General features: G+C 60.2%; 42 protein-coding genes, 4 tRNA genes and 1 pseudogene (2 of these 47 cut by a window edge). 8 read left to right on the plus strand and 39 right to left on the minus strand.

Annotation, left to right across the window (positions count from 1 at the left end):
- The 23 genes from ABNT42_RS14830 to ABNT42_RS14940 form a co-directional block, all read right to left on the minus strand.
- A protein-coding gene (locus tag ABNT42_RS14830; protein WP_348698212.1) for an alpha-L-fucosidase crosses the window boundary here: on the minus strand, positions 1–1,596 show its 5' portion. Its footprint begins 24 nt before the window's first position; the window shows 1,596 of its 1,620 coding nt (coding positions 1–1,596); its start codon is at positions 1,594–1,596; its stop codon lies beyond the left edge, outside the window.
- A gap of 32 nt (positions 1,597–1,628) precedes the next feature.
- Positions 1,629–2,771 (minus strand): sugar ABC transporter permease, encoded by a 1,143-nt coding sequence (locus tag ABNT42_RS14835; RefSeq protein ID WP_348698214.1) that lies wholly within the window; start codon positions 2,769–2,771, stop codon positions 1,629–1,631.
- Between the two features lie 3 nt (positions 2,772–2,774).
- The gene (gene xylG / locus ABNT42_RS14840; protein ID WP_348698215.1) at positions 2,775–4,313 is read right to left on the minus strand and encodes a D-xylose ABC transporter ATP-binding protein; all 1,539 of its coding nucleotides are present in this window, start codon (positions 4,311–4,313) and stop codon (positions 2,775–2,777) included.
- A gap of 10 nt (positions 4,314–4,323) precedes the next feature.
- Entirely contained in the window at positions 4,324–5,328 is a 1,005-nt protein-coding gene (gene xylF / locus ABNT42_RS14845; protein WP_348698217.1) for a D-xylose ABC transporter substrate-binding protein, read from the minus strand.
- An 84-nt stretch (positions 5,329–5,412) separates the two neighbouring features.
- Positions 5,413–7,200, minus strand: a complete 1,788-nt coding sequence (locus ABNT42_RS14850; protein WP_348698219.1) for an IlvD/Edd family dehydratase — start codon at positions 7,198–7,200, stop codon at positions 5,413–5,415.
- Complete coding sequence (locus tag ABNT42_RS14855) at positions 7,197–8,093, minus strand: SMP-30/gluconolactonase/LRE family protein (RefSeq protein WP_348698221.1); 897 nt, start codon at positions 8,091–8,093, stop codon at positions 7,197–7,199. Before ABNT42_RS14855 ends, ABNT42_RS14850 begins: the two co-directional genes overlap by 4 nt.
- Entirely contained in the window at positions 8,090–8,878 is a 789-nt protein-coding gene (locus ABNT42_RS14860) for an SDR family oxidoreductase (RefSeq protein ID WP_348698223.1), read from the minus strand. The genes ABNT42_RS14855 and ABNT42_RS14860 overlap by 4 nt, the downstream gene beginning before the upstream one ends.
- Positions 8,879–8,889: 11 nt before the next feature.
- Positions 8,890–10,038: a fumarylacetoacetate hydrolase family protein gene (locus ABNT42_RS14865; protein WP_348698225.1), complete on the minus strand. Its 1,149-nt coding sequence runs from the start codon at positions 10,036–10,038 to the stop codon at positions 8,890–8,892.
- Between the two features lie 109 nt (positions 10,039–10,147).
- Complete coding sequence (locus ABNT42_RS14870) at positions 10,148–11,194, minus strand: aldose epimerase family protein (RefSeq protein ID WP_348698859.1); 1,047 nt, start codon at positions 11,192–11,194, stop codon at positions 10,148–10,150.
- Positions 11,195–11,196: 2 nt separating this feature from the next.
- The gene (locus ABNT42_RS14875; RefSeq protein WP_348698227.1) at positions 11,197–12,411 is read right to left on the minus strand and encodes a DNA-binding transcriptional regulator; all 1,215 of its coding nucleotides are present in this window, start codon (positions 12,409–12,411) and stop codon (positions 11,197–11,199) included.
- A gap of 290 nt (positions 12,412–12,701) precedes the next feature.
- Positions 12,702–14,612 carry a SurA N-terminal domain-containing protein gene (locus tag ABNT42_RS14880; protein ID WP_348698229.1) on the minus strand — a complete coding sequence of 637 codons (1,911 nt, stop codon included), beginning with the start codon at positions 14,610–14,612 and terminating at the stop codon, positions 12,702–12,704.
- A gap of 193 nt (positions 14,613–14,805) precedes the next feature.
- Positions 14,806–15,396, minus strand: a complete 591-nt coding sequence (locus ABNT42_RS14885; protein ID WP_348698231.1) for a PEP-CTERM sorting domain-containing protein — start codon at positions 15,394–15,396, stop codon at positions 14,806–14,808.
- Between the two features lie 200 nt (positions 15,397–15,596).
- A tRNA-Asp gene (locus ABNT42_RS14890) sits at positions 15,597–15,673 on the minus strand.
- Between the two features lie 22 nt (positions 15,674–15,695).
- Positions 15,696–15,772, minus strand: a tRNA-Asp gene (locus tag ABNT42_RS14895).
- Positions 15,773–15,849: 77 nt separating this feature from the next.
- Positions 15,850–15,925 (minus strand) — tRNA-Val (locus tag ABNT42_RS14900).
- Positions 15,926–15,975: 50 nt separating this feature from the next.
- Positions 15,976–16,248, minus strand: coding sequence for an HU family DNA-binding protein (locus ABNT42_RS14905; protein WP_155435929.1), 273 nt, complete (start codon positions 16,246–16,248; stop codon positions 15,976–15,978).
- A gap of 237 nt (positions 16,249–16,485) precedes the next feature.
- Entirely contained in the window at positions 16,486–18,897 is a 2,412-nt protein-coding gene (gene lon, locus ABNT42_RS14910; protein WP_348698233.1) for an endopeptidase La, read from the minus strand.
- 288 nt (positions 18,898–19,185) lie between these two features.
- A complete protein-coding gene (gene clpX / locus ABNT42_RS14915) occupies positions 19,186–20,454 on the minus strand; it encodes an ATP-dependent Clp protease ATP-binding subunit ClpX (protein ID WP_348698234.1) in 1,269 nt (422 codons plus the stop codon).
- A 174-nt stretch (positions 20,455–20,628) separates the two neighbouring features.
- Positions 20,629–21,255 (minus strand): ATP-dependent Clp endopeptidase proteolytic subunit ClpP, encoded by a 627-nt coding sequence (gene clpP / locus ABNT42_RS14920; protein WP_348698236.1) that lies wholly within the window; start codon positions 21,253–21,255, stop codon positions 20,629–20,631.
- A 65-nt stretch (positions 21,256–21,320) separates the two neighbouring features.
- Positions 21,321–22,661 (minus strand): trigger factor, encoded by a 1,341-nt coding sequence (tig, locus tag ABNT42_RS14925; RefSeq protein WP_348698239.1) that lies wholly within the window; start codon positions 22,659–22,661, stop codon positions 21,321–21,323.
- Positions 22,662–22,693: 32 nt separating this feature from the next.
- Positions 22,694–22,780: transfer RNA gene (locus ABNT42_RS14930), tRNA-Leu, on the minus strand.
- A 219-nt stretch (positions 22,781–22,999) separates the two neighbouring features.
- Complete coding sequence (locus ABNT42_RS14935) at positions 23,000–26,092, minus strand: efflux RND transporter permease subunit (protein ID WP_348698241.1); 3,093 nt, start codon at positions 26,090–26,092, stop codon at positions 23,000–23,002.
- Positions 26,089–27,237, minus strand: a complete 1,149-nt coding sequence (locus tag ABNT42_RS14940) for an efflux RND transporter periplasmic adaptor subunit (protein ID WP_348698243.1) — start codon at positions 27,235–27,237, stop codon at positions 26,089–26,091. Before ABNT42_RS14940 ends, ABNT42_RS14935 begins: the two co-directional genes overlap by 4 nt.
- A 156-nt stretch (positions 27,238–27,393) precedes the next feature.
- On the opposite strand from ABNT42_RS14940, the gene hpnC reads away from it, so the two are divergent.
- The 5 genes from hpnC to ABNT42_RS14965 all read left to right on the plus strand — a co-directional run bounded on the left by hpnC (position 27,394) and on the right by ABNT42_RS14965 (position 32,300).
- On the plus strand, positions 27,394–28,236 hold the full coding sequence (hpnC, locus tag ABNT42_RS14945; protein WP_348698245.1) for a squalene synthase HpnC: 843 nt from the start codon (positions 27,394–27,396) through the stop codon (positions 28,234–28,236).
- Between the two features lie 65 nt (positions 28,237–28,301).
- The gene (gene hpnD / locus ABNT42_RS14950; protein ID WP_348698247.1) at positions 28,302–29,135 is read left to right on the plus strand and encodes a presqualene diphosphate synthase HpnD; all 834 of its coding nucleotides are present in this window, start codon (positions 28,302–28,304) and stop codon (positions 29,133–29,135) included.
- Positions 29,136–29,202: 67 nt separating this feature from the next.
- Positions 29,203–30,543 carry a hydroxysqualene dehydroxylase HpnE gene (hpnE, locus tag ABNT42_RS14955; protein WP_348698860.1) on the plus strand — a complete coding sequence of 447 codons (1,341 nt, stop codon included), beginning with the start codon at positions 29,203–29,205 and terminating at the stop codon, positions 30,541–30,543.
- A gap of 131 nt (positions 30,544–30,674) precedes the next feature.
- A complete protein-coding gene (locus ABNT42_RS14960) occupies positions 30,675–31,484 on the plus strand; it encodes a DUF1700 domain-containing protein (RefSeq protein WP_348698249.1) in 810 nt (269 codons plus the stop codon).
- Between the two features lie 9 nt (positions 31,485–31,493).
- A complete protein-coding gene (locus ABNT42_RS14965) occupies positions 31,494–32,300 on the plus strand; it encodes a head GIN domain-containing protein (protein WP_348698251.1) in 807 nt (268 codons plus the stop codon).
- Between the two features lie 21 nt (positions 32,301–32,321).
- Here the strand turns inward: ABNT42_RS14965 and ABNT42_RS14970 are convergent, their stop codons facing one another.
- The 4 genes from ABNT42_RS14970 to thrC are packed head-to-tail and all read right to left on the minus strand — an operon-like array spanning position 32,322 to position 36,536.
- On the minus strand, positions 32,322–33,569 hold the full coding sequence (locus ABNT42_RS14970; protein ID WP_348698253.1) for a TIGR03862 family flavoprotein: 1,248 nt from the start codon (positions 33,567–33,569) through the stop codon (positions 32,322–32,324).
- Positions 33,570–33,824: a molybdopterin converting factor subunit 1 gene (moaD, locus tag ABNT42_RS14975; protein ID WP_348698255.1), complete on the minus strand. Its 255-nt coding sequence runs from the start codon at positions 33,822–33,824 to the stop codon at positions 33,570–33,572.
- Positions 33,824–35,044 carry a gephyrin-like molybdotransferase Glp gene (gene glp, locus ABNT42_RS14980; RefSeq protein WP_348698256.1) on the minus strand — a complete coding sequence of 407 codons (1,221 nt, stop codon included), beginning with the start codon at positions 35,042–35,044 and terminating at the stop codon, positions 33,824–33,826. The genes moaD and glp overlap by 1 nt, the downstream gene beginning before the upstream one ends.
- Positions 35,045–35,057: 13 nt before the next feature.
- The gene (gene thrC, locus ABNT42_RS14985) at positions 35,058–36,536 is read right to left on the minus strand and encodes a threonine synthase (protein ID WP_348698258.1); all 1,479 of its coding nucleotides are present in this window, start codon (positions 36,534–36,536) and stop codon (positions 35,058–35,060) included.
- Positions 36,537–36,736: 200 nt separating this feature from the next.
- Between thrC and ABNT42_RS14990 the strand changes: the two genes are divergently transcribed.
- Positions 36,737–39,880 carry an EAL domain-containing protein gene (locus ABNT42_RS14990; protein WP_348698260.1) on the plus strand — a complete coding sequence of 1,048 codons (3,144 nt, stop codon included), beginning with the start codon at positions 36,737–36,739 and terminating at the stop codon, positions 39,878–39,880.
- A 23-nt stretch (positions 39,881–39,903) separates the two neighbouring features.
- Here the strand turns inward: ABNT42_RS14990 and ABNT42_RS14995 are convergent, their stop codons facing one another.
- The 3 genes from ABNT42_RS14995 to kbl form a co-directional block, all read right to left on the minus strand.
- Positions 39,904–41,301 carry an L-serine ammonia-lyase gene (locus tag ABNT42_RS14995; RefSeq protein WP_348698262.1) on the minus strand — a complete coding sequence of 466 codons (1,398 nt, stop codon included), beginning with the start codon at positions 41,299–41,301 and terminating at the stop codon, positions 39,904–39,906.
- A gap of 96 nt (positions 41,302–41,397) precedes the next feature.
- Positions 41,398–42,369, minus strand: coding sequence for an NAD-dependent epimerase/dehydratase family protein (locus tag ABNT42_RS15000; RefSeq protein ID WP_348698264.1), 972 nt, complete (start codon positions 42,367–42,369; stop codon positions 41,398–41,400).
- Between the two features lie 26 nt (positions 42,370–42,395).
- Positions 42,396–43,601, minus strand: coding sequence for a glycine C-acetyltransferase (gene kbl, locus ABNT42_RS15005; RefSeq protein WP_348698266.1), 1,206 nt, complete (start codon positions 43,599–43,601; stop codon positions 42,396–42,398).
- 159 nt (positions 43,602–43,760) lie between these two features.
- Here kbl and ABNT42_RS15010 point away from each other — a divergent pair, with 159 nt between their 5' ends.
- A complete protein-coding gene (locus ABNT42_RS15010; RefSeq protein WP_348698268.1) occupies positions 43,761–44,336 on the plus strand; it encodes an XRE family transcriptional regulator in 576 nt (191 codons plus the stop codon).
- 53 nt (positions 44,337–44,389) lie between these two features.
- On the opposite strand, the gene ABNT42_RS15015 is transcribed toward ABNT42_RS15010, so the two are convergent.
- The 7 genes from ABNT42_RS15015 to ABNT42_RS15045 all read right to left on the minus strand — a co-directional run bounded on the left by ABNT42_RS15015 (position 44,390) and on the right by ABNT42_RS15045 (position 55,228).
- A complete protein-coding gene (locus ABNT42_RS15015) occupies positions 44,390–45,097 on the minus strand; it encodes an FxDxF family PEP-CTERM protein (RefSeq protein ID WP_348698269.1) in 708 nt (235 codons plus the stop codon).
- Between the two features lie 105 nt (positions 45,098–45,202).
- Positions 45,203–46,012 (minus strand): PEP-CTERM sorting domain-containing protein, encoded by an 810-nt coding sequence (locus ABNT42_RS15020; RefSeq protein WP_348698271.1) that lies wholly within the window; start codon positions 46,010–46,012, stop codon positions 45,203–45,205.
- Positions 46,012–47,214, minus strand: coding sequence for an ammonium transporter (locus ABNT42_RS15025; protein ID WP_348698273.1), 1,203 nt, complete (start codon positions 47,212–47,214; stop codon positions 46,012–46,014). The genes ABNT42_RS15020 and ABNT42_RS15025 overlap by 1 nt, the downstream gene beginning before the upstream one ends.
- Positions 47,215–47,385: 171 nt before the next feature.
- The gene (locus ABNT42_RS15030) at positions 47,386–49,935 is read right to left on the minus strand and encodes a zinc-dependent metalloprotease (RefSeq protein ID WP_348698275.1); all 2,550 of its coding nucleotides are present in this window, start codon (positions 49,933–49,935) and stop codon (positions 47,386–47,388) included.
- The gene (locus tag ABNT42_RS15035; RefSeq protein ID WP_348698276.1) at positions 49,932–52,094 is read right to left on the minus strand and encodes a prolyl oligopeptidase family serine peptidase; all 2,163 of its coding nucleotides are present in this window, start codon (positions 52,092–52,094) and stop codon (positions 49,932–49,934) included. Before ABNT42_RS15035 ends, ABNT42_RS15030 begins: the two co-directional genes overlap by 4 nt.
- An 89-nt stretch (positions 52,095–52,183) precedes the next feature.
- A complete protein-coding gene (locus tag ABNT42_RS15040) occupies positions 52,184–54,580 on the minus strand; it encodes an EAL domain-containing protein (RefSeq protein ID WP_348698278.1) in 2,397 nt (798 codons plus the stop codon).
- 9 nt (positions 54,581–54,589) lie between these two features.
- Positions 54,590–55,228 (minus strand): methylamine utilization protein, encoded by a 639-nt coding sequence (locus ABNT42_RS15045; protein WP_348698279.1) that lies wholly within the window; start codon positions 55,226–55,228, stop codon positions 54,590–54,592.
- 195 nt (positions 55,229–55,423) lie between these two features.
- Between ABNT42_RS15045 and ABNT42_RS15050 the strand changes: the two are divergent.
- Positions 55,424–56,197, plus strand: a pseudogene (locus ABNT42_RS15050) (EAL domain-containing protein); the annotation flags it as partial.
- Positions 56,198–56,317: 120 nt separating this feature from the next.
- Here ABNT42_RS15050 and ABNT42_RS15055 read toward each other — a convergent pair.
- Both ABNT42_RS15055 and ABNT42_RS15060 read right to left on the minus strand, forming a co-directional pair.
- Entirely contained in the window at positions 56,318–57,490 is a 1,173-nt protein-coding gene (locus ABNT42_RS15055) for an SEL1-like repeat protein (protein WP_348698281.1), read from the minus strand.
- A 104-nt stretch (positions 57,491–57,594) separates the two neighbouring features.
- Positions 57,595–57,671 carry the 3' end of a metal ABC transporter permease gene (locus ABNT42_RS15060; protein ID WP_348698283.1) on the minus strand. It continues 706 nt past the right edge of the window, so 77 of the gene's 783 nt are visible here — the last part of the coding sequence; the start codon falls outside the window, past its right edge; the stop codon is at positions 57,595–57,597.

Below are 57,671 nucleotides of genomic sequence, written 5' to 3' on the forward strand. Positions count from 1 at the left end.
GGCATACGGCAGTGCGGGCCGGTCAGCGGGCAGGTGCACCAAGAGTCCGTCATCCTGCTGGGTGTAGGCGAGATTCTTCGCGCCGCCGAGCAGATGTACCGCCCGCACCGGTACCTGTCCGCGCCGCAACTGGCGTAGCAGCACCGTGCCGCGCTCCGGCCAGCCCATGACGAAGGCATACAGCTCATTATCTTTGCAGGTATAGCGGATATCCACGCTGCTAAAAGCGATCCCCTGCCCTTCATTGAAGCCCTGCTTGCTCTGGCTGGCCGCAGCTTCCAGCACCGGCCCTTCGCCCGCTACCCGCCACGGACGACTATCGTAGATGGCGGAACCATACACGGCCATCCACTGCCCGATCTCTTCAACTACCGCGCGTTCGCGTTCATCGATGCTGCCATTGCCGCGCACCGGCACACTCAGTAGCAGATTGCCGTTCTTGCTGACCACGTCGATCAGCATGTGCACCACCGTGCGCGCGCTCTTATAGCCATTGGCATCGTAGATGCGCCGATCGTAATGCCAGTTACCGATACAGGTACAGGTTTGCCACGGCAGCGCTTCGATCTCGTTGCTCTGGCCCCGTTCAATATCGAGCACCATGCACTGGCGCTGCTGCGCATCGAGCAGTTTTCCGTTGATGACCGCTTCCAGTCGCCCCTTGCGGGCGATGCTCAGGTTGTAGATATCGGCCGCCAGCCGCAGCCCCACATCGCTGACGGGATGCAGCGGCAGCACGGTATCGTCAAAATACACCAGATCGGGATCATAGTTCTGCACCAGATCCATCACGCGGGCACGGAACTGTTCCACATACTCGGCGCTCGGTAGCGCCACGCCACCGCGCCAGTGCCATTGTTCGTCCCAGATACCGCTCTGCTGGGCCGGCGCACTTAGAGGATGATTCTGCGCATACAGCCCTTGCGGGTCTAGCCCCTGCCACCACTTGCCGGCACCATCGGCGCGCTGCAGACGGCCGTCGTACGGCACACCGGCCAGCGGCCCGTGCTTGTCGGCGCCCTGCGCCACTTCGTACCACGTCCACGCATGGGCAGCGTGAACGCTGACACCGAAACGCAACCCCTGCCGCCGTGCGGCATCGCGCCAGCCGCCGATCAGATCCTTGCGCGGACCGACACGGGTGGAGTTCCACTCCGGCTGGTAGCGGCTATCGTACAGATCGAAATTATCGTGGTGATTGGCCAGCGCGACAAAATAGCGTGCGCCTGCGCGGCGATACAGCGCCAGTAGCTCGTCGGGCTGCCACGCGTCGGCGCGCCAGTTACCGATGATGTCCTTGAAGCCGTGCTGCGACGGATGGCCATAGTGCTTCAGATGGTGCTGATAGGCTTCGCTATCCTGCTCATACATGGCGCGAGCATACCAGTCACCGTATTCCGGCGCACACTGAGGACCCCAGTGTGCCCAGATGCCGAATTTGGCATTGCGGAACCAGTCCGGCGTGCGGTACTGCGCCAGCGAGTCCCAGTCAGGCGTAAATTGCGCAGCACGTTCGGGTGCTGCAAACAGATAAGGCGAGGCAGCCAGCGCCGGTATCGCGGCGGCCAGCTGTTTGAGAATTTGACGACGTTGCATGCTGGCCGCTCCGGTTATAGGTCTGCGCTCTCTTAGCGGCGCGCGCTGCGCGTCGCCACGTCCACCCACACGGCAAAGGTCAGGATCAGACCCTTGACGATCATCTGCCAGTAGGCATCCACATCCAGCATGGACATACCGTTATCAAGGCTGGCCATGACCAGCGCACCGATCAGCGCACCGTGCACGGTGCCGGCGCCGCCGCGCATGGAGGTGCCGCCGATGAAGCACGCTGCAATCACATCGAGCTCGCCGGCCGTACCGGCGGAAGGCGAACCAGCCGCCAGACGGGCCGTGTTGATCAGGCCACCGAGCGCGCACATCAGGCCCATCAGACCGAAGATCCACAGCTTGATGGCGCGCACATTCACACCGGACAAACGGGCTGCTTCCATGTTGCTGCCCAGCGCATAGATGCGGCGGCCGAAAACAGTCTGGGTAGCGATGTAGCTGAACACACCTAGCAGCACCAGCAATAGCAGCACCGGCAGCGGAATGCCTTCATAGCTATTGAACAGGTAGACAAAGCCACCTACGGCGGCGGCCGTCGCCAGCACACGCAGGCCGTCCGTCCATAGGCTGCGCAGCGGCAGGCGGTGCAGTGCCAGCAAGCGGCGCTGCTGCCACACCAGCAGCACGTCCAGCGCTACCAGCAGCACACCCAGAGCCACGCCCAGCGACGGTGGCAGATAGCCCTGCCCCAGTGCCGTCAGCTCGGGCGACACGGGTGCGATGGTCTGGCCTCCGGATACGCCCAGCAGCACACCACGATAGGCCAGCATGCCACCCAGCCCGACGATGAAGGAAGGAATACCTGCATACGCTGTCAGATAGCCGTTGAACAGCCCCACCAGCAAACCGCAGAACAGCACCAGCGCCAGCGTGGCCGGCAGTGGCAGATGGTGGTTCACATCGAGCAGCGCAGCGGCGCCGCCCAGCAAACCCAGTAAGGAGCCCACCGACAGATCGATTTCACCGGCGATGATGATGAACACCATGCCGCAGGCAAGAATGCCGGTAATCGCCATCTGCCGCATCAGGTTGGACAGATTGCGCGCGGTAGCGAAGTCGCCCTCCGTCTTCCAGCTGAAGAAAGCCCAGATCAGCGCGATGGCCACCATCAGCGCCAGTAGTTTGTATTGCGTGAACAGCTGTTTGAATTGAGTGTTTTTCATGTTTTACGCTACGCTGTATTGCTCCTGACCGATAGCAGCGGCCAGTAACTGTTCCTGAGTCAGATTCTGATTGATGAAGTCACCGCACAGACGCCCTTCGCCCATCACCAGCACGCGGTCCGAGATGCCCAGCACTTCCGGCAGTTCGGACGACACCATGATGATGGCCACGCCCTGCGCAGCCAGTTCCAGAATCAGGCGGTAGATTTCGAATTTGGCCCCCACGTCGACGCCACGGGTAGGCTCATCGAGTATCAGCACCTGCGGCTCGGTCAGCAGCATCTTGGCCAGCACGGCCTTCTGCTGGTTGCCGCCCGAAAGCGCCGTGATCGACAATGCCGGACTAGCCGTCTTCAGCGCCAGCTGGCTAATCTGCTGATGGATCGCCAGCAGTTCCGCCGTACTATCGATGCGCGTCAGGCGCGTGTAGCGCTGCAGCACCGACAGGGTGATATTCGCGCCCACGCCCAGATCGGGCACGATGCCATGCTGCTTGCGGTCTTCCGGCACCAAGGCAAAGCCGTGCGCAATGGCCTGCAGCGGCGTACGGTTTTCCACCTTGCGCCCGTTCAGCCAGATTTCGCCTTCCGACATGCCGCCATACGCGCCAAACAGTTTGCTCACCAGTTCCGTGCGGCCCGCACCGACCAGCCCTGCAATGCCCAGCACCTCGCCTTTGCGCAGCGAGAACGACACATCATCGACCCGCTTGCGCGACGGCTGATCCGGGTCGTAGCAGCTGATATGGCGCGCTTCCAGCACCACTTCGCCCACTTCATGGGGAATGTGCGGATACATCTGGCTCATTTCGCGCCCCACCATCTGCGCCACGATGGTCGGCACATCCATCTGCGCCATCGGCGTGCTGGCGATATGCTGGCCGTCGCGGATCACCACCACGGTATCGCAGATTGCAGCCACTTCTTCCAGCTTGTGCGAAATGTAGACGCAGGCCACGCCTTTGGCTTTCAGGCCGCGCACGATCTCCAGCAGCACATCCGTCTCGGCCGCCGTCAGCGAAGCTGACGGCTCGTCCAGAATCAGCAGCTTGGCCTGTTTGTTGAGCGCCTTGGCGATTTCGATCAGCTGCTGGTGGCCGCCGCCATACTGCTTCACGGGCAGCACCACATTCACATCGGGCAGCTTGAGTTCGCGCAGCAGCGCTTCGGCGCGCTGGTTCATGGCCGGATAGTTCATGCGTCCACCCGGCAGCGTGAGCTCGTGGCCGAGGAAGATGTTTTCCGCCACCGACAACTCGGGCACCAGCATCAGTTCCTGATGGATGATGATGATGCCGGCCGCTTCCGTCTCGCGCACCGAGTGCGCGCGCAGCGGCTGGCCTTCCCACAGAATTTCGCCTTCCCAGCTGCCGTGCGGGTAGACCGCCGACAGCACCTTCATCAGAGTCGACTTGCCGGCGCCATTCTCGCCACACAGGCCGATGCACTCGCCGGGACGGATCTTCAGATCGATCCCGTTGAGCGCCGCCACACCGCCAAAACGCTTGACGATCTGGCGCATTTCAAACAGATATTCCGACATGCGTAGCGCCTTATTTACCGGCCAGCTGGGCCTGAGTGTAGAAGCCGTCCTTGACCAGCAGATCGACGTTGGCCGACGTCAGCAGGATAGGCTTGAGCAGCACCGTATCGACCTTCTTGTAGCCGTTATCGATCTGCGCCTGCGTCACCGGCTTCTCGCCGCGCACCAGTTGCACCGACAGCTTGGCCGCTTCGCCCGCGATCTGGCGCAGCGGTTTGTAGACCGTCATCGCCTGTGTACCGGCGATCACGCGGCGTACTGCCGCCAGATCGGCATCCTGGCCCGACACTGGCACCTTGCCGGCCAGCTTCTGCGCGGCCAGCGCCTGAATCGCACCACCTGCCGTGCCATCGTTCGAGGCCACTACCGCATCGATCTTGTTGCCATTCGCCGTCAGCGCATTTTCCACGATGGCCATGGCTTCGGCAGCGCTCCAGTCCTTGACCCACTGCTTGCCGACGATCTTGATCGCCCCCTTATCGACCAGCGGCTGCAGTACTTTGAGCTGGCCTTCGCGCAGCATCTTGGCGTTATTGTCGGTCGGCGCACCACCCAGCAGGTAGTAATTACCCTTGGGCTTCAGCTGTACCAGCGCCGTGGCCTGCAGTTCGCCCACCGCGGTATTGTCGAACGAAATGTAGGCATCCACATCGGCGTTCAGAATCAGACGGTCATACGACAGCACTTTGACCTTGGCCTTCTTGGCCTGACTGACAGCATTGGCCAGCACGGTAGCGTTGTACGGCACAATCACCAGCACATCCACGCCACGCGCAATCAGATTCTCGATCTGCGCCATCTGGCGCTGTTCGCTGGCGTCGGCCGACTGCACGTACACCTTGGCGCCCATCTGCTCGGCAGCGGCAACGAAATAGTCACGGTCACGGGTCCAGCGCTCGACGCGCAGGTCGTCGATGGAGAAGCCGATTTTAGGATGTTTGGCATCGGCGCTGGCCGGTGCACTGGCACACAGCGTAGCAATGGCCAGTGCCATAGCACTCAGAACATGTTTCATTAAAGCCTCCAGTAATTTTGTTATCGTCTGATTTTTATCGTCAGATTTGTATCGTCATATCTTAATGCCAGTAAGGGACGCTTGCTAGTGATTATGGCGCGGCATATCCTGCCCCACTGCGCGATAGTTCAGCGCCAGCTCCATGCAGGCACCCGACTGTAGCTGACCCACTGTAGCACGGTAGATTTCCTGCCATGGCGTCTGGCTAGGCGGCACCGGCGGAACCGGCTCGCTGGCGCGGCGCTGTGCCATTTCTTCATCGCTAAGCAGCACATCGCAGCTACCGGCGTGCAGATCGACCCGCACCGTATCGCCAGTGCGCAGCCATGCCAGATTGCCGCCAGCCGCACTTTCCGGCGACGCGTTGAGGATGGACGGGCTGTCCGAAGTACCGGACTGGCGGCCGTCACCCAGCGTCGGCAAGGCGGTAATGCCCTGCTTGATCAGCGCATCGGGCGGCTGCATATTCACCACTTCGGCCGAGCCGGGCCAGCCTATCGGGCCGGCGCCACGGATCACCAGCATGGTCTGGGCATCGATGCCGAGCGCCGGATCATTGATGCGGGTGTGGTAGTCATCGGCACCATCGAACACCACCACGCGGCATTCGAACACCCCTTCACGACCGGGTGTGGACAGATAGCGCTGGCGGAAATCGGCCGAAATCACGCTGGTCTTCATGATGGCAAAATCGAACAGATTGCCCTTGAGGACGAGGAAACCGGCCTGCGTCTTGAGCGGCTCGGCGAACGGCTTGATCATCTCGCGGTCGTTACTGGCGCGGCCCTGCAGATTCTGCGCCATGGTCTGCCCCGTCACGGTAGGACGCTCGCTGCGCAGCAGGCCGGCCTGCTGCAGTTCCCACATCACGGCGGGCACACCACCGGCACGGTGGAAGCGCTCGCCCAGATATTTACCGGCTGGCTGCATATTCAGCAGCAGCGGCACGTCGTAGCCGACCGCCATCCAGTCCTGCGGCGTGATCTCCACGCCGGCGTGTCGCGCCATTGCCATGATGTGCGGCTGGGCATTGGTAGAACCGCCGATGGCAGCATTGACCACAATCGCGTCGAGGAAAGCGTCACGCGTCAGAATCTGCGATGGCCGCACATCGTCCTGTGCCAGTCCAACGATGCGGCGCCCCGTTTCATAGGCGATCTGGCCGCGCTCGCGGTATGGCGCAGGAATCGCGGAGCACCCCGTCAGCGACATGCCCAGCGCTTCGGCCAGCGCATTCATGGTCGAAGCCGTGCCCATGGTATTGCAGTGGCCAGCCGATGGTGCCGAGGCTGTGGCGATCTGCAGAAACTGTTCGTTGTCGATCTGGCCTGCGGCCAATTGGCGCCGCCCCTTCCAGATCGCGGCACCGGAGCCCACCAGTTCACCGTTGAACCAGCCATCGAGCATCGGCCCGCCGGATAGGACGATGGCGGGCAGATCGAGCGTGGCGGCAGCCATCAGCTGGGCCGGCGTACTCTTGTCGCAGCCCGTCATCAGCACCACCGCATCGAGCGGATAGCCATGCAGAATTTCCACCAGCCCCAGATAGGCCAGATTGCGGTCGATCGCCGCCGTTGGCCGGCGGCAGTTTTCGAAGGTGGGATGAATCGGGAATTCCAGCGCAATCCCGCCCGCATCGCGGATGCCTTCGCGTACCCGCTTGGCCAGTTCCAGATGGATGCGGTTGCACGGATTGATGTCGCTGCCACTCTGGGCGATGCCGATGATGGGACGGCCGGAACGCAGTTCCTGCGCCGTGATCCCGTAGTTCATGAAGCGCTCCAGATACAGCGCCGTCATATCGATGCGTTCGGGATTGTCGAACCAGTCCTGCGAGCGGTAGCGCCGCGTTTTTTTATCCTGCTCGCTCATGCGCGGCCTCCCAGTTGCAGTACATGGGCCGGCAAGCCGGCGACTTCGCTGTGCAGCGTGAACAGCGCACCCGCTAGCGGCTGCTGCTCCAGCGCGGCGGCGGAGAGTTCTTTGCGCGCCGTGGTGATGAACACCGTGCGCAGATCCGGACCGCCGAATGCCAGCTTGGTGATGTTGGAGCATGGCAAAGCGATGCTGTCCAGATATTCGCCATCGGCACTGTAGCGTTCGATCCGGCTACCGCCGAAGATAGCGATCCACACGCGACCCAGCGTATCGACGGCCATGCCGTCCGGATGGCCGCCACGTCCGGCAAAGCGCGCGAACACGCGTTTGTCATGCAGCTGGCCAGCCGCATCGAGGCGGAAAGCAAAGGTCTGCAATCCCAGCGTATCGGTGTGGTACAGCGTCGCACCATCGGGACTGCAGGCGGGGCCATTGGTAATGATGTAGTGGCTGTCGGCACGGCGTGGTACGCCATCGGCGCCACAGCAGTACAGCGCGCCCGTCGCCAGCTGCTGGCCGTCGTCCATGGTGCCGAACCACAACCGGCCCTGGGCATCGACATAGCCGTCGTTACTGCGGTTGTTAGGCTGTTCCGGCTCGAGCGCGCAATAGTGGGTAAATGCGCCAGTGGCCGGATCGAAATACTGCAGGCTGCCTTTCAGGCCAGCCAGCCAGCGCCCGTTCGAGGTGGGCGTAAGAAAACCGATCTGCGCCGGTGCGTCCCAGCTCATGCGGCGGCCACCACGTGCATCGCAGCGATGAATGCGCTGCTGCTTGATATCGACAAAATACACACTGGCGCTAGGCGCGTGCCATAGCACGCCTTCACCCAGCGTCGCACCCACTTCCCACAAAACCTCGGGAGCGCTGTAATCCTGCATACTCATGCTCCGAACCATCCTGCATCCACGTAGTAATTACGACCGCTGCAGCGGCGCGCACCATTCGACGTGAGGAACAGCGCCATCGCGGCAACATCTTCCACCTCGACCCGCTCAGGCAGGCACTGTCCCGCCAGTATGCGCGCCTCTTCGTCCGGCGTATGCCACAGCGCCATCTGGCGCGGCGTGCGCACGGCACCGGGAATGATGCAATTGACGCGTATATGGTCAGGTCCGAGATCACGTGCCAGACCGCGCGTCATGCCTTCGATGGCGGCCTTGGCCGTCATGTACAGGCTCAGATTCGGCAGTGCCAGATGCCACGAGATCGAGCCCAGATTCAGGATCACGCCACCACCATCGGCACGCATGCCACGCGCCACGGCCTGCGCACAGAAGAACTGGTGGCGCAGATTGACTGCCATGCGCTCCTCCCAGTAGGCCGGCGTGACATCGGCGACGGCATGGCGGTCGTCATTTGCGCAGTTATTGATGAGCACATGGATCACGCCTGCCTGCTGCTCGATCTGCGCCATGGCCTGCGCCACAGCATCCAGATCAGCCATATTGCACGGCAGGTAGACGGGTGGCTGCGGCTGTGGGGCGAGTGCCGCCACCAGTTGCTGCGACGCCTGTTCGGCGATGTCGAGGAAGAACACGCGGGCGCCCTGCAGGCAGAAGGCGCGTACCATTTCTGCGCCTATCCCGCTACCGCCGCCCGTGATTACCACCGTGCGCCCAGCCAGTTCCTGATACTGCGGATAGACCAGCGTTTTGTCCGATTGATTCATCGACTACCTTTCTACAGACCGCGTGCGGCCAGATTTTGATACAGGGCACGCAGGCCGAAAGTCCAGGGTGGCAACTGATCGCTGCGCTGCACGCTGTTTTCCAGCGTGCCCAGCACCGGCGTCGAAATCCGCACCAGATCGCCCAGATGGTGGGTGAAGCCGGCGCCGCTCGCATCACGGTCCTTGGTCGGAGAGAACATGGTGCCGAGGAACAGCATGAAACCGTCTGGATACTGGTGATGGCGGCCATGGGCGTGCGCTACCAGTTCCAGCGGATCGCGGCTGATCTCGCGCATACGGCTGCTGCCTTGCAGCTCGAAGCCATCGTCCGTGCCACGAATCAGCAGGCTGACTTCCGCCGCACGGATCTGCTCGATGCCGAAGTGCTCGTCAAACAGGCGGATAAACGGGCCGATGGCACACGAAGCATTGTTATCCTTGGCCTTGCCCAGCAACAGCGCACTGCGTCCTTCGATATCGCGCAGATTCACATCGTTGCCCAGCGTGGCGCCGACTACATGGCCCTGGCTGTTCACGGCCAGCACAATTTCCGGTTCAGGGTTATTCCACTGCGAATCCGGATGCAGACCCACACTGGCACCGTGACCAACGGCCGACATCGGTTGCGCCTTGGTGAATACTTCGGCGTCGGGCCCTATGCCCACTTCCATGTATTGCGACCACAGGCCGCGCGCGATCAGATCCGCCTTGAGCCGCGCCGCCTGTTCCGAGCCGGGACGGATGGCTGACAGGTCGGCACCGATATGGCTCTGGATTTCCAGCCGCAGCGCGGCAGCACGCGACGGGTCGCCTTTGGCACGTTCCTCGATCACGCGTTCCAGCAAGCTGACGGCAAACGTGACGCCGCAAGCTTTGACGGCTTGCAGATCGCACGGCGCCAGCAGGCTGATATCGCCTTCGCTGGCCGACAGCACGGCATCCAGCGGGCCCAGCGATTCACCTTCAGCGTGGCGTATCACTTCCAGCACGTCGCTGCGTTCGAGCAGTTCCGACATGGTCGCCGCCTGCGCGCTGATATCCACCAGCTGGCCGGCACGCACGGTCACCACCGAAGGCCCGATGCCGGCACGCCAGACCCGGCCTACCAGCAATGCCCGCTCACTATCTTCCGGCAATATCGCCAACTTAGCATCTGTCACTTGTTTCGTCTCCTGCGTTAGGTAATTTATTCGACGGATCAGATGTTGCCTTGTGTGACCCGCCGCGGCAATTATGAAACTCACCAACGGCAGTCATGATTCCGCAGAGTTATTGCAAGCTCAGACGATAGATCGTGGTCTGGCGGTAAACCTGCCCCGGCCGCAGGATGGCAGCCGCCGCCTGAGGGCTATTGAGCTGGTCAGGAAAGTGGCCAGCTTCCAGACAGAAGCCGTCGTGGCGGGTGTACGGCCGCGCGGCATAGCCGCGTACACCGTCGAGATAATTACCACTATAAAACTGCAAGCCCGGCTCCGTCGTCGCCACCTGCAGGCAGCGGCCCGAACCGGGATCCACCACACGCGCCACTTCCCGTAACGGGCCGGAGCGACCTTCCGCACTATCACGCAGACAGAAACAGTGATCGAAGCCCTGCGCCAGCTGCAACTGCTGGTCGGGCCAGCACAGGCGCGCACCGATCGCGGCGGGACGACGGAAATCGAACGCTGTGCCGCTGACGGAAGTGCGCGCCAGCGGAATACCGCTGGCATCGGTGGCCAGATATTCGTCGGCATCGATCTGCAGCATGTGGTCGCCCACATCGGCAATGCCGCCGTTGAGGTTGAAGTAAGGATGGGCCGTCAGGCTGATCGGCGTGGCCGCATCGCTGATCGCCTGATAGTCGATACGCAGCGCGCCCCGGTCATCAAGCTGATAGCGCACACAGACTTCCAGCTGGCCGGGAAAGCCGGCGTCACCTGCTGGCGAAGTCAGGCGCAGCGACACCCCCTCCTCGTCGGCCGCACCTTCCCAGCGCAGCATATGAAAACCCAGCGGGCCGCCGTGCAGGTGATTGCCGCGGTCATTAACCACCGTCTGCACGGGCTGACCATCGAGCTCGAAGCGGCCCGCGGCAATCCGGTTCGCCCAGCGTCCGATGATGGCGCCCAGATAGACCTGATTGTCGCGATAGGCCGCATGCTCGGCATAACCGAGCACCACATCGGCCTGACGGCCATAACGGTCAGGCGCCTTCCACGCAACCAGCGCTGCGCCGCGCTCGCTGATGGTGACTTTCATGCCATCGGCGTTACGCAGTTCAAAGAGCTGGTCCTGCGCCTCGGCGTCGGCGCCCGTATCGGCCATGCTGTCTATCATCACTAAACAATTCCTTCGTAAGTAGCCGGTGCGGCATGGCGGTCTTCTGCGGCGCGCTGCTGATAGGCACGCGGAGTGCAGCCTAGCTCGCGCTTGAAGACCAGATGCATATACTGGCTGGAGGTGAAACCACATTTGAGCGCAACATCGACCAGATTGCAGTCGCCATTCGACAGGATGGCGGTGGCCGCCTCCAGCCGGAAGCGCAGGATCTGGTCATGCACGCTGTAACCGAGTTCGCGGCGGAAATAAGCTTCCAGCGAGGAGCGCGAAATACCCACATAATCAGCCACCTGATCGGTCTTGATGCCCTGACAGGCGTACTGGCGGATGAAGTGGCAAGCCCGCATCACATACGGGTGGCGCGTCGCTTCATGCTTGCTCGAAGCGAGCACATTGATGCCGGCCGGCGGCACCAGTATGCAGGTATTATTCAGGCGTACGCCGTGCAGCATCTGGTCCAGCAGGTGGGCAGCCGTGCGGCCCATTTCCTGTGCGCCCTGAATGACCGAGCTCAGCGGAATACGCGTGAGCATGCGCGCCAGCGGATCGTTATCGATGCCTATCAAAGCCACCTGCTCCGGTACGGCGATACCGGCCAGCATGCAGGCCTGCATCAGCTGACGGGCCCGTGCATCCGTCACGGCGATAATGCCGACCGGCTTAGGCAGGCTGTGCAGCCAGCGGATCTGCTGTTCTACCGCCTCATCCCAGGACTGTGCGCTGGTGGCCAGACCACGGAAGATTTCCACATTAAAGCGCTCGCGCTGCATCAGTGCAGTAAAGGCTTTCTCGCGTTCCTGCCCCCAGCGATTGCCCTCTGCTTCCGGCAGCGAGAACAGGGCAAAGTGGCGCAAGCCCGCTTCGATCAGATGGTCATAGGCCAGCTTGATCAGCTTGAAGTTATCCGTCGCCACATAAGGCACGCCACGGGGATAGTCTGCCGGATTGGCATACGAGCCCCCCACCGCCACCACGGGGATCTTGCTTTCGGCCAGAGCAGCGGCAACGGCAGGATCATCGAAATCCGCGATGATGCCGTCGCCCTGCCACTTCTCGATGCCGGGCAGGCGCAAACGGAAGTCCTCCTCCAGAAACAGGTCCCACGAACTGCGGGTGCTGGACAGGTATTCCGCGATGCCGGTAATCACTTCCCGGTCAAAAATCTTATTCGCGTTAAACAGCAACGCGACGCGATGCGTTTTAGTCGTCGACATGGCGACGGTCTCCTCAACCTTGTATTTTTTATAGGTATGCCAGCATTCTGCCGTGCTAAGGCAGCGGGCTCAATTATGAAAATCACCAAATGGCCTTGCAATTATGCATGGCTATAGTTTGTTTTCTGGCAAATTTAGTACAAAAACATACAAGAGATCGGACAACTGACAACTTTCTACAACAGGCATCCTGTCGAACGCCGATTGATCCGCGCAGAAATGCAAAAAGCCGGCATTTCGCCGGCTTTCTGAACTCTTACATGCGCACCGTCAGGAGCGCAGAACTAGATTTACTTCACTTCAACCACCGTCGCCGTAGCGATAGGCTTGAGGATCTTGACCTTGGCCTTCTGCTTCAGCAGTTCGATGTAGTCATGCATTTCCTGCTGGGCAGTGATGTTGTTGATCTGCTCGGCCTCCGCTTTGCGACGCTCTTCATCCTGCACCGCTGGCTGCTGCACTTTGCTGATGCGATACACGCCATAGCCCAGCCCCGGCACATCCACGCCCACATAGGCTGGCAGCTTGGTGGTGTCGGCTTTCATGATGTCCTGCATGGCCAGACCGTTGATGCCTTCCGGCTTGGAACGCGACACCAGTTTGGCCGCAGCGAAACCGCTGGCATCGCCCGATTTCTTGAAAGCCGCCAGTTTCTCGGCACCCGCCTTGGCCGCCAGTTTGGCCGCTTCTTCCATCGTCACGCGCTGACGGATCGCCGCATCCACTTCGGCCAGAGGACGCTTGCTGGCTGGCTTGAACTCGACAATACGGCCAGCTACCAGCGTGCTCGGTGCCGTTTCCACGGCTTCCGTATTGCGCTTGCTGCTGATCGATTCGTTCGAGAACAGTGCAGTCAGGAACTTGGCGTTGTTGTATGGCGCAGCGCCAGCGGCAGGACCCGGCGTGCGGCTGACATTGCTGGCGCTTTCGATTTTCAGGCCCAGCTTGTCAGCCACCGGCTTCAGGCTGTCAGCCTGTTCGTACACGGTGTTGGAGAAGGTTTCGGCCATTTCCGAATATTTCTTGGCGGCTTTCTGCTTTTTGAGTACTGCGGCCACTTCGCTCTTCGCTTCCTCCAGCGGCTTGACCACGGCTGGCTTGAGTGCGGTCACGGTCAGTACGTGGAAGCCGTAGTCGGACTGGACGGCATCGCTGATCTCGCCCTGCTTCAGTTTCAGTACGGCAGCTTCTACCGGCGCTGGCAGCGCGCCCTTGGTGACGATATCGAGATCGCCACCCTGCTCGGCCGATACGGCATCGTCGGATTTGGCTTTAGCCACTTTGGCAAAGTCAGCCGGTGCTTTACGCAGTTCGGCCACGATCGCTTCGGCTTTGGCTTTGGCAGCGGCCACTTCGGCAGCGCTAGCGCCTTTTTTCACAGCCACCAGCACGTGTGCTGCACGACGGCTTTCCGGCGTGGTGAAACCAGCCTGATTGGCGTTGTAATAGGTAGCCACTTCAGCATCCGACACGCTGATCTGGCTCAGCACGGAGTCGCTATTAAATACCACGTATTCGATTTTGGCCTGTTCGGGCACTTCGAAGAACTTGGCGTTCTTGTCATAGAAAGCTTTGACCATCTCGTCCGTGACTTTGACCTGTGGCACGAAGTCAGCCACTGGCAGCAGCAGCTCCTGTACTTCGCGTTCCTGGGCACCGATGTCGGACAGGGTTTTCGCCACGGCACGTGGAGCGAAGCCCGTTGCCTGTACGGCGTTGCCCAGCTGTTGCAGGGTCAGGTCGCGGCGCAGACGCTGGTCATACATGGATGGCGTCATGCCCTGGGCGGCCAGAATCGACTTGTAGCGCTCCATGTCGAACGCGCCTTCGCCACCGAACTGCTCCTTGATCACGCGCTGCAGCAGCGCATCGCTCACGGTCAAGTGGGAACGCAGCACTTCCGCAGCAATGGCGCGCTCGGCGATCAGCTGGAACAGCAGGTTCTGCTTGAACTCGGGGGTGTCGAACATTTTCTGGTCGAACTGGGCGCCCAGACGCTGGCGATAATTGTCCAGCTGGTTACGCACGGCGTTATCGAATTCCTGCTGAGTCAGCGGCTTGCCATCGATTTTAGCAATCGTATTGGCGTCGTCACCGAAGCTCTTATAACTACCGATGCCGACGAAGGCGAACGATGGCACGATGATGATCGCCAGGAAAATCTGCATCAGGCGTTGATGGGTACGAATAAATTCAAACATGGTCTGCCAATTCGGATTGAGTGGGACTTGCACATACAAAAACGGCGAACTCGCGTTCGCCGATTCCAGTTGGCCGATTTTACAGTGCAGCCCCCTCTATAGCAAGTGCAAATCCTTGGCAAAACAGACACATTGCAACGCCCGAAAAACAAAAGGCCCGCCGTAGCGAGCCCTCTACCTTCAGCCAGCTATCCTAGCGCTGACGACGGCGCCGTGCCACGACGCCCAGCAAGGCCAGACCGCCCAGCAGCATGCCATAGGTTTCCGGCTCCGGCACTGCCGCGACGCTCACCCGATCCAGCAGCGCGCCCTGATTATCGGCACCCTGATCGATGAAACTGAAGCCCACTTTACCCGTACCCGTCGCCACGTAGTTCATGGTGAAGGTCTGGAAGCCATCCGTCGCCGCACGGGTGAAAGTCTGGCTGCCGCTACCGAAATTCACCACCACCGTGTCCGTGCCCGCGGCACGGTTATTCCCCGCCAGATCGAAACTCAGGGTGTAGCTCATGCCGTTGACGACATCGATGGAGTTGGCAAAGATACCGGACTTGCCGGTCGAACCATCGAGGTCGATGTAACGGCCATTGCCCGGCACCAGATCGAAAAAGCCCGGCGCACCGATAATATCGACCGTGCCACCACTGACAGACCAGCCGCCATTAAAAGCAATCGCATTCAGCCCTAGCGTATCGGTATCGAAATTATCGCTAAACAATGGCGCAGCCTGCGCTGCCGATGCCCCCAGCAGTGCTGCCGAAACGAGCAGTTTTTTAAATACCATAATGCACCCCCTATTAAAAATGTTCATTTAAGAACGTGGTTGACGTTCAAACATCTTACAAGGGTGCTAATAAAACCCTGCGCACGATACGATTAATTAATTTTTATTTCCGGATGAATAAAAAATCTCCGGTTTTATTAATCGGACGCACAAAAAGAAAAACCCCGTAGCTAATATTTAGCGACGGGGTATCTTGTTCTTGGCGGAGCGGACGGGACTCGAACCCGCGACCCCCGGCGTGACAGGCCGGTATTCTAACCAACTGAACTACCGCTCCTATACGAGTACTGTGGTTTTGTTGGCGGAGCGGACGGGACTCGAACCCGCGACCCCCGGCGTGACAGGCCGGTATTCTAACCAACTGAACTACCGCTCCAGCAAAACACACTAGGTACTGCTAACTTCTGATTACTGCATTCTACTACATCTTACTGCTTGCTACTAGCGCCAAACTGGTGGGCGGTGAGAGGCTCGAACTCCCGACCTAAGCCTTGTAAGGGCTCCGCTCTACCAACTGAGCTAACCGCCCAATTTCGCGCTTTGGTGAGCTTGCTGTTGTCAGCTGCTCACCGAAGTCCGTTAGTTTACAGCATCTTTCAAAGCTTTACCAGCTTTAAATTTAGGAACTTTTGCTGCTTCGATGGTGATTTCTTCTTTGGTGCGTGGATTGCGGCCGGTACGGGCAGCGCGCTCGCTCACCGAGAAGGTGCCAAAGCCGACCAGGGTGACGCTGTCGTTCTTTTGCAGAGTGGTGGTTACGCCATCGATCACCGCGTCCAGTGCGCGTGCTGCGGCAGCTTTCGAAATATCAGCGGTCGCTGCGATATGGTCGATCAATTCAGTCTTATTCAAAGCAATTCCCCGTCACAAAGGTTATATCATTTTAGCCTGCGTTAGCGTGCATTTAACTGCAAACTGGCAGGTCTGGAAAAATCTCAGGCCGTATTAAACAAGCCAGCCTGTACTTATGTCAAGGACTGCACTATAGAAATACCGCGCAAAATAACAAACGGGCGCTATAAAAGCGCCCGTTTGTGGTGTCAGCGAGAATTAATCGCTTATCCGCCTAAGAAATGTGCTCCCGGCCGATTAATGCTTGACCACTTCGGCCTGGCCATCAGGCTTGGCTGCAGCAGCGGCCACCGCTTCTACCGGCGCCGTTTCCGCCAGTGGTTCCGGCAGACGCTCGAGGGCGATTTCCAGCACTTTATCGATCCAGCGTACCGGCACGATCTCCAGCTTGTTTTTCACATTGTCCGGAATATCGGCCAGATCCTTGACGTTCTGCTCGGGGATCAGCACGGTCTTGATACCACCGCGCTGCGCCGCCAGCAGCTTCTCTTTCAGACCACCGATAGGCAGCACTTCGCCACGCAGCGTGATTTCACCCGTCATCGCCACATCGGCACGCACCGGAATGCCCGTGAATACCGACACCATGGCCACCGTCATGGCAGCGCCGGCCGATGGACCATCTTTCGGCGTCGCACCTTCCGGCACGTGGATGTGGATATCGCTCTTCTCGAACACTTCGTTCTTGATGCCGAGGCGCTGGGCACGGCTGCGCACCACCGTGCGTGCCGCTTCGATCGACTCTTTCATCACGTCGCCCAGCGTACCGGTACGGATAACCCCGCCCTTGCCCGGCATCGACACGGCTTCGATGGTCAGCAGATCGCCACCCACTTCCGTCCATGCCAGACCGACTACCTGACCGATCTGGTTATCCTTCTCGGCCACGCCGAAATCGTAACGGCGCACACCGAGGAATTTATCCAGATTTTTCGACGTCACGGCGATCTTCTTGTCGGACTTCTTCAGCAACAGCATCTTCACTACCTTGCGGCAGATCTTCGATACTTCGCGCTCGAGCGAACGCACACCGGCTTCACGCGTGTAGTAGCGGATGATGTCGCGCAAAGCCGATTCGGCTACGGAAATCTCGTCCTCTTTCAGACCATTGTTCTTGATCTGTTTCGGCAGCAGATAGCGCTGGGCGATACTGGTTTTCTCGTCCTCCGTGTAACCGGACAGACGGATCACTTCCATACGGTCCAGCAGTGCTGGCGGGATGTTGTAGGAATTCGAGGTCGCCACGAACATCACATCGGACAGATCGAAATCGACTTCGATGTAGTGGTCCGAGAACGTGTGGTTCTGTTCCGGATCGAGCACTTCCAGCAGCGCCGAAGAAGGATCGCCACGGAAGTCCGCGCCCATCTTGTCGATCTCGTCAAGCAGGAACAGCGGGTTGCGCACACCGACCTTGGCCAGCGATTGCAGCACCTTGCCCGGCATCGAGCCGATGTAGGTACGACGGTGACCGCGGATCTCTGCTTCATCACGCACACCACCGAGTGCCATACGCACGAATTTACGGTTGGTGGCACGGGCAATCGACTGACCCAGCGAGGTTTTACCCACGCCCGGAGGACCAACGAAGCACAGAATCGGCGCTTTCAGCTTGTCAACGCGCTGCTGCACTGCCAGATATTCCAGAATGCGCTCTTTGACTTTTTCCAGACCGTAATGGTCGCCTTCGAGCACTTTCTCGGCGTTCGACAGATCGTTGTTAACCTTGGATTTTTTCTTCCAAGGCAGGCTGACCAGCGTATCGATATAGTTACGCACTACGGTCGCCTCGGCCGACATCGGCGACATCAGCTTGAGTTTTTTCAGCTCGGCATTGGCCTTGTCCAGAGCCTCTTTCGGCATCTTGGCGGCCGCCACTTTCTTCTCCAGCTCGTCCAGATCGGCACCGTCTTCGCCCTCGCCCAGTTCTTTCTGGATGGCTTTGACCTGCTCGTTCAGGTAGTACTCGCGCTGCGACTTCTCCATCTGGCGCTTGACGCGGCCACGGATACGTTTTTCCACCTGCAGAATATCGAGCTCGCCTTCGAGCTGACCCAGCAGATGTTCCAGACGCTTGGTCACACTGAAGATTTCCAGAATGACTTGCTTCTGTTCGAGTTTCAGCGGCAGATGGGCAGCCACCGTATCGGCCAGACGACCGGCATCATCGATACCCGACAGCGAAGCGAGGATCTCTGGTGGAATTTTCTTGTTGAGTTTGACGTACTGGTCAAACTGCTGAACGATGGCGCGGCGCATTGCTTCGATTTCCGAATCGTCGCCCTGCTCCGAATCGAGCGGCGTCAGATCGGCCACGAAGTGGGCCGGCGTATCGGTGATACGGTTGATGCGTGCACGCTGAGCGCCTTCCACCAGCACCTTGACGGTGCCGTCCGGCAGTTTCAGCATTTGCAGAATATTGGCCACGCAGCCGATTTCATAGATATCGGCAGCAGAAGGTTCGTCCTTGGCAGCGGCTTTTTGGGCGGCAAGCATGATGCTCTTGCCTTGTTCCATAGCGGCTTCCAGCGCCTTAATCGATTTTGGGCGTCCTACGAACAGCGGTATCACCATATGCGGGAAAACTACAACGTCCCGCAGCGGCAATAACGGCAGTTGAGTTTGCTCAGTTAATTTGGAAGTTGTCATGGCGTACCTTATGTGAAAGCGTGTTTATGATGTGGGCGCGAAGCACCAGATCACAAGACCGTTAACGTTAATTTGTTCTTCTAAACAAAGAATATTTCCGTATAACGATATAACTCTAAAAGCAGCAGTAAAACTCGGAAATAAAAAAGCCACGCGTGACAAACGATGCTGTCACGAGTGGCTTTCCGTTTGAAGCCTGCGTACTCTTATTGAGTCAAATTGTACCGCCTTGCCCCGCAGATGCGAAATGAAATTTGTCGAAGTGCGCGGCAAGTGTGCACAAGTTAATTAATTCTCACCAGAGGCTTTAGCGGCTTCTTCATAAATCAGCAATGGTTTCGCGCCGCTGGTAATCGTATTTTCATCGATCACCACTTTGGTCACATTGCTTTCATTGGGCAGTTCGTACATGGTATCGAGCAGCGCGTGTTCGAGGATGGAACGCAGACCGCGTGCACCCGTTTTGCGTGCCAGCGCTTTTTTGGCAATGGCGTGCAGTGCCGCAGGACGGACTTCCAGTTCGGCGCCTTCCATGTCGAGCAGCTTGGCGTACTGTTTGACCAGTGCATTCTTAGGCTCGACCAGAATCTGGATCAGCGCTTCTTCCGTCAGTTCGGCCAGCGTGGCCACCACCGGCAGACGACCGACCAGTTCCGGAATCAGACCGAATTTGATCAGATCTTCCGGTTCGGCTTCCTGCAGCACGTCGGAAGCGCTACGCTCTTCCTTGCTCTTCACAGTAGCAGCGAAACCGATGCCGGATTTTTCCGAACGGTCGGAAATCACTTTGGCCAGACCGTCGAACGCACCACCGCAGATGAACATGATGTTGGTGGTATCGATCTGTACGAAGTCCTGATTAGGATGCTTGCGGCCACCTTGTGGTGGTACCGAAGCCATGGTGCCTTCGATCAGTTTCAGCAGCGCCTGCTGCACGCCCTCGCCCGACACGTCGCGGGTAATCGAAGGATTGTCCGATTTACGCGAAATCTTGTCGATCTCGTCGATATAGACGATGCCGCGCTGAGCCTTCTCTACATCGTAGTTGCAGCTTTGCAGCAGCTTCTGAATGATGTTTTCCACGTCCTCGCCCACATAACCGGCTTCGGTCAGGGTGGTAGCGTCGGCGATCACGAACGGCACGTTGAGCATGCGCGCCAGCGTCTGGGCCAGCAGGGTCTTGCCGGAGCCGGTAGGGCCGACCAGCAGAATGTTGCTCTTGGCCAGTTCGATGTCGTCTTTTTTGCCCAGATGCTTTAGGCGCTTGTAGTGGTTGTACACCGCTACCGACAGAATGCGCTTGGCGGTCTGCTGGCCGATCACATACTGGTCGAGCAGATCCTTGATTTCGGACGGCGTCGGCAGATCCGACTTGGTGCCCGCGACGGCCTCGATGGCCGAGGTTTCATCACGAATGATGTCATTGCACAGATCGATGCACTCATCGCAGATGAAGACCGAAGGGCCGGCGATAAGTTTCTTTACCTCGTGCTGACTTTTGCCGCAAAACGAGCAGTACAGTAATTTTTCGCCGCTGGAGGTTTTTTTGTCTGACATGGGGCTTTATCTAATAGTTACAGTAGGATGCGACGTCGCTGGAATATGTTATACAAATTTTAACTTAACTATCCCAACACCACGCATCTACCTGACATGCTACCTGAAATAAAAACGAAACGCCCGAACGATGGATCGCCCGGGCGTCTCTTTAGCAATGCTGCACTGGATGCATCAAGCCCGGTTGGTCAACATCTTGTCGATCAAGCCGTACTCTACCGCTTCTTCAGCCGACATGAAACGGTCACGATCCGTGTCTTTGGCGATCTGTTCCACGGTTTGACCCGTACGTTCGGCCATGATGGTGTTCAGACGGTGACGCAGATACAGGATTTCCTTGGCCTGGATCTCGATGTCCGAAGCCATACCCTGCGAACCGCCCGAAGGCTGGTGAATCATGATACGCGAGTTAGGCAGCGAGAAACGCTTGCCCTTGGCGCCAGCGGCCAGCAGGAAGGCGCCCATGGAGGCGGCCATGCCGGTGCACAGCGTCGATACATCAGGCTTGATGAACTGCATGGTATCAAAAATCGCCAGACCGGCCGACACCGAGCCGCCAGGGGAATTGATGTAGAGCGAGATGTCTTTGTCCGGATTTTCGCTTTCCAGGAACAGCATCTGGGCGACAATCAGATTAGCCATCTGGTCGTGCACAGGGCCGACCATGAAAATGACCCGTTCCTTCAGCAGGCGCGAGTAAATGTCATACGAACGCTCGCCGCGACCGCTTTGTTCGACCACCATCGGCACGAGGCCGAGCATTTCAGTGTCCAGCGCTGGATTACGGTTCATACCAGTCATTCTATTTCCTTGTGAAGCAGCATAAAGCCGGAGTTGGCATCTTACCGCATCCGGCTTTTTCTGTATTACGCTTGTACGTTGCTTCCCATCAACTCGTCAAACGCTACTTCTTTCGACGAGGTTTTCGACAGGCCCAGTACGTAGTTGACGACGTTTTCTTCCAATACAAGGGCTTCGACTTCGGCCAGACGACGACGGTCGCTGTAGTAGTACTTCAGCACTTCGCGTGGATCTTCGTAGCTCTGGGCGAAGTCTTCGATCTGGGCTTTGACCTGTTCAGGCTGAGCTTGCAGATTGTTTTCGTTAACCAGTTGCGACAGGATCAGACCCAGACGTACGCGACGCTCGGCTTTGTCTTTGAACAGTTCTGGTGGGAATGGAACGTCTTTCACGTTCATGCCGCGCTGTGCCATGTCCTGACGGGTCATTTCGGCCAGACGCTCGGTGTCCTGAGCGATCAGCACTTCTGGCACGTCCAGCGTGGCGGTTTTCACCAGCGCTTCCATCACGGCTTCTTTATTGCGTGCTTTCACGCGGCCAGCGACTTCACGTTCCAGATTGACTTTGATGTCTTCGCGCATTTTAGCCACGTCGCCATCGGCTACGCCCAGCGATTTAGCGAACTCGGCGTCCACTTCTGGCAGGTGGGCCCATTCCAGTTTCTTCAGGGTGATGGTGAACGAGGCGGTTTTGCCGGCCACGTCTTTACCATGGTAGTCCTCTGGGAAGGCCAGTGGGAAGGTCTTGGCTTCGCCCACTTTCAGACCCACGGTGGCGGCTTCAAATTCTGGCAGCATGCGGCCTTCGCCCAGCACGAAAGCGTAGTCGTCAGCTTTACCGCCTGGGAATTCCACGCCGTCGATCGAACCAACGAAGTCCACGGTCACGCGGTCGCCGTTCGCAGCGATTGCTTCGCCGCCGTCGCCGTGTTCGCCAGCTTCACCTTTGGTGTGGAAGTGCACGCGCTGTTTGCGCAGGATGTCGATGGTCTTGTCGATTTCGACTTCCGATACGGCCGCTTTCACGGTTTCGATTTCTACGGTGGTCAGGTCGCCGATCACGACTTCTGGGTACACTTCGAAGGTAGCGTCGAAGCTCAGAACGCCATCAGCCGAACCTTCTTTAGGTTCGATGCGTGGGTAGCCAGCAACGCGCAGTTGCGCTTCGTTAGCAGCGTCGTTGAACGCACGGCCAACTTTGTCGTTCAGCACTTCGGTTTCGATCTGATAACCGTATTGTGCGGCGACCATTTTCAGAGGCACTTTACCTGGACGGAAGCCCGGTGCTTTAGCCGTTTTGGCTTGCACTTTCAGGCGCTTCTCAACTTCAGCGCGGACCTCGGTCAGCGGGAAGGAGATCGTGATACGACGTTCAAGTTTGCCCAAGGTTTCGACTGCAGTTGCCATGTAAAAATCGTCCAAAAAATAAGTAATACTGTTGGTGCGAGGAGGGGGACTCGAACCCCCACACCATTGCTGGCGTCAGGACCTAAACCTGGTGCGTCTACCAATTTCGCCATCCTCGCGGCTTGTTTGCACAAAAGCAAAGGGCGATCCGTAAGTGAAAACGGTCGCCCTTTTCCTGCATGAACGGTAGTAATCTGCAGGAGCTTTCAACTTCAACGCGGTATTCTAACGGGTTTTTCGGCAGAATGTGGTGATTTTTATTAGCTCACCAACATTCCACCGAGTTTCCAGCCTGTTTTGCATATTTCATAGGCAAAACAGGCTGATTTTCGCTGTTTTTAAACAGCTTGGTTGGGCTTTTTGACACGGAACCAGGCCGCATACAAAGCCGGCAGGAACAACAGTGTCAGTGCCGTGGCCAAAATCAGCCCCCCCATGATGGCCACCGCCATCGGGCCCCAGAACACGGAACGCGACAATGGGATCATGGCCAGTGCCGCCGCAGCAGCCGTCAATATAATTGGGCGGCAACGGCGTACAGCCGATTCGACGATGGCATCCCACGGCGCGGCGCCGCCGGCAATATCCTGTTCGATCTGGTCGACCAGAATCACCGAGTTACGGATAATCATGCCGAACAGCGCAATAATCCCCAGATTCGCCACAAAGCCCAGCGGCCGGCCCAGCAACAGCAGCGCCATGGCCGCCCCTGCCACACCTAGCGGCCCCGTGAGGAATACCAGCAAGGCACGCGAGAAGCTGTGCAATTGCAGCATCAGCAAGGTGAAAATGATGAAGATCGCCAGCGGCAGATTGGCTGCAATCGAAGCTTCTGCCGAACCACTATCAGCCGCCGCACCTTTCACGGTAATCGCATAGCCGGCCGGCAGTTGCTCGCGCAACGCCTTCAGCTTAGGTTCGATCTGCCCCGATACGGTAGGCCCCTGTATGTTATCAGCCACATCGGACTGCACGGTAATCGCCCATTCGCGCCCTTCACGCCACACCACGCCCGGCTCCCACACAAAGTGGGCACGGGCCAGCTGGCTCAGCGCCACGGATTTGCCACTGGCCGTAGGAATATTGGTATTGTTCAATACCGTAATACTGTTGCGCTCTTCTACCGGCTGGCGAATCTGGATATCGATTAACTTGATGTCCTCGCGGAATTGGCCGATGGTGGTACCAGTTAGTACAGTGTTGGCTGCACGCATCACCGTCTGCGAACTTACGCCCAGTGCACGCATACGATCCTGATCCAGATCGAGGCGCAGCACTTTGATCGATTCATTCCAGTTGTCGTTGACGCCCACCGTGTTCGGGTTGGCGCGCATGATGTCCTTGACCTGATCGGCAATCGCACGCACTTTGGCCACATCGCCGCCCGTCACACGGAACTGCACAGGATACGGCACGGGCGGACCATTCGGCAGCAGCTTGACGCGGCCGCGCACTTCCGGGAAGTCGTGTTTAAACACGTCGATAATCTTTTCCCGTAAAGCGGTACGCGCCTGCAGATCCTTAGGCAGCACCACGATCTGCGACACGTTGGTCTGCGGGAAGATCTGATCGAGCGGCAGGTAGAAACGGGGACTGCCCGTACCCACATAGCTGGTCACGCTGACCACGCCTTCCTGCTTGCGGATGAACGCTTCGAACTTTTTCACCTGCGCTTCGTTGGCCGCATAGGTAGTGCCTTCCGGCGTCCACATTTCCACCATCAGTTCGGGACGGCTGGAATCAGGGAAGAACTGCTTCTCGATGAAGTTGAAGCCATACACGCCCAGCGCGAAGATGGCCAGCGAAGCGATGATGGTGGTCTTGCGGAACTCCACGCACCAGTTGACGATGGCGCGGAAGCGGCGGAAACCCGGCGTATCGAACAGTTCATGACCGTGGTCGCCGGCAGCATGCGGCTTGACCTTGAGCAGCACATAACCGATGTAGGGCGTGAACACCACCGCCACCACCCACGAAATTACCAGCGCCAGCGCATTCACCGAGAACAGCGAGAAGGTGTATTCGCCGGCCGCCGACTTGGCCAGCCCGATCGGCAGGAAGCCCGCCACGGTAATCAGGGTACCGGTCAGCATGGGAATGGCCGTCGAGGTGTAAGCATAGGTGGCAGCATCGAAGCGCGACATGCCCTCCTCCATCTTACGCACCATCATTTCCACCGCGATGATGGCGTCATCCACCAGCAGGCCCAGCGCAATAATCAGGGCGCCCAGCGAAATCTTGTGCAGGTCGATGTCCAGCATGCGCATACACAGGAAAGTCACGGCCAGCACCAGCGGAATGGTCAGCGCCACCACCAGACCGGGGCGCACATCGAGACGGAACGGTTTGCTATGCAGGCCCAGCGCCACAAAGCTCACGGCCAGCACGATCAGCACGGCTTCGATCAGGGTATGGATGAACTCGCCCACCGAGGCTTTCACCGCCTCCGGCTGGTTGGACACCCGCTCCAGCTCGATACCGACCGGCAGCTTGGCTTTCAGCGCCGCTACCTTGGCTTCCATGTTCTGGCCCAGGACAATAATATTGCCCCCCTTCTCCATCGACACACCCAGACCGATCACGGCCTTGCCGTTGTAGCGCATGGTATTGCCGGGAGGGTCCTGATACTGGCGCTTGATGGTGGCAAAATCGCCCAGACGGAAGGTCGTGCCATTTGCCCGCAACTCCAGATTTTCCAGATCTTTCAGGGTTTTCAGGGCACCCGTCACACGTACCTGCAGATTATCGGTAGGCGTCACCAGCACACCGCTGGCCTCCACCGTATTCTGGGTAGCAATCTGGTTGGCGATGACTTCGATCGGCACGCCCAGCTGGGCGAATTTATGGTGCGAGAACTCGATATTGATTTTCTCGTCCTGCACGCCGAACAGTTCCACCTTGGATACCAGCTTCACGCCCAGCAACTGCTGGCGCACGAAATCGGCATAATCCTTCATTTCGGCATAGGTATAACCGTCACCCGAGAGGGCGAAGATGGAGCCGTAGGTATCGCCGAATTCGTCATTGAAGAACGGTCCCTGCACGCCGGCCGGCAGCGAGCCACGGATATCGCCTATCTTCTTGCGCACCTGATACCACGACTGCGCCACATCTTTCGGTGGTGCCGATTCGCGCAGCTTCAGGATAATGGTGGTTTCGCCGGGCTTGGAATAGCTGCTGATCTCGTCGATGTCGGGCGTTTCCTGCAGTTTCTTTTCCAGCTTGTCGGTAACCTGCTCGGCCATCTGCAGCGAGGTCGCGCCCGGCCACATGGCACGCACCACCATGGCGCGGAAGGTGAACGGCGGATCCTCATCCTGCCCCAGATTGCTGTAGCTGAGCATGCCGCCTATCAGCAGCACGGCAATCAGATAGCGCGTGAGGGGGATATGTTCGAGCGCCCAGCGGGAAAGATTGAAGCCGCCCTTCATTTAGCGCTCCCCGCTGCCGGGGTGGCGACAGGCGTGGTTGCAGGATGGGCTGCTGGCAAATCCTGCCCCAGAATTTTTACCTGCTGGCCCGGCTTAAGCAGATTCACGCCAGCCGTCACCACCATCTGACCCGCTTTTACGCCACTGGACAAGACAATGTCGTTGCCCACTGCCCCGCCCACGGTGACAGGCACCAGCTTGACAGTATTGCGCTCCACCAGCCATACGGAGGTGGCGGATTTTTCATAATACAGTGCCGTCAGCGGCACTTTAATCTGTGGCGCAGCCGTCTTGGCATTGAACTGCACCACGGCCGTCATACCCAGTTTGGCGTCTTCCAGCGTATCCGGCAGCGTCACTTTAACGGTGTAAGTACGGGTGGCGGCATCGGCCACGGGCGAAATCTCGCGGATCTTGCCAGCCACGGTGCGCTGCGGATCAGCCCAGAGGCGGATCTGCACGTCGGCCACGCGGCGCAGGCTATCGACCTTATCTTCCGGCAAGCCGATCACCACTTCTTTCTCGCCATGCTTGGCCACCCGCACTACCGGCGTGCCGGCCGCCACCACCTGCCCTACTTCGGCATCCACGGCCGTTACCACGCCGTCAATGTCGGCCACCAGTGCACTATAGCCAGCCTGATTCGACTGGCCCCGGTAGGCCGCCTGGGCCGCATCGACATTTGCCTGCGCCGCCTTGAAACCGGCATCCTTGGCATCGAGCACGGCAGCGCTGACGAAATTCTTGGCGCGCAATTCCTGATAACGCTTGAGTTCAGCCTGCGCCAGATCGCGATTGGTCTCAGCCGAACGCAGACCGGCCAGCGCTTGCGCCTGCGCCAGTTGCAGATCTTGCGGGTCGAGCTGCATCAGCACCTGACCTTTTTTAACCACCGTGCCTACATCAACCTTGCGCGCAACGATCTTGCCGCCCACACGGAAACCGAGGCGTGACTCTATTCTGGCCCGCACTTCGCCGGAAAACTCGGCATCCACCGCCACATCGCTGGCGGCCAACTGCATGGCCCGCACGGGGCGTATCTCTTCAGTCTTCTCGACGGGCTTGGAACAGCCTGCCAGCATGGCGACCGCAAAAGCAACAATAGTGAGGGGGTAGTACTGGCGCTGTCTGGTGAAGGCGGTCACGGTTTCTTCCTTTAACTTGCTCTAGAGTGTAGATGGCTCTAATATTACGATTTGGAAATTAATGACTTTCCGTTAATTTATTATAAGCCGAGCCCATCTGTTTGCAAATGACTTTGGCGTCATTAATTTTAAATTCTGCTTTTAGGCTTCGCTTTTATGTCGGTTGACCACTACGAAAATTTTCCCGTTGCCTCGATTTTGCTGCCCGGACGGCTACGCCCTGCCGTCGAAGCCATCTACGCTTTTGCCCGCAGTGCCGACGATCTGGCCGATGAAGGCGATGCCGCACCCGAACAACGACTGGCGGCACTGAACGCCTACGAAGCCGAACTGGCCCGCATCGATAGCGGCGCCGACAGTGAAGATCCCCTGTTTGCCCGTCTGGCTAGCGCAATACGCCGCCACGAGCTGCCGATCAGACCGTTCTACGAGCTGTTATCGGCGTTCAAGCAGGATGTGCTGGTCAGCCGTTACCAGAGCTACGACGGTCTGCTCGACTACTGCTCGCGCTCGGCCAATCCGGTAGGTACGCTGATGCTGCACCTGTATGGCGCTGCCGACGAGGAGAATATCCGTGACTCGGATGCTATCTGCACCGCGCTGCAACTGATTAATTTCCTGCAGGACGTGGCGATCGATCTGCACAAAGAGCGCATCTATATTCCGCTGGAAGACTTGAACCGCTATGCTATTTCGCCTGCCGCACTCGATCATCCGAGTGCGCGGCCACGCTGGCGCTCGATGATGAAGTTCGAGGTGGAGCGGGCGCGCGCCCTGATGCTGAGCGGCGCGCCGCTGGCTTTGCGACTCAAGGGCCGCATCGGTTTCGAGCTGCGCATGGTGATACAGGGTGGCCTGCACATACTCGATGCCATCGAGGCGGCCGAGTACGACGTATTCCTGCACCGCCCCAAACTGGCCAAGCGCGACTGGCTGTCCATCTTCTGGGCTGCCGTGCGCATGAAAAAGCAGATGCGCCTGATATACGGTCTGGCCTGAAGCCCCACAGGCCAGTCCATAACCGATAGAATAGCGGCTTCGAAGTCATTCTTGCTTTTTTATCCATGTCTCCCGACGACTACTGCCAGCAAAAGACCGCACAAAGCGGCTCCAGTTTTTACTACAGCTTTCTGTTCCTGCCGCCGGAACGTCGTCGCGCTATTACCGCTCTGTATGCTTTCTGCCGCGAAGTGGATGACACGGTGGATGATTGCACCGACGAGTCCGTCGCCCGCATCAAACTGGCATGGTGGCGCAAGGAGATCGCCAATATGTATGCAGGCCAGCAGAGCCATCCTGTAACCCAGGCGCTGCAGCCCCATCTGGCACTGTACGATCTGAAACAGGAACACCTGCAGGCCATCATCGATGGCATGGAAATGGATCTGAACCAGACCCGCTACCTCGATTACGCCGCCCTCAGCAAATACTGCTGGCATGTGGCCAGCGTGGTCGGCATCCTGTCGGCCAGCATTTTCGGTGCGACGCGGCCAGAAACCCTGCGCTATGCGGAGAAGCTGGGCCATGCCTTCCAGCTCACCAACATCATCCGCGATGTGGGCGAAGATGCGCGCAAAGGCCGCATCTACCTGCCCATCAACGAACTGCAGCAATTCAATGTCACCGCCGCCGACCTGCTGAATGCCCGCCACAGCGAGAAATTCGAGCAGCTGATGGCCTTCCAGACGGCACGTGCACAGGCCGCCTATGACGAAGCCTATGCCCTGCTGCCTAAAGAAGACCGGCGCGCCCAGCGTCCCGGCCTGATGATGGCCGCCATCTACCGCACTCTACTGACGGAAGTAGAGGCCGACGGCTACCACGTGCTGACCCAGCGCATCTCGCTCACGCCTATCCGCAAACTGTGGCTGGCGTGGAAGACTTACATCCGTGGATAAGCCGGCCGTCGAACAGCGTGGCAGCGCTAGTTCGGCCAGCAAGCCGGGCGCGCCTGAGGCTGCCGTCATCGGTGGCGGCTGGGCCGGCTGCGCCGCGGCCGTCGAACTGGCCAGCGCCGGCTACAAAGTCACCCTGCTGGAAGCGGCCCGTACACTGGGCGGGCGCGCGCGCCGCATCGAAACGGACGGGCGCCAGCTCGATAACGGCCAGCACATCATGCTGGGCGCCTACAGTTCCACCCTCAGCCTGCTACGCCGTATCGGCGTGGATGCCCGCGAGGCCTTGCTCACGCTGCCGCTACAGATGCGCTATCCGGCCGGCAGCGATGGCATGGATTTCATTGCTCCCCGTTTACCGGCGCCCCTCCATCTGGCCGTGGCCCTGCTGCGTGCCAAGGGCCTGAGCGGGGCCGACAAAATCAGTCTGGCGCGCTTTTCCAGCACGGCGCGCTGGGCCGGCTGGCGCCTTAATGTGGATTGCAGCGTCAGCGAACTGCTGCAGCGCTGGGATCAGACCGACAATCTGATCCGCCTGATGTGGCGCCCCCTGTGTCTGGCTGCGCTGAATACGGCACCGGAACGCGCTTCCGCGCAGATTTTTCTGAATGTGCTGCGTGACAGTCTGGGCGCCAGCCGCAGCGCGTCCGACATGCTGCTGCCACGGCATGACCTGACCCGCTTGCTACCGCAAGCTGCGGCGGCCTATATCAGCGCACGGGGCGGCTCCATCCGCACGGGCGCCAGCGTCAAAGCCCTGCGCTCGATCGAAGGCCGGCTGTGGCAACTGGACATCAGCGGCGCGGCCGTAGGCGGCAACTGGAGCACCTATTTCCCCCATGTGGTACTGGCCACGGGCGCCAGTCAGGCGGCCAGCCTGCTGCACGCGATTCCCGACTGCGATACCAGCGCGATCTGCCAGCAGCTGACTGCGCTAGAACCGGAAGCCATTACCACCTGCTACCTGCAGTACGACACCGGGCTCAGGCTGGAGCAGCCGTTCTATGCCCTGCCCGACGATGCCAGCCGGCAGCACTGGGGCCAGTTCGTGTTCGACCGTGGCCAGCTCGATAGCCAGCAAGCGGGCCTGCTGGCCGTGGTCATCAGCGCTGCTGGGGCCGCCGCCAGCCTGCCGCAGGAAACGCTGGCCCGCGCCATTACGGTACAACTGGCGCAAGCGCTGCAGCTGCCGCGCTTGCTGCAGCCGGACTGGATCAAGGTGATTACGGAAAAACGCGCTACCTTTGCCAGCACCCCGGGCCTGCTGCGCCCCGCCAATGCCAGCGGTCTGGCCGGCCTGATGCTGGCAGGCGACTATACGGCCGGCGACTACCCCGCCACACTGGAAGGGGCAGTACGCAGTGGCCTGGCAGCTGCGCGCGCGATCCGCTTTGGCAATGCTGCCGCCTAGGTGGCCGATTCTGCCGCCTGCTCCCGCATTTCTGCATTTCATCACATGGGCGTGGAAACTCGACGACGATCCCGCTAGAGTAGCAACATAGGGCATATTGCAAACGATTGCTACGCAAACAGACACACGCTATGAATAAGCAGGCATACCTCGAACAACTGAGACTGGCGCTCCAGGGTCTGCCACCGGAAACGGTGGCAGCCACGCTGGCCGACTACGAACAGCGTTTTATCGACGGGCTGGTGGCCGGACGCAGCGAAAGCGAAATCTATCAGGAGCTGGAAGCGCCACGGCAGGTTGCCATGAAATTGCGCACCGCCGCCCACCTGAACGCCGAACTGGCACAGCCGGTGGTAAAACAGCGCCCGTTCCAGCCCGTGCGCACCTTGGCCACCCTGATCGGACTGGCGCTGTTCAACCTGTTCATGGTGATTCCCGCTGCCGTCTATGCCTCCCTGCTGGGCGCCGTATACATTTCCGCCTTCGCGTTCTACATCGGCGGGATCGCGCTGGTCTCGAGCGGTCTGTCCGGCCAGAACGAACTGGCACTGGAAGGGCCGCTACGCCATGTGATGGCCTACACCAGCAGCCATTTCGATACGGAGGAAGAACAGCAGGCCAGCGAAGGCTGGCGCATGACGATCGATAGCATGGGCGTACAACTGCATCAGGATGAAGACACCCCGCGCAGCCAGAATGGCGACGATAGTCTGAGCCGCGGCGGCCGCCTGCTCAACCGCGCCGAGGCCGTCGCCGCCGGCGACCTGCACATCACTACCGATTTCGATAATGGCGCACGCACCACCCAGAGCCTGATCGGCTTTGGCCTGATACTGGGTGGCATAGGCTTCTGCCTGCTGGCCGTGGTGCTGAGCCGTTACACCATCATCGGCCTGAAACGCTACGCTGCTGCCAACCTGTCGCTGCTGCGCGGCCAATAGGATGATTCTATGCGCTCACTGATTAAACTTGCCACCAGCCTGCTGTTACTGGCCTTTGTGCTGATCGGCATCAGCTATTCCATGCTTAAAGCCTATGGCACCACCAGCGGCAGCAATCCCGCTGGGCGTGCACTGGCGGGCGAAAACCGCCCTGTCGACGGCATGGTGAACACCGTCGAAATCCATGGTCCGATCGACCTGATGCTGACCCAGGGTCAGCCCGCCAGCCTGAAAGTACGGGGCGAACAGCGCTCGCTGGGCAATATCGAAACCATCCAGGACGGCGCGGAACTGCACATCGGCACCAAAGGTATGCTGCTTAATCCGCGCCACCGCCTCAGAGTGGAGCTGGTGCTGCCCGATCTACGCGAACTGGCCGTCAACAGCAGCGGCGAAACGCGGGTGCAGGGTTTTAGCGGCGACAAGCTGGAACTGCAGTTGCACGGTTCCGGCAATCTGGATTTTACGGGACGCTATCGCACGCTGGCAGCCGGCATACACGGCAGCGGCCACCTGAATCTGAATTCCGGCAATAGCGACCACCTGACGCTGGAAATGGTGGGCTCGGGCGCCCTCACCGCGTCTGGCAGCTGCAAGGATCTGAATGCGGAAGTCACGGGATCGGGCGACCTCGATGCGCGCCACCTGAGCGCCGACAAAGTGGTGCTGAATCAGCGCGGCTCGGGCAGTAGCCAGATCTTCGCGCGCCGCAGCGCCGACCTGACGCTGCGCGGCAGTGGCGATGTACGGGTACTCGGTCGCCCCGACCAGCGCACAGTAGACCGCAACGGTTCAGGTGACGTGCACTGGGAATAGTCGCAGCGCGCCGGGACAGGGCTATGCCTGTTTGCCCAGCCAGTCCAGCACATTGCGGGCGGCCGCCTGAGCACTGGCCAGACAGGCCGTGAGCAGATAGCCGCCGGTCGGCGCCTCCCAGTCCACCATCTCGCCGGCCACAAACACGCCGGGCATGGCGCGCAGCATACTGCCGTCGAGCGCGTCCCAGCGCACCCCGCCGGCACTGCTGATGGCTTCATCGATAGGCCGGGGACGCAGCAGACGCACGGGCAGGTGCTTGATCGCCTGTGCTAATTGCACAGCATCGGCATACGCTTCCTTGCTCACACATTCGCGCAACAAGCCTGCTTTCACGCCCTTGATGCCCAAGCGGCTCTGCAGGTGGCTGGCCATGGAACGGGCGCCACGGGGGCGCTCCACTTCGGCCAGCACCCGTTCGGCACTGTAGTCAGGCAGTAGATCGAGGTAGATAGTGGCATGGCCGTCTGCATTGATCTGTTCGCGCAGTGCCGCCGACAAGGCATAAATCAGGCTCCCCTCTACCCCGCCCGCCGTCACCACGAACTGGCCCTGTTTGTATGCCTGCCTGCCATCGGTCGTGCGGCTGGCAATGGCAACGGTGGTCAGCGGCTGTCCCGCATAGCGCTCGCTGAAATGCGCCGACCAATCGACATCAAAGCCGCAATTGGCCGGCTGCAGGGGGGCACAGGCCACGCCGTGCTGCGCCAGTACAGGCAACCAGCTACCATCGGAACCCAGCCGTGCCCAGCTTGCGCCACCGAGCGCCAGCACCACGGCATCGGCCTGCCCCCGTACTTCGCCTTGCGGTCCTTGCAACAGCAGCGCGCCATCTCGCCAGCCTTGCCAGCGGTGGCGCATGTGGAACTGCACACCCGCCTCGCGCAAACGATGCAGCCATGCGCGCAGCAAAGGCGCGGCCTTCATATCGGTGGGGAATACGCGGTCAGAGCTACCGACAAACGTTGCCAGTCCCAGACCATGCACCCAGTCGCGCACGGCTTGCGGGCCGAAGGCATCGAGCATGGGCCGTAGCGGCGCCGTGCTGCTGCCATAGCGGGTGACAAACTGCTCATACGGTTCGGCATGCGTGATGTTCATGCCCCCCCGTCCGGCCAGCAGGAATTTGCGTCCTACCGACGGCATGGCATCGTACAGATCAACCTGCACGCCAGCCAGCGCAAGCTGCTGGGCGGCCATCAGGCCAGCGGGGCCGCCGCCAACCACGGCCACCCGCGAGCGCACCGTGTGGGCTGCCTGCTGCGTCATTTAACCGCCCGTCACAGGGGGGAAGAAAGCCACTTCCGCGCCATCCGGCACGGCGGTAGCGGCATCGCACATGACCTGATTGCAGGCCATGCGCAGCGCCGGATGCGCCAGCGCCTGCTGCCAGACCTCGCCACGTGCAGCCAGATGGTCACGCAAGGCGCCCACGGTGGCGACGCCGGCCGGCAAGGACAGCACTTCGGACGAAGCGCCCAGCGCTTCGCGCACGCTGGCAAAAAATTTTACGGTGACAGACATCAGTACATTAACTCGCTAAACGGTATAAATCGCACGCTATCGCCCCGTGTGATGGTCTGGCCGGGCGGATTATCCACCACCCCGTCGCCCCACACGGTAGACGTCAGCACACCGGAACTCTGGTTGGAAAAGCGTTCCAGACCACCTTCGGCGTTCAGACGCACGCGCAGGAATTCATTGCGCCGGTCAGCCTTGGGCCAGTCGAAATCGGCCCGCATGGCATAGCTACGCGGTGCCAGTCCGTGTTGCACACCCTGCAGGCGCAGAATGAAGGGACGCACGAACATCAGGAAAGTAATAAAGCTCGATACAGGATTACCCGGCAAGCCCACAAAGAAGGCCTGCCCGACTTCACCGAACGCCAGCGGCTTGCCCGGCTTGACGGCAATCTGCCACATATTCAGCCGGCCTTCTGCTTCCACTGCAGGCTTGATATGGTCTTCTTCACCGACCGATACGCCGCCGGAAGTGATGATCAGATCATGCGCCTGCGCCGATTCGCGCAGTACGGCACGGGTGGCGGCCAGCGTATCGGGCACGATGCCGAAATCGCTGATCTCGCAGCCCAGATTTTCCAGCAGCGCGCGGATGGTAAAGCGGTTGGAATTGTAGATGGCGCCGGGCGCCAGCGGCTCGCCCGGCATGGTCAGCTCGTCGCCCGTGAAAAATACTGCCACACGCAGCTTGCGCCGCACCGGTAACTGGGCCAGACCCACGGAAGCGGCCAGCCCCAGTTCCTGACTGCGCAGCCGGGTACCGGCCGGCAGTATCACGGCGCCGTCACGGATATCCTCGCCAGCCCGGCGTATCCATTCACCGGACTTGGGCGTATGGCGCACGGTGACCACACCATCCTTGAATTCGCACTGCTCCTGCATGACCACGGCATCGGCACCGGCCGGTATCATGGCGCCCGTGAAAATCCGCGCGGCCGTTCCAGCCTCCAGCGGGCCGCCCACATGCCCAGCCGGAATGCGCTGGGAAACGGGCAGACTGGCGCTACCACTGGCGCAATCGGCGGCGCGCACGGCATAGCCATCCATCTGGGTGTTGTCCATGGCTGGCACATTCATGCTCGAGACTTGTGCCTCGGCCAGCACGCGGCCATTGGCTGCCAGCGTGGCGACGTGTTCGACGCCGTCCACGACACGGGCGGCCGCAGCCATCAGCTGCAGAGCGTCGCTGACAGATAGCATGGCCGGAGGCTGATAGCTGCTCATACGGATACCCTGCTTACAGGCCGGTGTTGCTGGCGATGTAGTCTTTGAGCTTCTGCACGTCGACTGGCATCACCACGAACTTCTGCGGCAGATCCTCGATGTTCTCGAAACCGGCCGGACGTTCGGCGTCCTGACCCAGCGCTTCGAGGATGGTTTCGTTGAACTTGGCTGCCAGCGCGGTTTCCAGCACGATCATGGTGCCGCCCGGTTCGATGTGCTCGCGCGCCACCTTGATGCCGTCCGCCGTGTGGGTATCGATCACGATACCGTAGTCGTCCGCCACATCGCGGATGGTGTCGAGACGGTCGGCATGGGTCGATTTGCCCGATTTGAAGCCGTATTGGGCCACCAGTTTGAACTCGTCGCCATCGCTGCCCGGTTTGCCGGACAGGTCGAAACCGCCATGGGTTTCCACTTTCTGGAACAGCGCGCGGGTACGGTCGCCATCGCGGCCCACCAGATCGTAGATGAAGCGCTCGAAGTTGGACGCCTTGGAAATATCCATCGACGGGCTGCTAGTGTGATAGGTCTCGGCCGATTTACGCACGCGGTACACGCCGGTGCGGAAGAATTCGTCGAGCACGTCGTTTTCGTTGGTCGCCGCCACCAGTTTATCGATCGGCAGGCCCATCATGCGGGCGATATGGCCAGCGCAGATATTGCCGAAGTTACCCGACGGCACGGTGAACGAGACTTTCTGCTCGTTCGAAGTGGTGGCCGACAGATAGCCGCGGAAGTAGTACACCACCTGCGCCACCACACGGGCCCAGTTGATCGAGTTGACGGTGCCGATCTTGTAGCGGCGCTTGAATTCCAGATCGTTGGACACGGCTTTGACCATATCCTGCGCATCATCGAACACGCCTTCGAGGGCAATATTGAAGATATTCGGGTCTTGCAGGCTGAACATCTGCGCCGTCTGGAATGCGCTCATCTTCTTGTGCGGCGACAGCATGAACACGCGTACGCCCTTTTTGCCGCGCATGGCGTATTCGGCCGCGCTACCCGTATCGCCCGACGTCGCGCCGAAGATATTCAGTTGCTCGTCCTGCTTGGCCAGTGCATATTCGAACAGATTACCCAGCAACTGCATGGCCATATCTTTGAAGGCCAGCGTCGGGCCGTTCGACAGCGCCTGCAGCACCAGTTTGCTGCCGTCGGCGCGCTCTTCCAGCACGCGCAGCGGCGTGATCTGGCTGGCTTTTTCACCAGCGCGGGTATTCTTGTAGACTTCCTTGGTATAGGTCTTGGCCGTCAGCGCACGCAGATCCGCTTCCGGTATGTCGGTGGCAAACTTCTTCAGAATCTGGAACGCCAGATCGGCATACGACAACTCGCGCCATGCGTTAAGTTCGTCGCCCGTCACCTGAGGATAGGCGGTCGGCAGGAACAGGCCGCCGTCAGCGGCAAGGCCGCCCAGCAGAATATCGGAAAATTGTTGGGGGGAGGAAGCTGCGGCCGACGCGGCGGCGCGGGTAGACACGTATTGCATAGGTAGGAAAGTCCGGTTGAGCTTACGGCAAATTGGCAGAACGGTACATAGCGAGCGGTTATTATAGTGCCCTCGGGGCAAAGGCGTGAAATTGACGTTGTATTATCTACAGCGCAAGCCACCCAAATGCTGGCAATTTGTCACATCTGCCCCCTATACTGACGGCTGCGCTCACCTGTTCAGCTTGCTTTCGACCCCTAATGCCCGTGTCAGACAACCGCCAGCCACCGCAATTTACCAGCTTCCTCCGTTACTGCGCCGGCCTCATCATCGTTGCCGCTTTAACATTTGTGGCCTATGTCTGGACCGAGAAGCGCATCGACAGCGCCAATGAGCGACGCTACCAGTCGCAAGCACTGATCGAGGAATTGCGCCACTCGTCCGACGATCTGACGCGTATGGCGCGTTCCTACATCATTACGGGCGAGCCGTATTTCCGCGACCACTATCAGGAAATCCTCGACATCCGCGATGGCCGCCTGCCCCGCCCCTTACGCTATGAAGACGTGTACTGGGATCTGGTGCTGGACGGCCAGCACCGGCCGCGCCCATCCGCCGCAGCCGCACCTTTGCTGGACATGATGCGCGCGGCCGGCTTTACCAGCGAGGAAATGGAACTGCTGGCCCAGTCCAAACGGGAGTCGGACCGGCTTTCCACCATCGAACGCAATGCCATCGGCATTCGTGACCGCGCCGACGTCACGCCAGAAGCCCTGCAGCAGGCCATGCTGATGCTGCACAATCCCTACTACCACCATGCCAAGGCGCGCATCATGTCGCCCATCGGCCAAGTCAGCTACAGCGTCGAGCAGCGCACCCGCACCGAAGTCAAACTGGCCGCCAATGATGCGCTGCTGGCGCGCATCGTCTTCGCTCTCACTGCCGTCGGGCTGCTGGTCATGCTATGGCGCGCCAAGCGTAGTCTGGATACGGCGCTGGGCTGCAAGGTCGAACAGCTACAGCAGAGCATCACCCGGCTAGGCAAAGGTGAACTCGATCCTCCCCTGCTGGTACCGCCCAGTGCCCGCGACACCATCTGGGGCTGGCTCGGCGAAATGCAGCGCAATCTGGCACGACTCGATCAGGAACGCCGCGCGGCACAGGAGCGTACCCACCGTCTGAGCCGCCTGTATTTGGCGCTAAGCCAGTGCAATCAGGCCATCGTACGCTGCCACACGGAACACGACCTGTTTCAGCACATTTGCGACGCCATCGTGACCCACGGCGGCATGTCGCTGGCATGGATAGGTGCCGTCGACAGCAGCCAGCATACGCTGGCGGCCGTGGCCTGGGCCGGCAAGGGCACCAGGTATCTGGAACAGGTGCATTTATCGCTGAGTGCCGATGTGCCGGAGGGGTGTGGCCCATCCGGCCTGTCCTACCGTAGCGGCGAGCCGTACTGGTGTCAGGACTTCATGCAAGCCGAGGAAACCCGCATCTGGCATGCGCGCGCCGCCGAATTCGGCTGGGCCGCTTCTACCGCCATTCCGCTACGCCGTCAGGGCAAGGTGGTGGCGATCCTGTCGGTGTATTCGGAAACCCGGCATGCCTTCGATGAAGATGCCCAGAACCTGCTGCTGGAAATGCGCCTCGACATCGAATTCGCGCTGAAGAACTTCGACCACCAGAAGTATCGCAAAGATACCGAGGAAAATCTGCGCAAAAGCGAACAGCGCCTGCGCACCATCATCGAGACGGAACCGGAATGCGTGATGCTGATCGATGCCGCCGGTCAGTTCCAGGACATCAACGCAGCCGGGCTGCGCATGCTGGAAGCGGGCAGTCTGATACAGTTGCAGCAGACTACGCCGGAACAACTGATCCTGCCGGAATACCGGGCAGAGTTTAATCAGTTACTACAGCGGGTGATGGGCGGCGAAGGCGGCCATCTGGAATTCCGCATCCGTGGCCTGCAGGGCACTCTGCGCTGGCTCGAGACCCATGCCGCGCCGATGGATAGCGCCCAAGGGCAGGAACGCATGCTACTGGGAATTACCCGCGATGTGACAGATCGCCGCACCGCCAACGAACGTATCCAGTATCTGGCCCATTACGATGCGCTGACGGGGCTGCCCAACCGTATCCAGTTGCAGGAGCACGCGCACATGGCACTGGCGCTAGCACGCCGCCAGCACAGCACTCTGGCCATGCTGATGCTGGATCTCGATCACTTCAAGGATATCAACGATTCGCTCGGCCACAGCGTGGGCGACCAGCTGCTGTGCGAACTAGCGCAACGCCTGCGCGCCGCCATGCGCGAACAGGATATGGTGGCGCGCCTCGGTGGCGATGAATTCATCTTTGTGCTGCAAGGGCTGAATGCCGATGAGGTCGCAAGTGTCGCCCAGAAGCTGCTCGATCTGATCATCCAGCCATTCCGCATCGGCATCCACGATCTGAAAGTCTCTGCCTCGCTGGGCGTGGCCACCTACCCTAGCGATGGCGAAGAAGTCGAAACCCTGATGCAGCGTGCCGATGCCGCGATGTATCAGGTCAAACGCTCGGGACGCCACGGCATCCGCTTCTTCACCAGCGCCATGCAGCAGCGCGCGGCACGCCATTTACAACTGGTAAATGCACTGCGCTACGCGATCGAACGCAAGCAGCTGCAGGTGGTGTATCAGCCACAGGTGGCCCTGCGCGAACGCGCCATCATCGGTGCCGAAGCCCTGCTACGCTGGGAAACCCCGGAGCTGGGCAGCGTTTCGCCGGCCGAATTTATTCCGGCTGCCGAAGAAAGTGGACTGATACAGAGCATCGGTGCCTGGGTGCTGCGCGAAGCGGTACGACAGGCAGTCCGCTGGCGCGCCGAAGGGCTGCCGCCTATCACCATGGCCGTCAATCTGTCGGCGGTGCAGTTCCGCAATACCGACTTACCTAAGCTGATTACCCGCATTCTGCAGGAAGAAGGGCTGCCGCCCGAATACTTGGAACTGGAACTGACGGAAGCTGTTGCCGTCAACGATCCGCAAGGCGCCATCGCCATGATGAACCAGCTGTACGAACGGGGTGTGCGCATGTCGATCGACGATTTCGGCACCGGCTTCTCGTCGCTCAGCCATCTGAAGAAATTCATGGCCTACAAGCTCAAGATCGACCAGTCCTTCGTGCGCGACATCAGCACCGATGCGGAAGATCGGGCCATCGTCAATGCCATCATCCAGATGGCCCGCAGTCTGGGCATGCGCACCATTGCCGAAGGGGTGGAAACAGTGGAGCAGCTGAGCTACCTGCACGAACATCATTGCGATGAAATTCAGGGCTATTACTTCAGCCGGCCGGTGGCGCCGACGGCGTTCCGCCAGTTGCTGCTCGACGGAGCGGCGCGCTCCTTCAAACTCTAAGGCCGCGCGCCATACAAAGCGCCTTAGCAGGCAGCGTGGTTGACGGTAATCACGTGGATGGCCAGACCACCGAGCGAAGTCTCCTTGTATTTGGCCTGCATGTCGGCCCCCGTCTGGCGCATGGTCTCGATCACATCATCGAGGCTGACGAAGTGGGTGCCATCGCCCTTCAGTGCCAGTGAAGCCGCCGTAATGGCTTTGACGGCGCCCATACCATTACGCTCGATGCAGGGGATCTGCACCAGCCCGCCGATCGGATCGCAAGTCATGCCCAGATGGTGTTCGATGCCGATTTCGGCCGCGTTTTCAATCTGCTGATTGCTACCGCCCAGCGCCGCCACCAGACCGGCAGCGGCCATGGCACACGCCACGCCCACTTCGCCCTGACAGCCGATTTCCGCGCCCGAGATCGACGCATTGCGCTTGCACAGCATGCCGATGGCCGCTGCCGTCAACAGGAAATTGCGCACGCCCGTGACAGGATCGACCGGCTTGCAGTCTTCCGCGTAGTAACGCAGCACGGCCGGAATGATGCCTGCAGCACCATTGGTGGGCGCCGTCACGACGCGTCCGCCGGCAGCATTCTCTTCGTTGACCGCCATCGCATACAGGCTGACCTGATGCAGCGCATCGTGCGGTAGATCATTTACCGGTTTGGCGGCAGCGCTCTTATCGTTGGCCTGCTGCCACAGTTTGGCCGCACGACGCTTGACGTTCAGGCCACCGGGCAGCTGACCCGGCGTGCTCAGACCATGGGCGATGCAGTCGCGCATCACCTGCCAGATACGGTCCATGCCCGCATCCAGTTCAGCGTCGCTATAGCGTACGTTTTCATTGGCACGCAACATTTGCGGAATGCTCAGACCCGAGCGCTCGCCATGCGCCAGCAACTGCGCCATGGTGTCGAACGGATATGGGCGCGCCGCATTGCCGCCTACCGCTGGCGCAGCGCTAGCCTGCTCGCCTTCAGCGCGGATAAAGCCGCCCCCTACCGAGTAATACACCTTGCTGGTGCTGGAACCATCCTCGCGCGTCAGGGTAAAACGCATGCCGTTCGGGTGTTCGGCCAGTGATTCGGACATGTGGAACAGCAGATGCTCGGCACGGCGGAATGGCACCCCATGGCTGCCCAGCAGATTGAGCTGGCCACTCGCTTCGGCCTGCGCCAATTGCTGGTCTACGCTGGTAGGATCGACATCCTGCGGCGTCTCGCCCATCAGACCTAGCAGCACCGCCTTGTCGGTGGCGTGACCGACACCGGTCAGTGCCAGCGAACCATACAACTCGGCCGTGACGGCCGTAACGCTATCGAGCGGAGCGTTGTCGAGCAAAAAGCGGCGGGCTGCCACCATCGGCCCCACCGTGTGGGAGCTGGACGGTCCTATGCCGATCTTAAACAGATCAAATACGCTCATATCCATCGTGTGTGTCTCTCTCTAATTCTGTCGGTATTTTTATCGTTACTGCAGGGTGCAACAAAAAAGGCTGCGCATCATACACAGCCTTGGTGGTTCCGATCAAGCCGCCTTGCTCAGACTGACATCGACATTGGCCAGCATGTCGGCCACCATCTCGTCGATGCCGATACGGGCCTGCCAGCCCCAGTCAGCCGTCGCAGCCGCATCGTCGAGGCTCTGCGGCCACGTATCGGCGATGGCCTGACGGCTATCCGGCTTGTAGGCGATCTTGAAGTCCGGCAGCTTGCGGCTGATGGCGGCAGCCAGCTGTTCCGGATTGAACGACACGCCGGCCACGTTGTAGGCCGAACGTACTTTAATCAGCTCGGCCGGCGCGTCCATCAGTTCGATGGTGGCACGGATCGCGTCGGGCATGTAGATCATCGGCAGCGTGGTCTGCGGGCCGAGGAAGGATTCATAGCGCTCGCCGCGCAGCGCCGAATGGAAGATGGCGATCGCGTAATCGGTAGTACCGCCGCCCGGTGGCGACTTGAAGCTGATGATGCCCGGATAGCGGATGCTGCGCACGTCCACACCATACTTGATGAAGTAGTATTCGCACAGCCGTTCGCCAGCCAGCTTGCTGATGCCGTAGATCGTAGTCGGGTCCATCACCGTGGTCTGCGGCGTGCCGACGGCCGGCGTGCTCGGACCGAATGCTGCGATCGACGATGGCCAGAAAATACGCAGTGGCTTGCCGACAGCATTGCGTTCCCGCGCCACTTCAAGAATGTTGAGCAGGCCGTCCATGTTGAGCGTCCACGCTTTCAGTGGTGCCGCTTCGCCGGTGGCCGACAGCATCGCTGCCAGCTGGTACACCTGGGTGATTTCTTCTGCAGCCACCAGTGCAGCCAGCGTGGCTTTATCCAGCACGTTCAGGGTGGTGTAGCGGGCAGCGTTGTACAGATTGTTCGGGCTGATGTCGGCGGCGATCACGTTCTGCGCGCCGTGCTGGGCAGCCAGCGCCTCGACCAGTTCACTGCCGATCTGGCCGTTGGCGCCGATAACGAGGATGCGTTCCTGAGTAGTCATAATCTTGTTCCTGACGATTTTCATTTTTAGTTTTTCAGCAGGCCCAGTTCGCGACCAGCCTGTTCGAATGCTTTGAGTACGGTGACCAGCTGTTCGCGGGTGTGGGCGGCCGACAGCTGCACCCGCACACGCGCCTGCCCCATCGGAACCACCGGATAGAAGAAGCCGCTCAGCAGCACGCCCAGTTCATACATGCGGGCCGCAAACTTCTGCGCTACCTGTGCATCGAACAGCATGACTGGCACGACCGGATGGGTGCCCGGCTTGATGGTGAAGCCGATGCGCTCGATTTCGCCACGGAAGAAGGCCGTGTTTTCATGCAGGCGGTCGCGCAATTCGGTCGAAGCGGACAGCTTCTCCAGTACCGTCAGCGACGCACCGGCGATGGCGGGTGCCAGCGTATTCGAGAACAGATACGGGCGCGATTTCTGGCGCAGCATATCGATCACTTCCTTGCGCGCCGAGGTAAAACCACCCATGGCGCCACCCAGTGCCTTGCCCAGCGTGCCGGTAATGATGTCGATACGGCCCATCACATTGTGGTGCTCGTGGGTGCCACGCCCCGTCGGGCCCATGAAGCCGGAAGCATGGCATTCGTCGATCATCACCAGCGCGCCGTATTTGTCGGCCAGATCGCAGATCTTGTCCAGCTGGGCGATGGTACCGTCCATCGAGAACACACCGTCCGTCACGATGACTTTGTGGCGCTTACCTGCTGCGGCCTGCAGCTGCACTTCCAGATCGGCCATGTCATTGTGGGTGTAGCGGAAGCGCGCGGCCTTGCACAGACGGATACCGTCGATGATGGAAGCGTGGTTCAGCGCGTCGGAAATGATCGCATCGTTCTCGTCGAACAGCGGTTCGAACACGCCGCCGTTGGCGTCGAAGGCCGCCGCATACAGAATCGTATCTTCGGTGCCGAGGAACTTCGAGATCGCCTGTTCCAGCTGCTTGTGCACGGTCTGGGTGCCGCAGATGAAACGCACCGACGACAGGCCGTAACCGTATTTTTCCGTTGCGGCAATGGAAGCCTGCGCCACCCATTCCTGACCGGACAGGCCCAGATAGTTGTTGGCGCACATATTAATCAGCATTCGGCCATCCTCGCCCATCACTTCGGCACCCTGACGCGAAGCCAGTACGCGCTCCGGTTTGTACAGACCCTGCGTACGCAGCTGGTCGAGGTTGTCCTGAAGGCCGGTGAAGAATGCGGATTTTGCCTGAATGCTCATATAGGTTCCTGTCTGTGGTACGATTTCACTACGTTATGAGAAATTCGTTATTTCGAACACGAATTCGATATATCGAATATTACAGAGTCCCATTGAACTCCGCAAGCCATCAGAGGGTGCTGATTCAATTGAAATTTAGACCAAACGCCGAATAAAACAATGCAAACTCCTGTTTCGACCAATGCACCGCCCGAAGTTGGCGCGGCCCTGCAACGTTTGCGTCTGGCCCGCGGCCTGACGCTGGAAGACCTGTCGCGTATCGCCGGTGTCTCCAAATCCATGCTGTCGCAGATAGAACGGGAAAAGGCCAATCCCACCATCGCCATTACCTGGCGGCTGGCGAATGCATTGGGCGTGCAGATCGGCGAACTGCTGGCCACAGCGGAAAAGGCGCCGGAGACTATCCGCATACTGGAAGCGCACGAAACCCCTACCCTGCCCGGCCAGCATGCGGGCTACATCCTGCGCATCCTGGGCCCGATGGAACTGGCAGGAAAATATGAATGGTATGAACTGACGCTGGCGCCGGGCGGCGAACTGGCTTCGCAGGGCCACGATCCCGGTGCGCAGGAGCACGTCACGCTGTTGCACGGCTCAGCCGAAGTGGAAGTGGGCAACGACAAACGCAAACTGAAAGTGGGCGCCACGGCGCGCTATCCGGGCGACCTGCAACACATCATCCGCAATGTCGGCAAAACGGAAGCCAAGGCCCTGCTGGTGGTCATCCACCGCTAGAAATGCCAAAGGCTCCTTGCGGAGCCTTTGATACGACACACTATATAGCCAGCTTACTGCTTGCGGCGGCGTGCAGCAAAACCGATCAATCCCAGACCGGCCAGCATCATGGCATAGGTTTCCGGCTCCGGTACGGCCGATACATTCACGCCGAACATTACCTTATCGAGCGTCGAGGTACTGGTGCCATTGCCGTACTGTATGAGCACGGAATCCAGAGTAACGCCGAGCCCCAGCAGATTGGCATTCTGAGGGCTGATGGTAAAACTGCTGGTACCCGTTGGCGAGCCAGACCAGAAGGCCGATCCACTTGCCGAGTAGCTACCGAGATAACTAGTGGCCAAGAAGCTGTTCCCGCTCATATAGCCAGCTTCCACGCCCAACTCCAGACTATTGGTGACCGAGCCATTAGCTATCGTCGCCGACGCATCGGTAATACCAAAATTAAGCTTAGGCCCAAGCGTATAGCCATTCTTGGCTTGTATGACCAGCGCACTGAACGCTTTGCGCATCGTGGCAGAGTCAGTTTTGTTTGTCAGCGTACTACTGGACTTAGCGATCAGGTCGAAATCATCAGAAATATTAAAGGTGATAGTGTTACCACTAACGCTAAACGCTCCCACGCCCCACAGTTCAGTATCGTAGTAGAACACCACATTATCGCCCTGCACTGCCTGCAGGCTAGTGGCATGCGCTGCGGGAATCAGACTGGCGGCCAGCACACCGGCCGCGATGACTTTTTTGAACACAGAGTTTTTCATTAAGCTACCTCAGACGTAAAGATCGAACCTGTCAGGTTAGGCACCAGACCAGCCTTGTAAATCACTACCGATAAATCCTAACTACCTTGTAGGCGGGACGGCAAATCAAGCCCGGCCATGACGGCGGCGCGCATAAGCCAGTACGCCCACACCGGTCAGTAGCAGCAGATAGGTATCCGGCTCCGGTACTGCGGATACATTGAAGGCATAACTAACCTGATCAATACTGGCGGTGCTGACGCCGGTGCCAGTATGGTTAACACCCAGCAATACCTCACCGCTCAGCCCCAGCGTCTTATAGGTCGCACTACCGACTGCTGTCGTGTAATGTTCGGAATAGCCCGTCTGGTCGGTGTAACCGGAGAGGCTGATGTATTCCAGCGAATGTACCGGCATATACATATCATGTTCATAATTGCCGTAGCTTAAATACTGCCCCACATATCCTATTGCATTACCACCGGCGACCAGATTCGCACTCCCCTGCAAACTTACGCCGACATCCATCGCGAGCGTATAGCCATTCTTTGCTACCACCACCAACGCGCTCGTCGAATGGCCCGTGTAGAAACTGCTCGGTGTATCCGTAGCGCTGAGGCCTGTTACACTCAGCTGATAACTGGCAGGCATCGCGAACGAAATACTATTACCCGTCACGGTCGCCGTATTCGTGCCCCAAACATCCGCGTCATAGTAGAACACCACATTCGCACCCTGTATGGCCTGCATAGTCTGGGCCTGGGCGCCTGCCATGCTGCCAAGTGCTGCAAAAGCGAGAGAGATAACTGCCGCGAACTGTTTAACTTGCATAATTGCAACCTTCCATGAGCGGGTAATTGAATAGGACAATTTCGACAACAATTGTGCGCCGGAATTATCGGCAGCACAATCATTTTCTTGTCTTTTTTTTACCACTACCAGCTGGATTCGCGCTCCGGCGTGGAGCTAATACGGTGGATAGACAGATCGGCGCCCTGGAATTCATCTTCCGGGTCCAGGCGCAGCCCCATCACGGCCTTGATCCCGCCATAGACAATTGCGCCGCCAGCCAACGCAATCACCACGCCCAGCGCGGTGCCGGCCAACTGGGCTGCAAAGGTCACTCCGCCTACACCGCCCAGCGACTTCAGACCAAAGATGCCCGCGGCAATGCCACCCCACGCGCCGCAAAGGCCGTGCAGCGGCCACACACCCAGTACGTCATCGATCTTCCACTTGTTCTGTGCCAGCGTGAACATCGATACAAACAGCGCGCCAGCCACGCAACCGGTAATCAGTGCGCCCAGCGGATGCATCAGGTCGGAACCAGCGCACACCGCCACCAGACCGGCCAGCGGACCGTTGTAGGCAAAGCCGGGGTCATTCTTGCCCATCACCAGCGCTACCAGCGTGCCGCCAACCATGGCCATCAGCGAGTTCACCGCTACCAGACCATTCATCTTGTCCAGTGCCTGCGCACTCATCACGTTGAAGCCGAACCAGCCCACCGTCAGTATCCATGCGCCCAGCGCGAGGAAGGGGATCGACGATGGCGGGTGCGCCGCGATGGCGCCATTCTTCATATAGCGGCCACGGCGTGCGCCCAGCAGCAGCACAGCCGGCAAGGCGATCCAGCCACCCACTGCATGCACCACGACGGAACCGGCGAAGTCATGGAACTCGGCGCCCAAAGCCGCTACCAGCCACTCCTGCACGCCGAAACGGTGATTCCAGACGATGCCCTCGAAGAAGGGATAAACCAGACCCACCAGCAGCGCGGTAGCCACCGTCTGCGGATGGAAACGGGCGCGCTCGGCGATGCCGCCTGAAATAATCGCGGGAATCGCTGCAGCAAAGGTCAGCAGGAAGAAGAACTTGACCAGCTCGTAGCCGTTCTTTTCCGCCAGCACATCGGCCGAGGCGAAGAAATTGATGCCATAGGCAATGCTGTAGCCCACAAAGAAGTAGGCGATCGTCGAGACGGCAAAATCCACCAGAATCTTGACCAGTGCATTCACTTGATTCTTCTTGCGCACGGTGCCCAGTTCAAGAAACGCAAAACCGGCGTGCATGGCCAGAATCATGATGGCCCCGAGCAGAATAAACAGTGCGTCGGCGCCGCTTTTGAAATCACCCATCAGAAATCTCCCCAAAATAATGCAGAAATAGTTGTATGCATTTTGTTGGAGCAATAATCGTACCAATTTGGTGCGAACGATTAAGTACTTGATTTCATGCCGTTTTATTTTTGTGCAGCGGTGCGCACCAAACGCGTGCGCACCGAATTAAGGCATCATTTTGGTGCAAAATCAGATAGGCGCACCGGGCGGTATCACCGGCAGAGTGCGTAGTTTCACGCTGCGGGGGTCACGCAGATAGGCCTGTATCAGTTCGGCGGCCTGCTTGCGGCTGGCGCCCGTACTCCCCGTCGCCGGATGCTGCTGCAGCCACAGTGCCAGTCGCTGCAGGCCCAACTGCAACTGCGCTGCCACTTGCGGATGCAGTTTGCCGCCTTCCAGTACATTCAGTACGCTGTCTAGCACCACCCAGTTGGCTGCCAGCTGCACGGCTTCGCCACCGGCCAGCCCGCTAATTACCGCTACACGCTGCCAGCTGCTGCGCAACACCTGCGCCAGCACAGTATCGGCACCGGGCTGACGGGCGTCGCGCGCCTGCTGCCACGCCAGCCGGTTGAGACGTTCGGCATCGAACAGGAATAGGCTGGTCTGCGCCGCTGCCGCTTCTGCCATCGATAGCGCATCGAACACGGAGGCCATACGGCTGGCAAAGTACTCGCGCCCCCGCTCATAACCGGTGGCGGGCGGCGTCAGCTGATCCAGCACGGACGCCGGCAGTGCCAGATATTCTGCCGTCAGAGTGCTGCACAAACGGGTCAGCGCCTGCTGCTGTAGCGCAGCTGGCGTCACACGGGTACCGGCCCGCGCGCTGCCGGCACGGATATCGCCGGCACTGGTGCTATCGAAACTGGCGCCGCCCAGCAGGCGCGCCAGCGCTTCGGTCTGATAGCGCTGCAGCAGATAGACCGGTACCAGCCGTGCTTCCAGCTCGCCGGCCTGACGCGCCGCTGGTAGCACGTCGTAGGAGAAGCCGGCCAGCGCGCGCTGGCGCACCGCCGTCAACTGGTCCCAGCTACGCAGGCTGTCAGGTCCGAAATCCCACAGCAGGCCATCCGGATGGCTGGCACCGGGGGTGCGCGCATCCTGATCGCTCACATAGGCCATGCCAGCCTGGTGCGCCTCGGCGCGCAGCGCAGCCAGTGCCTGCTGTTCCTGCGCGCCCTGACCGAAATCGCCATAGATGTAGCGCACGATGTAGTCATCCCATGGCCCCACGCCCACGCCGTAAGCCTGCTTGAGCGTGACTTTGCCACTGGCATCGAGCGCCAGCAGCGGATGGGGATAGTCCATCACCGAGCCATTGCCATGTCGGCTGGCGGCGAAGTTATGCGCAAAGCCCAGCGTATGGCCCACTTCATGTGCAGCCAGCTGACGCAGACGGGCCAGTGCCATCTGTTCGGCCAGCTGGGCGGCATCGCCAGGTGCATCCTTGCCATAGGGCGCCAGCAGGCTTTCGGCGATCAGGATATCCTGTCGCACCCGCTGCGAACCCAGCGTCACGGCACCACGGATGATCTGGCCCGTACGCGGATCGGCCAGCGCATTACCATACGACCAGCCACGGGTAGCACGATGTACCCAGTGGATCATGTTGTAGCGGATATCCATCGCATCCGCCCCTTCCGGCAGCACTTCTACGCGGAAGGCATCCTTGTAGCCGGCCTTCTCGAACGCGCTGGCCCACCACGCAGCACCTTCGATCAGCGCCGAACGCACCGGTTCCGGCGCGCCCCGGTCCACGTAATACACGATGGGTTTCTTGACCGTGCTGACAGCGGCCTGCGGATCGGTCTTTTCCAGCCGGTGCCGCACCTGCCAGTGCACATCGATGCTGCTCGCCAGCGGCGTAGCGAAATCGACATAGCTGACGTCGAAACCGCCCGAATACGGGTGATAGGCACGCGGACGCCAGCTACCCTCCAGCACCGGCAGCCGCACCATACTGATACGCTGGCGTAGCGCGATACTGGCCGCATCGGCCGCCACCTGCCGTACGAATTCGCCACTGGCCGGGCCACTGAAGGTCAGCAGCGCTTCCAGTTCCAGATTATCGGGAAAGGCTTTGGCCGTCTCGGCCAGCACAGCGCTGCGTGCCGCATCAATCTGATAGCTGCCCTGCTTGGTCGCCGCCAGCCGCGCAGCCACACCATGCCGGTCAGCCAGCAGGAAGCTGGAAAAGTCCACCAGATGCAGGCTGCCTTCAGTGGCCATGATGTCGCCAGCCCACAGCACGGCCGCGGAGAACGATTCGCGTACGGCGGCACGTTCGTCGGCATCGGCCGAATTGGCGACATAGCCGGTGTTATCGCGTAGCAGGAACAGACGGTTGCCATGCCGTTCGAAATGCACCATCTGCACTTCGCCGCCCTGCCCTCTATCCAAGCCCACGTCATTCGAGCCGAGCGCATACGGCAGCGAAGGAATCAGCAGGAAGGGCTGCTCCAGATTGCTCACGCCCAGCAGCACGCGTCCCTTGCTGGTGTCGCGCCAGAGTTCGAACAGACCGCTCTGCCTTGCCATGCCGCGCGTCAGCTCCGCCAGCGTGGCCGGTGCAGACGATGCTGTGCTGCCTGCCGCCGCTCCGGCCGCGCCACTCAACCCGCCCAAGCTGCCCAAGCCGTCCGAAATGCCACTTGCCGGTGCCGCCAGTGCAGGCGCCATCCAGCCTGCGCTAACTAGCAGCGCCAGCACCAGCCGCCCCCGCACTGGCGCGGCGCTCACGGCTGACCCGCGAGCGGAGCAGCGGCCGCGTCCATCTTCAGTGCGCGGCTGAGGAAGCCCCAGCGATCCGTCACTTCGTCGATCTGCTTGCTGGTGGGCTTACCGGCACCGTGACCGGCCTTGCTGTCGATACGGATCAGGATAGGCGCTGCCGCACCCTGCGCAGCCTGTGCTGCTGCCGCGAACTTGAAGCTATGCGCCGGCACCACACGGTCATCATGGTCGGCCGTGGTAATCATGGTGGCCGGATAGCAGCCGCCCTGCTTCAGATTGTGCAGCGGCGAATACTTGATCAGCGCCTTGAACTCGTCCGGATTGTCGGACGAACCGTAATCCGAAGTCCAGGCCCAGCCGATGGTAAATTTATGGAAGCGCAGCATATCCAGCACGCCCACCTGCGGTATCGCTGCCGCAAACAGTTCCGGCCGCTGGGTCATGGTGGCCCCCACCAGCAGGCCACCATTGCTGCCACCGCCAATCGCCAGTTTGGCCGGCGACGTGATCTTGTGCTCGATCAGCCATTCGGCCGCGCCGATAAAGTCATCGAACACATTCTGTTTCTGCAGCTTGGTGCCGGCCGCATGCCACGCTTCACCGTATTCGCCGCCACCGCGCAAATTCGGCACCACGTACACGCCGCCCATTTCCAGCCACGCCAGATTGGCCACCGAGAAGGCTGGCGTCAGCGAGATATTGAAGCCGCCATAGCCATACAGATAGGTGGGATTGCTGCCGTCATGCTTGATGCCCTTCTTGGCCACGATGAACATTGGCACACGGGTCCCATCGCGGCTGGTGTAGAACTCCTGCCGTACTTCGAAGGCGGAAGGATCGAAGTCCACCCGCGGCTGACGGTACACACTGCTCTTGTTGGTCTTCAGATCGTGACGGTAGATCGTGGTGGGCGTGGTAAAGCTGGTGTAGGAGTAGAAAGTCTCGCTATCGCCACGCTTGCCGCCAAAGCCGCCGGCCGAACCGATGCCGGGCAGTTCGATATCGTGCAGCGGCTTGCCTTTCAGGTCGAACACCTTGACCAGACTATGGGCGTCACTCAGATAGTCGACCACCAGCTGATTGTTGACCAGCGAAGCCGACACCATGGTGTTGGCCGATTCCGCCACCAGTTGCTTCCAGTTGGTCACTGCCGGTTTGCGGATATCGATCGCCACGATGCGGCCGCGCGGCGCATCGCGTTCGGTGCGGAACAGGAATACCGGGCCATCATTGCCGATGAAGCTATACGCAGCATCGAATTCTTCCAGCAGCCCCACCACCGGCGCGCCTTTGCGCGTCAGATCCTTGTAGAACACCCGGTTCTTGTTTTCCGTACCCTGCGAGCCGTTGATGATCAGGTAGCGGCCATCTTCGCTGACTTCGGCACTGAAGCCCCAATCCTTGTGGTCGGGGCGTTCGTACACCAGCGTGTCGGCGCTCTGAGGCGTACCCAGTTTATGGAAGTACAGCTTCTGGAAGTAGTTGACGGCGGCCAGCTTGGTGGCTTCGGTCGGCTCGTCGTAGCGGCTGTAGAAGAAGCCGGAACCGTCATGCAGCCATGCCGTCTGGGAGAATTTGACCCACTTGATATGGTCGCCCGTATCCTTGCCGCTATCGATATCGCGCACATGGATCTCGTTCCAGTCGGAGCCGGAAGCGGCCGTGCTGTAGGCCAGATATTTGCCGTTCGGGCTCACCGCCAGACCAGCCAGCGCCACCGTACCATCGGCTGCCAGCGTATTCGGATCAAGCAGCTGGCGCGGCACGTCGGCCAGCGTCTTCATGGTGTAGAGCACCGCCTGATTCTGCAGGCCGTCGTTACGGCTGTAGAAATAGCGGCCACCTTCCTTGAACGGCACGCTGAAACGCTCGTAGTTCCACAGTTTGGTCAAACGCTGGCGGATCGCATCGCGCGCCGGAATCTGCCCCAGATAACTCTGGGTCAGCTGGTTCTGCGCCTGCACCCATGCGTGGGTCTCGTCGCTATTGGCGTCTTCCAGCCAGCGATACGGATCGGCTACCGTGGTACCGTGATAGACGTCCTGCTGCGCCACCGTGCGCGTCTGCGGATAGCTAGGCGCCGTGCCGCTGGCCGGACAGGTCTGGGCCGTCGCGGTGAAATGAGTAAAAATCAGACTGGCCAGCAGGGTAAGGCGTCGTTGCATACGGATTCCATGGATAGAGGTTCAGGAAACCCGATCATAGCTTGAAGCGTAGCAAATATGAAACGATAGCCGAATGACCAGAGCGATTTTTATTCGGTCGCACCGTCCTGCTGGTGCAACGGCGAGCGCCATCCGGCCAGCCACTCCTTCATCTGCTCCGCAGGAATCGGCCGGCTCATGAAATAGCCCTGCCCCTGATCGCACTTCATGCCGGCCAGCAGACGCCACACATTCTCGCTCTCTATGCCTTCGGCCACCACACGCAGGTCCATGGCTCGCGCCAGACTGATGGTGGACTGCACGATGCGCGCATCGCCCAGATCGGTTTCCATATTCAGCACGAAGGATTTATCGATTTTCAGTTCATTCACGGGCAGGCTTTTCAGATAGGCCAGCGATGAATAGCCGGTGCCGAAGTCGTCGATCGATAGCTCAAAACCCTGCGCGCTCAGGCGTTCCAGCGTCTGCTGCGCCCGCACCGGATCGTCCATGATGGCGCTCTCGGTGATTTCGAGGCAGAACGACTGGGGCGACTGGCCATGACGCTGCAGCATCTCGCCGAACTTCAGCGGCAGATCCTGATCCATCAGATCGCGCGTCGACAGATTGACCGACATCTTCAGATGGTAGCCGGCATGCTCCAGTTCCTGACACAGGCGGGCGGAACGCTCCATCACCCAGCGCGTCAGCACGCGGATAAAGCCGGTCTGCTCGGCAAACGGAATGAACTGGTCGGGGAACACATTGCCGCGCTGCGGATGCTGCCAGCGCACCAGTGCTTCCATGCCCACCACCTGCCCCGACTGCAGGGCGATCTTGGGCTGCACGAAAAGGCGGAACTCGTCGCGCTCGACGGCGTAGCGCAGCTCCGTCAACAGCGACAGACTCTGGGCGCTGCCCTTGTCCAGTGCCGCATCGTAGATCACCGCGCCGTCATTGCGCATCTTGGCGCTGTACATGGCCACTTCGGCCATGCTGAGCAGGGTTTCGCCGTCCTGCGCATGGGCCGGATAGCCGGCAATGCCCACGCCTGCGCCGATATCTACCGTCTGGTCTTCCAGCGACAGAGGGCTCTCCAGCGCGCGCAGAATATCGTCGGCCAGACGGCGCGCCGCTTCGAGTTGCGCCGCCGGCAGCAGCACGGCGAATTCGTCCCCGCCCATCCGCGCCAGCTGGGCCGCCTGCCCGTGCTGGTCCAGCAGCATGCGCAGTCGCTGCGCCACCTGCTGCAGCAGAGCGTCACCGAAACTGTGGCCCATCACGTCGTTGACGTGCTTGAAGCGATCCAGATCCATCATCAGCACAAACACCGACTGGCGCAGCTGCTGCGCCTGTGTCTGCGCATCGTTCAGCAGCAGCAGGAAGCGCGCCCGGTTAGGCAGATCGGTCAGCGTATCCCAGTATGCCAGCCGGCCTATCTGCTCCTCGCGCCGCGCGATACCGGCCCGCATGGCATCGAAGGCGCGCGCCAGCGCACCGATCTCGTCGCTACGCCGGCTATGCACGGGCTGATCGTAGTCGCCCTGCTCCAGCCGGCGCGCCGTCTGCGCCAGCGCGCTGATAGGCTGGGCAATCCGCTTGGCGGTGAACACAATGGCCAGCGACGAGATGACGATGCCGCCCAGCGTCAGCCCGATCAGCCAGTGCTCCAGCCGCACGTATTCGGCGGTGGCCTCGTCGAACGAACGCGCCAGCAGCACTTGCGTACTCTGGTTGCCGGCCTGCCCCAGCGGCAGCAGGCGGGCGCCGTAACGACTTTCACCGAGCATCAGATCAAACGCCTGCTGCCCCGCTGGCGCCATGCTCTGCAGGCGGTTGTGCAACCATTGCGTCTGTGGCGCTTCCAGCGTGGAACCGGCCACCAGCCAGTCGCCGGCCGCATCGCGCGTCAGGATGGTGGTATCGAGGCCGCTGATGCCGCGCATATCGCGCGCTAGCTGCCAGTCGATAGGAAACGTCATCACCACCCAGGCGATGGTAATCGGCGCCTTCACCGGCACCACCACCATCTGGTAGGGCCGGCGGTCGATGATGGCCAGACCGTTGGCGCCGTCGGCCAGTTCGGCCTGATCGAGCATGCCCAGCACCTGCTGTTCCAGCGCGGCGGCCTGCTGCGGATTGGTCGATGCACTGATCTGCCGTTCGCCGTTCACCAGCATGGTCAGCGCCGCCTTGATGCGGCCACCGCTATTGACCAGCGCCGATTCGATGGTGGCCCGATCACTGTCGTCGTTATTCCCGACCAACGCCACGAAAGCCGTATCGCGCGCCAGCAAACGGGCGCCGAAGCGCAAGCTCTGGGCATTCTGTTCCAGCATACGGCCGAACACCTTGCTACCGTTCTCCAGTTCGCTGGCGATCGACTGGCGCGCATTATTTTCGATGCCACGCTGTATCACCAGCAAGCCCACCACCTGCACCGCCACCACCAGCACCAGAAACAGGGTGACGATACGGCTCTCTAAGCTGCGGAAGCGAAACGACATGGGCGCGCCCTAGTGCATGGCGCTATCGTCGGCCGACAGCACTTTGAGGGGAATCCGGAAACTGGCCGCGGCCGCTGCTTCGCCCGCTTTCAGCAGCAATGGCTGTTCGGCCGTGGCGCCGCCCTGTGCGTTGTAATGCCAGGCGCGCAAGGTATAGCGGGCAGCGGCCGGTAGCTCGAGCTGGGCCATGCCATTGCTATCGCTCTTGGCAAAATACGGCGTATCCACTACCCGCACGTAAGCGACCATCTTGTCGTGAATATTACAGCCCAGCACTACCGTGCCGGCCCGCTCGAACACCTGCGGCGCCGCTGCCTGCCCTGAATACAGCTTCTGATCGAATTTATGGGCAGGCGAGAAAGAATAGATGTGGTGCCGCACCCTGTCGTTATTCGGGAACAGAATCGTCGTACCGGTCTGTATCACGCTCACCAGCGGAATGAATTTCAACCCTTTCTGCTCGATCTGGGCAGTGGCCGGATTGCGCGGTGCCGCCAGCGGCGTTTCCGGCTCGGCATACACCACCACATCGGCCAGCGGCTTACCCGCACCATCCTGTAACTGCACCTGCAGGCTGGTGGCTGCGGCATGGATTTGCCAGCCAGCCAGCAGGCAGGCAACAGTGCAACGAAAGACGACACTAGGCATGAGCAATCCGGTGAGCGTAGAGGTATTAGGACGATTGTAGCGCCCAGATAATGTCAGACGGGGAGATTTTTTGTATCCAACCGGAAAAAGTTGCCAAAAGTCACGATAGTGACACAAATCCCCTCTAGCATACGCCCTGTTGCCACCCTACCCGACCTGATTGTGACTCCGCACCGTAGCGCCAGCATCCATTACCTGCCGACTCGCAGCGAGCCGCCAGCCGACCAGCAGCGCATCGAGCTGCTGGAAATTCTGGCCAGACGCCAGCTGAGCGCCCTGTTCCAGCCCATCGTCGATCTGCACAGCGGCGCCATCATCGCCTACGAAGGGCTGATACGGGGTCCCTCCGACAGTCCCCTGCATGCGCCCTTACAGCTATTCAAGGTGGCGCGTGCTTGCGGCTTGAGCGTGGAAGTGGAACACTTGTGCCGCCGTGTGGTACTGGAACGCTATGCCGAACTACAATTGCCGGGCAAACTATTCCTCAACGTCAGTCCCGATATGCTGCTGCAGCGCGACGCCCGCCACGGCGAAACCCTGGGCACCATCCAGCAGCTCGGTATCGCGCCCGAGCAGGTGATCATCGAACTGACGGAGAACCAGCCCACCTACGATTATGCCGCCATGCGCGAAGCCGTGCGCCACTACCGCGCCATGGGCTTCCAGATCGCCATCGATGATCTGGGCGAAGGCTTTGCCAGCCTGCGCCTGTGGTCGGAACTGCGTCCCGAATTCGTCAAGATCGATATGCATTTTATACAGGGCATCCATCAGGACCCCGTCAAACTGCAATTCGTCCGCTCGATACAGGGCATCGCCGAAACATCGGCCACACGCGTGATCGCCGAAGGCATAGAAACCCGCGACGAACTGCTGGCACTGAGTGAACTGGGCGTGGCCTTCGGTCAGGGCTACCATCTGGGCCGCCCCCATGCCCAGCCGCTGCGGGCGATACCGCTGGAAGTGCGCCACCAGCTGGCGCGCAACCGCTGTGCCGATTATCGCCTGCGCAGCAGCGCAAGCCTGCAATACCTGTGGTCCTGCCCCCGTAGCCGTACCCATCTGGCGCTGGCCGGTGTGACTGCCAATTCAGGCCTGTAACTGCAGCTGTCTGCGCGCCTGCTTGCTGCGGCGGCAGCGCTGCCAGCCTAGTCCCGCGCTACGACAGCGCCGCTCGGTACGCACCAGCGTGGCCAGATACTGGCACGCCTGTGGCTGGCCTTGCCTTGCCGCACAGCGGTACCACAGCAGCGCCAGTGCCTGACTCGAAGCGCCGCCCAGTCCCTGCTGATACATCACGGCCAGATTGAATTGGGCCGCTGCCCAGCCCTGTTCGGCCGCCTGCTGGTACAGGCTACGTGCCTGAACCGGATCGGCTGGTACGCCCTCGCCAGCCGCCACCATACAGGCCAGATTGTATTGCGCCAGCATGTGGCTCTGATTCGCTGCACAGCGATACCAGACACATGCCTGGGCCGCATCCTGCGCTACCCCGCATCCCTGCGCCAGCAGTAACGCCAGATTAAATTGTGCTTCAGCATCATCCTGTATGGCGGCACGGCGCAGCCAAGCATAGGCACGTGCTGCATCGGCCGCCACGCCACACCCTTGGGCGTAGGCCAGCCCCAGCATGCGCTCGGCCATGGCTAATTGCTGGGCAGCAGCCTGACGCCACCACGCAACCGCCTGTGCCGCGTCGGTCGCCACGCACCAGCCCTGCTGGTACATCACGCCCAGATGGAACTGGGCGCGCGCATCGTTACGCATGGCCGCTTTGCGCAACCATGCCAGCGCCAGCAGTGTATCGACTCGTACCCCTTCGCCATAAAGATAGGCGGCTCCGATCAGCCCTTGCGCACGGGCACTGCCCTGCTCGGCGGCACGGAAGAACCATGCCAGTGCCATCTCGGCATTGGCCAGCACGCCGCGCCCGTTGCGATACATCATGCCCAGATTCTGCTGCGCCGCCACCTCCCCCTGCAACGCGGCAGCGCGGAACCAGCGCACCGCCTGCCCATCGCTGGCAGCCACACCTTCCCCCGTGTACAGCATGACACCCAGATGATTCTGGGCGAACGCCAGCCCCTGCAAGGCAGAGCGTTCCATCCAGAAATAGGCGCAAGGGGGATCAGGCGCCAGCAGATCGCTGGCGCGGTACAGCAAGGCCAGATTGAACTGGGCATACGGGTCGCCCCGCTCGGCCGCCGCGCGAAACCACGCATAACTGCCGCTGTGATAGCGAGCCGGCTGGGGAGTCTTCATGGCTTACCCTGATCAAGTACGGCAAAATCTTGACCAAAGTATAAAACCCCAAGGGGCGCCGCCTTTGATGGTGCTCAATTCTGCCCCGCCAGCCCGGGTTGCCCCTAGTGATGGGGCCGCACACTGTGCGGGCCGGGCTTGGGGCCCACCGCATAGGCCAGCATGGCCAGCAGGGTCAGAC

The organism is Duganella fentianensis (assembly GCF_964031615.1).
Classification (GTDB): domain Bacteria; phylum Pseudomonadota; class Gammaproteobacteria; order Burkholderiales; family Burkholderiaceae_D; genus Rugamonas; species Rugamonas fentianensis_A.

Bases quoted from the DNA above. Each gene is read 5' to 3' on its own strand.
- ABNT42_RS14835 (WP_348698214.1), bottom strand. From the start codon at position 2,771: ATGAAAAACACTCAATTCAAACAGCTGTTCACGCAATACAAACTACTG.
- xylG (WP_348698215.1), bottom strand. From the start codon at position 4,313: ATGTCGGAATATCTGTTTGAAATGCGCCAGATCGTCAAGCGTTTTGGC.
- xylF (WP_348698217.1), bottom strand. From the start codon at position 5,328: ATGAAACATGTTCTGAGTGCTATGGCACTGGCCATTGCTACGCTGTGT.
- ABNT42_RS14850 (WP_348698219.1), bottom strand. From the start codon at position 7,200: ATGAGCGAGCAGGATAAAAAAACGCGGCGCTACCGCTCGCAGGACTGG.
- ABNT42_RS14855 (WP_348698221.1), bottom strand. From the start codon at position 8,093: ATGAGTATGCAGGATTACAGCGCTCCCGAGGTTTTGTGGGAAGTGGGT.
- ABNT42_RS14860 (WP_348698223.1), bottom strand. From the start codon at position 8,878: ATGAATCAATCGGACAAAACGCTGGTCTATCCGCAGTATCAGGAACTG.
- ABNT42_RS14870 (WP_348698859.1), bottom strand. From the start codon at position 11,194: ATGATAGACAGCATGGCCGATACGGGCGCCGACGCCGAGGCGCAGGAC.
- ABNT42_RS14875 (WP_348698227.1), bottom strand. From the start codon at position 12,411: ATGTCGACGACTAAAACGCATCGCGTCGCGTTGCTGTTTAACGCGAAT.
- ABNT42_RS14880 (WP_348698229.1), bottom strand. From the start codon at position 14,612: ATGTTTGAATTTATTCGTACCCATCAACGCCTGATGCAGATTTTCCTG.
- ABNT42_RS14885 (WP_348698231.1), bottom strand. From the start codon at position 15,396: ATGGTATTTAAAAAACTGCTCGTTTCGGCAGCACTGCTGGGGGCATCG.
- lon (WP_348698233.1), bottom strand. From the start codon at position 18,897: ATGACAACTTCCAAATTAACTGAGCAAACTCAACTGCCGTTATTGCCG.
- clpX (WP_348698234.1), bottom strand. From the start codon at position 20,454: ATGTCAGACAAAAAAACCTCCAGCGGCGAAAAATTACTGTACTGCTCG.
- clpP (WP_348698236.1), bottom strand. From the start codon at position 21,255: ATGACTGGTATGAACCGTAATCCAGCGCTGGACACTGAAATGCTCGGC.
- tig (WP_348698239.1), bottom strand. From the start codon at position 22,661: ATGGCAACTGCAGTCGAAACCTTGGGCAAACTTGAACGTCGTATCACG.
- ABNT42_RS14935 (WP_348698241.1), bottom strand. From the start codon at position 26,092: ATGAAGGGCGGCTTCAATCTTTCCCGCTGGGCGCTCGAACATATCCCC.
- hpnC (WP_348698245.1), top strand. From the start codon at position 27,394: ATGTCGGTTGACCACTACGAAAATTTTCCCGTTGCCTCGATTTTGCTG.
- hpnD (WP_348698247.1), top strand. From the start codon at position 28,302: ATGTCTCCCGACGACTACTGCCAGCAAAAGACCGCACAAAGCGGCTCC.
- ABNT42_RS14960 (WP_348698249.1), top strand. From the start codon at position 30,675: ATGAATAAGCAGGCATACCTCGAACAACTGAGACTGGCGCTCCAGGGT.
- ABNT42_RS14965 (WP_348698251.1), top strand. From the start codon at position 31,494: ATGCGCTCACTGATTAAACTTGCCACCAGCCTGCTGTTACTGGCCTTT.
- ABNT42_RS14970 (WP_348698253.1), bottom strand. From the start codon at position 33,569: ATGACGCAGCAGGCAGCCCACACGGTGCGCTCGCGGGTGGCCGTGGTT.
- moaD (WP_348698255.1), bottom strand. From the start codon at position 33,824: ATGTCTGTCACCGTAAAATTTTTTGCCAGCGTGCGCGAAGCGCTGGGC.
- glp (WP_348698256.1), bottom strand. From the start codon at position 35,044: ATGAGCAGCTATCAGCCTCCGGCCATGCTATCTGTCAGCGACGCTCTG.
- thrC (WP_348698258.1), bottom strand. From the start codon at position 36,536: ATGCAATACGTGTCTACCCGCGCCGCCGCGTCGGCCGCAGCTTCCTCC.
- ABNT42_RS14990 (WP_348698260.1), top strand. From the start codon at position 36,737: ATGCCCGTGTCAGACAACCGCCAGCCACCGCAATTTACCAGCTTCCTC.
- ABNT42_RS14995 (WP_348698262.1), bottom strand. From the start codon at position 41,301: ATGGATATGAGCGTATTTGATCTGTTTAAGATCGGCATAGGACCGTCC.
- ABNT42_RS15000 (WP_348698264.1), bottom strand. From the start codon at position 42,369: ATGACTACTCAGGAACGCATCCTCGTTATCGGCGCCAACGGCCAGATC.
- kbl (WP_348698266.1), bottom strand. From the start codon at position 43,601: ATGAGCATTCAGGCAAAATCCGCATTCTTCACCGGCCTTCAGGACAAC.
- ABNT42_RS15010 (WP_348698268.1), top strand. From the start codon at position 43,761: ATGCAAACTCCTGTTTCGACCAATGCACCGCCCGAAGTTGGCGCGGCC.
- ABNT42_RS15015 (WP_348698269.1), bottom strand. From the start codon at position 45,097: ATGAAAAACTCTGTGTTCAAAAAAGTCATCGCGGCCGGTGTGCTGGCC.
- ABNT42_RS15025 (WP_348698273.1), bottom strand. From the start codon at position 47,214: ATGGGTGATTTCAAAAGCGGCGCCGACGCACTGTTTATTCTGCTCGGG.
- ABNT42_RS15035 (WP_348698276.1), bottom strand. From the start codon at position 52,094: ATGCAACGACGCCTTACCCTGCTGGCCAGTCTGATTTTTACTCATTTC.
- ABNT42_RS15040 (WP_348698278.1), bottom strand. From the start codon at position 54,580: ATGTCGTTTCGCTTCCGCAGCTTAGAGAGCCGTATCGTCACCCTGTTT.
- ABNT42_RS15045 (WP_348698279.1), bottom strand. From the start codon at position 55,228: ATGCCTAGTGTCGTCTTTCGTTGCACTGTTGCCTGCCTGCTGGCTGGC.
- ABNT42_RS15055 (WP_348698281.1), bottom strand. From the start codon at position 57,490: ATGAAGACTCCCCAGCCGGCTCGCTATCACAGCGGCAGTTATGCGTGG.